The organism is Pseudomonas sp. QLc11A, from assembly GCF_052112305.1.
Taxonomy (GTDB): Bacteria; Pseudomonadota; Gammaproteobacteria; order Pseudomonadales; family Pseudomonadaceae; genus Aquipseudomonas; species Aquipseudomonas laurylsulfatiphila.
In genome coordinates this window covers 1-57671 of sequence record NZ_JAVAJJ010000020.1, presented here as the reverse complement: position 1 = coordinate 57671, position 57671 = coordinate 1, and the positions used below count along the sequence as shown (strand labels likewise).

Sequence of the window (57671 nt, the reverse complement as noted above, 5' to 3'; positions counted from 1 at the left end):
TTGAGGCTGGCGAATTCGTCTTCGTCGGCCGAGGTCGCACCGCCGACGCGCACATAGCGGAAGCTGCCGTATGGATCGCCTTCGTAGAACGGCACTTTTTCGCCGTAGCGGATGGCCTTGTCATTGAACTTGAGCTGGTTCTTGGCCTGACGGAAACGCTCGAAGTCGTTCCAGATCAGGATCGCCACCGGGTGACCGATGAACATCGGCACCTTGCCGGCCGGCAACAGTGGATCCGGGGCGTGCTCCTCAGGGAACACGATACCGTCCTTGACCAGGTCTTCGGCGGTGACGATGCGGTCCGGCTGCAACTCGGCACCCAGCCACGACAGGTCGATGCCTGCAAAAATGTGGTCGGCCTTGATGGTTTTCAGCAGCATGGCATGGCCTTGTTGCTGCGGCCAGCCCGGCATGTCCTTGGCGCGGATGTCGCGGGCAAAGACCTTGCTGCCGCAGACCTTGGACAAGGCATCGTTACGGGCGCGCGCCTGGCCATTGTTGCCGAGCCACTGCTCGGACGGCACGGTCACGCTGTTTTCCATCAAGGCGGCCAGCGCCTGGCTGCTCAATGGCGTGAGCGTCACACTCACACCCGCTACCAGCCCGCCCTGGAGGAACGAGCGCCGGGATATTTCACGGTTGGACATGGATCATCCTCTGGGCGGTTATGGGGTCCGCCCTTCTGGTTATGTACTGGAAATCTCGAGTCTTGCAGAAGCCCTTTTCGACGATGCAAAGGGCTGTTGTTGACAGTGCAAAGCTGACCGAAAGGTTAAGTTTATAGGCTTATGCCTTCGCGGAAAACTAAAAACTGACCAAGGAATCAAAAAACCGCGACTTTTCGACGCAGCAGTTCGATGAACAACCCCAACTCCCGGCTGATGTGCTCGCCCTTGCGCAACAACAACCCGAATGGCGCCATCTGCACATCCAGTTCCACCGGCAATGCCACCACCAGGCCCATTTTAAGATAGTCGCGCAATGCGGTTTCCGACAGGACCATGATCGCGTCGGTCAGCTGAATCAGCTGCTGCATCGAATACACCGAGCTGCATTCGATGATGTCCGCCGGCAACGGCAGCGCCAGGCGCTGCAACGCTTGATCCAGGCCGATGCGCGCCGGACTGGTTTCCGGTTGCAGGATCCACGGCCAACCGCTGACAAGCTCCGCCATGTCCAGTTTTTTGCGCCGGGCCAGCGGGTGGCCGGCGTGCACCACCACCAGCAAGCGTTCGTTACCCAACTGCTCGAAGACGTAGTGCTCACTGTCGGTGGCGGCATTGCGCCGGGCGATGGCGAGGTCGATGCGGCCCTGTTCCAGCAACTGGATCACCTGGTCGCTGGTGTCGCCCATGATGCGAATCCGCAGCTGCGGATTGAGCGCCTTGATCTCGGCAATCGAATCCATGACCAGGCCTGGCGCCGCGCCCATGATGGTACCGATCGACAGATAGCCGTAGCCGCCCTGCTGCCGCGCCATCAGGTCCTCGGCGCAACGGTCCAGACCACTGATGGCCGACTCGGCAAAGCGAATCAGTTCCTGGCCCAGCGCTGTCGGGCGCATCCCCCGCGGCAGGCGCTCGAACAGATCGCAGCCGAACATGTCTTCAATCTCATGGAGCATGCGGGTTGCCGCCGGTTGCGACATGTTCAGGCTTTGCGAAGCGCGGTGCAGGTTCTGGCTGGAGCTGAGCGTCACCAGCATGTGCAGATGCTTGTAGCGCAGGCGATTGAGCAGGCTGCGGGAGATGATCGGTGTGGTCATGGCGGGCCTTTTTATCAATACCCTGAAGGTATCAGTTGTGAGCTAGATTCGATTTGTAACGCATCGATCAGCGGCCGTACAGTCTTCCCCATAAGAACAAATGCCCTACCAAAGGAAAACTGCGATGAAGACTCTACCCGCGCCTCTGCTCGCCAAAATTTCCTGGCGGCTACTCCCGTTTCTCCTGCTGATGTACATCATGGCCTTCCTCGACCGCGCCAACGTCGGGTTCGCCAAGCAAGCCTTCCAAGCCGATACCAACATCAGCGATGCCGCCTTCGCCTTCGGCGCCGGGGTGTTCTTCGTGGGCTACGCGTTGCTTGAAGTGCCGAGCAACCTGATCCTGCACCGCGTCGGCGCCCGCCTGTGGATGTGCCGGATCATGGTTACCTGGGGCCTGGTCTCCGCCGCCATGGTCTTCGCCCACACAGAAACCAGCTTCTACATCCTGCGCTTCCTGCTGGGCGTGGCCGAAGCCGGCTTCTTCCCCGGGGTGATCCTCTACCTCACCTACTGGTTCCCCAGCGCCGTGCGTGGCAAGGCCATGGGTTTCTTCTATTTCGGTGCGCCGCTGGCGTTCATCTTCGGCAGCCCGTTGTCCGGCCTGCTGCTGGAACTGGACGGCTTCGCCGGCTTCCACGGCTGGCAGTGGTTGTTTGCCGTTGAAGGCCTGATGGCGACGGCGGTGGGCATCTGGGCCTACTGGTACCTGGACAACCGACCGGCCGACGCCAAGTGGCTGACCGTCGAGGAACGCCAGCAAGTACAAAGCCTGCTCGATCAGGAAGACAGCCATAAACAGAACCACGGCCGCAGCCTGCTCAACGTCATTTGCCAACCCTCGGTGCTGTACCTGTGCCTGATCTACCTGTTGATCCAGGCCAGCGTCTACGGCGTGGTGTTTTACCTGCCAAGCCAGGTCGGCGGACTGCTGGGGACCAAGGTCGGGCTGATGGTCGGCCTGGTCACGGCGATTCCATGGATTTGCGCCTTGATCGCCGCCTACCTGATCCCCGGCTACAGTGACCGCACCGGCGAACGCCGCCGCACCGCGTGCCTGACCTTGCTGATGGCCGCCGCCGGGATCGCCTGCTCGGTGACCTTCAGCAACCCGCTGCTGGGGATCATCGCCCTGTGTTTTGCCGCCTCTGGCTTCATCGCCGTGCAACCGGTGTTCTGGACCTTCCCCTCCAGCTACCTCGCCGGCAGCGCCGCCGCGGCCGGGATCGCCCTGATCAACTCGTTCGGCGCCCTCGGCGGCTTCATCGCCCCCATCCTGAAGAACTGGGCCGAGGGCGCTTTCCATTCACCGGCAGCAGGCTTGTACGTGCTGGCCGTTACCACCGTCATCGCCGCGTTGCTGGTGCTGGGCGTACGCGCGCCCGGCCATGAAGCCTCGAACAAACCGGCCACCGTTTAAACCTGACCGCCGTTTAACAAAAGGAATCACACCATGGGCATTCCAACCATCAAACACGTCCGCGCTTTCACCCTGCGAGGCGGCGGCGCGGATTATCACGACCAGGCCGACGGCCACTGGATCGACGATCACATTGCCACGCCGATGAGCAAATACCCCGAGTACCGCCAGAGCCGCCGCACCTTCGGCATCAACGTACTCGGCACCCTGGTGGTGGAGATCGAGGCCAGCGACGGCACCGTCGGTTTTGCCGTGACCACTGGCGGCGAGCCGGCCGCCTACATTGTCGAGAAGCACCTGGCGCGCTTCCTTGAAGGCGCCCGGGTCACCGACATCGAAAAAATCTGGGACCAGATGTACCAGTCGACTCTGTATTACGGGCGCAAGGGCATCGTCATCAACACGATCTCCGGCGTCGACCTGGCGCTGTGGGACTTGCTCGGCAAGATCCGCCAGGAGCCCGTGCACCAGTTGCTCGGCGGTGCGGTGCGCGACGAATTGCAGTTCTACGCCACCGGCGCCCGCCCGGACCTGGCGCAGAAAATGGGCTTCATCGGCGGCAAGATGCCGCTGCACCACGGCCCGGCCGAAGGCGAAGAAGGCCTGCGCAAGAACCTCGAAGAACTGGCGACCATGCGCGAGCGTGTCGGCCCGGACTTCTGGCTGATGCTCGATTGCTGGATGAGCCTGGACCTCAACTACGCCACCAGACTGGCGGTCGGCGCCCACGAACATGGCTTGAAATGGATCGAAGAGGCCCTGCCGCCGGACGATTACTGGGGCTACGCCGCCCTGCGCAACAACGTGCCCAAGGGCATGCTGGTGACCACCGGCGAACATGAAGCCACGCGCTGGGGCTTCCGCATGCTGCTGGAGATGGGCTGCTGCGACATCATCCAGCCGGATGTCGGCTGGTGCGGCGGGATCACTGAACTGGTGAAGATCTCGGCCCTGGCCGACGCCCACAACGCGCTGGTCATCCCTCACGGCTCTTCGGTGTACAGCTACCACTTCGTCGCCACCCGCCATAACAGCCCGTTCGCCGAGTTCCTGATGATGGCGCCGAAGGCTGACGAAGTGGTGCCGATGTTCCACCCGCAATTGCTCGGCGAACCGGTGCCGGTCAATGGCCGCATGCGCCTGTCCGCGCTCGACCAGCCTGGTTTCGGCGTGACCCTCAACCCGGAATGCCAACTGCATCGGCCGTATAACCGCTGAGAAAGGAGTTCGTGATGAACATGCCGCACAACGCGTTCAAGGCCGCACTGAACAACAGCGAAACCCGGTACGGCATCTGGGCCGGGTTCGCCACCGGCTACGCCGCCGAGATCGTCGCCACCACCGGTTACGACTGGATGCTGATCGATGGCGAACACGCGCCCAACACCGTGCCCGGCGTACTCGCCCAGTTGCAGGCCGTGGCGCCTTACTCGACTGCGCCAGTGGTGCGCGCGGTGAACGGCGATGCCAACCTGATCAAGCAACTGCTGGATATCGGCGCGCAGACGCTGATGATCCCGATGGTCGAAACCGCCGAACAGGCACAGGCGCTGGTGCGTGCCATGCGCTACCCGCCCCACGGCATTCGCGGGGTCGGCGGCGGCCTGACCCGGGCCACGCGCTGGGACGCTGTGCCGGATTACCTGAATACCGCCCACGAACAACTGTGCCTGATCGTCCAGGTGGAATCGCGCACCGGCGTGGAAAACGTCGCTGCGATTGCCGCCGTCGAGGGCGTGGATGCGGTGTTTATCGGGCCGGCGGATTTGTCGATCGGCCTGGGTCACGCCGGCAACCCCGGCCACCCGCAAGTCCAGGAGCGGATTCAACACGCCGTGAACGCCACATTGGCGGCCGGCAAGGTCTGCGGGATTCTCGCCCCCAACGAAGAAGACGCCCGCCGCTACCAGCGCTGGGGCTGCCAGTTCATTGCAGTGGCCATCGACATCAGCCTGCTGCGCCAAGGCGCCATGGCCACACTCGCCCGCTACCGCGAACCTGCCGCCCCTCAAGCGCCGTCACGCACTTACTGATCTGCCAAGGAGTCGCACCATGTCATCCGTGCCTGTTTACGAAAACTTCATCGATGGCCAGTTCGTGGCCAGCGCTGCCCACCTCGATGTGATCAACCCGGCCACCGGCGCCGTGCTGTCGAAAGTCCCGGCCTCGACCGCCGAGGACGTCGACCGCGCCCTCGCCGCCGCCCGTGCCGCGCAGAAAGACTGGGCGCGCAAACCGGCGAATGACCGCGCCGGCTACTTGCGCCGGATCGCCGCCAGGCTGCGGGAAAACGTCTCGCACCTGGCGCGCACCATCACCCTGGAGCAAGGCAAGATCAGCGGGCTGGCAGAAGTCGAAGTCAATTTCACCGCCGACTACCTCGACTACATGGCCGAATGGGCCCGACGTATCGAAGGCGAAATCATCACCAGCGACCGCCAGAACGAAAACATTCTCCTGCTGCGCAAACCCTTGGGCGTGGTGGCCGGGATCCTGCCATGGAATTTCCCCTTCTTCCTGATCGCCCGCAAGATGGCCCCGGCCCTGCTGACCGGCAACACCATCGTCATCAAGCCCAGCGAAGAAACCCCGAACAACTGCTTCGAGTTTGCCCGGCTGGTCGCCGAAACCGACCTGCCGCCCGGCGTGTTCAACGTGGTCTGCGGTGACGGCCGAGTCGGCGCGACACTGAGCGCGCACAAGGGCGTGGACATGATCAGCTTCACCGGCAGCGTCGACACCGGCTCACGAATCATGGCCGCCGCCGCGCCGAACATCACCAAACTCAACCTGGAACTGGGCGGTAAGGCGCCGGCCTTTGTGCTGGCCGATGCAGACCTCGACCTGGCGGTCAGGGCGATCCGCGATTCGCGGATCATCAACAGCGGCCAGGTGTGCAATTGTGCCGAGCGGGTCTATGTCGAGCGCAAGGTGGCGGATCAGTTCATCGAACGCATCGCGGCGGCCATGAGTGCGACCCGTTATGGCGACCCGATTGCCCAGCCCGACGTAGAGATGGGCCCGCTGATCAACCGCCAGGGGCTGGACAGCGTCAACCGCAAAGTCCGCACCGCGTTGAGCCAGGGCGCCAGCCTGATCAGTGGCGGGCAAGTGGCCGACCTGCCCAATGGCTTCCACTTCCAGCCCACTGTTTTAGCCGGTTGTCGCGCGGACATGGAGATCATGCGCGAAGAGATTTTCGGGCCAGTGCTGCCAATCCAGATAATCGACGACCTGGACGAAGCCATCGCCCTGGCCAACGACTGCGACTATGGCCTGACTTCGTCGATCTACACCCGTGACCTGAACAAAACCCTGCAGGCGATGCGCGAGCTGGATTTTGGCGAAACCTACGTCAATCGCGAGAACTTCGAAGCCATGCAAGGTTTCCATGCCGGTGTGCGCAAGTCCGGCATCGGCGGCGCGGATGGCAAGCACGGGCTGTACGAATACACCCATACCCACGCGGTGTATTTGCAAGGCTGAGCCAGGCACTTTCTGTGAAGGGCACGCGCCTGAGCCATCGTTCAGGCGCCTGCCCCATCACCCTGAATGCACATCTCATCGGCATTTCCCCGGACGTAGCAACGGGCAGGTTGAACAGTACTCAGCGGGTTCGGTGGCCAGGTAGTAAAAGCAACAGGTTCGGCGAAAGCGAATGCTGCGTTGCCCATCGTCCACCAGCGTCGGCGGTCGGCGGAAATGGCTCAGCGGGTTGTAATCGAGACCGAACAACGCAGGCTCGGCTTGTGTCAGCAGCCAATTGAAATCCGCTTCACAGCGCTCGCGCACTGACGGGTCTTCGATCTTAGCCATGCGTTTTTCATACAGCGAGTAAACGCGCACGGCCGTGTTTTCCCAGAGGATGCGCCGGGAGACACCGGTGACACGATTGAAGGTGTGCCACAACGGTTGCAGCAGTCCCGCGAACAGTCCCTGCATCAGGGCCTCCCGCCAGGCCTCGCGCTCATTGGCCCCATAGGTCAGCGGCAGACCGTGATGCAGCGGCATCGACGACGTCCACTGCCCCTCATCGTGGCCGTATTCAATCAGCGTGTTGTCGAGGGTCAACAACAGCCCCTTGTCATACACCGACAGCGCATACAGACAGGCGCCAGTCGCCAGAAACGACAAGCGTTTGCCCAGCAGCGAGGCGGTGATCGCCCGGGTCGGCGAGCCGATCACCGGGCCCAGGGTGTCCAGCAGTTGCTCGCACACGTCCTCCTGCAACAAGTCCCGGGCCATCAGCGAGCGCAAGGGGTCGCGCTCGTCGCCGTCCTTGAGCCGCAAGCCGCCGGACAACACCGTCCACTGCGACGCGGTGAAATGACGTGCCAGACTCATTGCGGCAATTCCCGGCCAAACGGAATGCACAACGGCGTGCCGAAGAACGGATCGGCAATGATCCGGCAATTGAGGTCGAATACGGTTTTGACCAGGGGTTCGGTCAACACCTCGTCGGGCCGCCCTTGGGCAAAGGCCGTCCGGTTGTGCACCGCGACCATGTGGTCGGCGTAACGACAGGCCAGGTTGAGGTCGTGCAGCACCATGATGATGGTCTTGTTTTCGAGCCGGTTGAGGTCGCGCAGCAGGTCCAGCACTTCGATCTGGTGCGCCAGGTCGAGAAACGTGGTGGGTTCGTCGAGCAGCACGATGCCGGTGTCCTGGGCCAGGGTCATGGCGATCCACGCGCGCTGGCGCTGCCCGCCGGACAACGCGTCCACCGGTCGGTCCGCCAGGGCCTGGAGGCTGGTTTGCGTCAGCGCGCGGTTGACCATGGCCTCATCTTCTGCCGACCACTGCTGCATCCAGCTCTGATACGGATAACGTCCCAACGCCACCAACTGCCGCACGGTGATGCCCTCCGGCGCGCTGGGGGTCTGAGGCAAAATGGCCAACTCCCTGGCCACCGCGGCCGTGGACTTTTGCTGGATATCCACGCCGTTGAGGATCACCGAGCCCTGCTGCGGTTTGAGCAGTCGGGCGAAGGATTTGAGCAAGGTACTTTTGCCGCAGCCGTTGCTGCCGATCAGTACCGAAATCTTGCCTTGGGGCAGTTGCATGTCCAGCGCGTCAATAATGACCTGGCGCTGGTAACTCAGGGTCAGGCCGCGACTTGCAATCGACGTCATGCGTTGAATTCCTTAATGACGCTGTTTAATCAACAAATAGAGAAAAAAGGGTGTGCCCAGCACGGCGACAAAAATCCCGGCCGGCAGATCCAGCGGCAAAAACAGGACACGCCCGGCGAGGTCGGCCAGCACCACGAGGTTCGCCCCGACCAACGCCGCCATCACCGCCTGGCCGCCAAAACCCGGGGCTACCAGGCGCTTGGCAATGTGCGGCGCAATCAGCCCGACAAACGCGATCGCCCCGCCCCAGGCAATCGCAGCTCCAGCCAATGCCACGCTCACCAGCAACAAACCGGCGCGCAGCCACTGCACGCGAACGCCAATGCCCTGGGCCAGAGCGTCATCCAGTTGTTGCACCCTCACCTGCCGGGCCAGCAGCACCAGCAGCGGGCAGATACCCAACAACCAGCGCCCCAGCGCCAGCGGTTCCGGCCAACTGGCGCCGTACACGCTGCCGGTCAGCCAGACATAAGCCGACAGGGTCGTGGTCAGCGGACTGAAGACCAGGATGAAGGTGGTCGCGGCGGTCAACATCGCGCTGATGCCGACCCCTATCAACACCAGGCGCAGCGGTGAGGCCCCCTGCTTCCAGGCCAGCAGATAGATCGCCAATGCCGCCAGCCCCGCACCGGACATCGCCGCCAGCGGCAGAAACTGTTGGCCCAGCGCCACGGAGAAAAACGCCAGATACAGCACGGCCGCCGCACTGGCCCCACTGGTGATACCCAGCAGGTCAGGTGAAGCCAGCGGGTTGCGGATGATGCTTTGCAGAATCAGCCCCGACACCGACAACGCCGCACCGACCAACGCCGCCAGGAGCATGCGCGGCAAGCGCAGTTGCTCGACGATGAACGTCAGGCTGGCGTCCTGGCTCGACAGCAGAATCCGCAGCACCTCCAACGGCGACAGCATGACTTTGCCCAGCGACAGTGAGCCGAGCATGATCAGCGCCGTCACCATCAACGCCGCCGCCAACCGCCACAACGTGGCGACATTGATCCGCCGGGAAAAGCCGCTACGGCGCCAGGTCAGGACCTTATCCATAACGACCTCCACGCCGGGCCAGCAGAATGAAAAACGGTGCGCCGAACAGTGCCGTCATCACGCCCACCGGGACCTCCTGCGGCAGGATCAACACCCGCGACAAGGTATCGGCCAGCAGCAGGACAATGGCGCCAAGTAGCGCACACCCCGGCAGCAACCAGCGATGATTGATGGACAGGCCCTTGCGCACCATGTGCGGCACCAGCAGGCCGATAAACCCGATGCTGCCGGCCAATGCCACGGCACTGCCCGCCAGACAGACCACCAGCACGCTCATCAGCATCCGGATCAAACCGGTGCGCTGACCCAGGCCGGTGGCGATCTCCTCGCCTGCGTCAAGCACGTTGACCTGCCCCGCCAGCAACATCGCGCCGAACAACCCGAGTACGCCACAGATCAGCAGTGGCGCGGCGACCGACAGACTGCGCTCGGTCAACGAGCCCGCCAGCCAGAACAGCACCGTGTCCAGTCCATCCTGATTGACCACCAGCAACGCCTGGCTGAACGCAGAGAACAAGGCGGCCATCGCCGCACCCGCCAGCACAATGCGCAGCGGGCTGAGACTGCCCTGCCCCATGTTGCCGATCAGCCACACCAGGCTGCCGGCTACGGCCGCGCCGATGAACGCGCTCCACAGCCAGGCATCCGGGGATGACAGGGAAAACAGCGAGGAGCACAGGATGATAAAAAACGTCGCGCCGGCGTTGATCCCGAACAACCCGGGGGACGCCAGCGGATTGCGCGTCAGCGCCTGCATCAAGGCCCCCGCCACGGCCAGGCTCGCGCCCACGGCCATCGCCATCAAGGTGCGCGACAGGCGCGTGGTGGTCACCAGCACGTGACTGACGCTCAGCGGATCGGGATGCACGAACGCGGCGGCAATGTGCGACAGCGGAATCCAGGTGGCTCCGACCGCCAGGCTCAGCACGCCGCTGAGCAGCAACACGACGGCAGCACAGCACAACTTCAAACCATTGCTCATCAGGACAGGTCCGCCGTGACCAGCCGCGCAACGTCATCGAGCATCAGGTTCGCCCCGAGCATCCCGCCCGACAGGCTCCAGGCCACTCCGTCGACCCGCCACACCTGCCCCTGTTGTGGCGCACGCATTTGCTGCCACAGCGGATGCTGCACCAGGCTTTCATAGTTTCGCTGCACTGCCGGTTTCTCCGCGCGCAAGAAGACAAAGAAAATGTCGGCATTGACCACCGCCAGACTCTCCTTGCTGGTGAGTTTGATCGATACCCCGTTCGCCGCCCGACTGGCCTCACTCCAGCCAAACCCCAGCTCGGTGATCACCGAACCCGGAAAACTGGCCGGCAGATAACTGCGGATATGGTCCTCACGAACATCCAGAATCGACACTGTCGGCGGCCAGCGCCCGGCAAACTTCTCCTGCAGTTGCTCGCGCAGTTGTGCCGTGCGCAACTGCCAGCGGGCCAACACCTCGTCGGCGCGCTGCTGGCGGTGCAAGGCCAGCCCCATCAACGCCAGGGTCTTTTTGAACTCGAACACTTCCTCGAGCATCACCACCGGGGCGATCTGCTTGAGCAACGGCGCGATGCGTTCATGGCGAAAGCGCGAGGCGATGATCACGTCCGGCTTGAGCAGCGCGATGTCCTCAAGGCTGGGCTGGGTTTCCAGCCCGACATGGGGCACCGGCTCCAGCGCCGAGCGCAGGTAGCGATAGGTGGGCTTTTCACTCCAGGAATCGACAATGCCGCAGGGTGTGATGCCCAACGCCACGGCACTGTCCGTGGCCCCCTGAAACAGGGTGATCACCCGCAGCGGCGCGGTGTGGGTCCGGGCCCACGCCGACGGGGCAAACCTGAGTGCAAACAGGCCCAGGGACAGACGCAACAGCGTGCGCCTGGAGGGCGTGTCGGGTTGTTCTTTCTTGTGCGGGTCAGTCAGGCCGGGCATGCTTTCGTCCTCTGCAATCGATTCATGACACAACTCGGTCGCGCCCTTCCCTGTGGCGCAACTCACGGTTGAATCGATTCAGAAGTCGACGGTCGCCGACAGCAGGTAGGTTCGTGGCGTCGCGAGCGTCAATCCAGGCTCGCTGTCATCCGAAGCCCCGGCCGAACTCCAGTAGCGCTTGTCGGCCACGTTCTCGATATTGGCACGCAGGGTGATGTTCTTTTCTTCAACCTTGAAGGCGTAGCGCGCGCCCACGTCGATACGCGTCCAGGCATCGATTTCCTTGTTGTTGGACTGGTCCAGATACTGTGAGCTGGAATGGATGCCGCGGCTGGTGAGGGTCAGGCCTTGAACATTCGGCACGTCCCACTCGCCCCCCAGGCTGACGTTGTATTCCGGCGTGGCGGGCGCGCGGTTGCCGTCAAAGGTGCCGTTGGTGGTGTCGGTGAGTTCGCTGTCGATGTACATGACGCCACCGACCAGGCGGAAACCTTTGAGCGGCTCACCGAACACGTTGACTTCCACACCCTTGTTTTCGCGTTTGCCGTTCGGGCCGAAAACCCGCGTGGTGGCGTTGGTTTCATAGGCCGGCTGCTTGATCCGGAACACCGCAGTGGTAACGGCGAATGCACCCGCATCATATTTGGCACCGACCTCGACCTGCCGACTGATGAACGGCGGGAAGATCTCGTCCTCGTTCACCGAGGTCGACGGGGCGATCTTGCCCTGGCTCAGGCCTTCCATGTAGTTGGCATACAACGAGAGCTTGTCGGTGGCCTTGAACAGGATGCCGCCCGAGGGCGAAACCTTTTCTTCATCGTAGCCAGTATCGCCTTTGACATTATCCGCCCAGTCGTCAACCTGCACTCGCTGCCAGCGTGCACCGAGGGTCAACAGCACCTGGTCATCGAAGAAGCCCAATGTGTCGGACAACGCCACGCTGCTGGAACGGTTCTCGGTATAAACCTCCGAGTCGAGTCGCGTGGGCGTGATGGGTGTAGGTGTTTCCACCGGGTTGTAGAGGTTGCTCGGGGCGGCGGCATAACGGGCGCCACCGTTTTCGAAGTCCATGTAGAAGTAGCTGGCAGCCAGGTTGATTTCATGACTCACCGGACCGGTATGGAACCAGTTGCGTACCCCGGCGTTGGCTGTCCGGACATTTTCGTCGCGGGTGAAGTCACGTGGCTGAACGCTGAAATCGCCCGCGTTGTTGGTGACCGCTACGGCGTGCCGAAGGAAGTCGTGATTACTTTTACGCGCACCCGCCCCGGCGTACACCATGACGGAATCGCTGACATCGTACTCGCCGGTCACCGTACCGAAGGTGTCCTTGGTCCGCGCCTTGCTCCACGGCTGTGCATAGTTGTGGCGAACATCGCTGGCGTGCGGAACCTGAGCTTTGGCGCCGACCTGCACACGCTCCTGCGGGGCGTCGGTGTCACGCTCGTTATGCCCGACGTCCGTCGAGAGCCGCAGGCGCTCACCGCGAAAATCCAGGCCCAGCACTGCCATCTCGCGGTCAACACTCTGGTGATCCCATTCGGTGTCGCCGGACTGCTTCACGCCGTTGAAACGAACACCGAACATGTCCCCCTCACCAAAACGCCGACCGATATCTACCGCACCGCCGACCTGGCTGTCGGAAGCGTAGTTGCCGGTAAACGAAGTAATGGGCATGTCGGTGGCGCGCTTGGGCACCACGTTGATCCCGCCGCCCACGCTGCCTCGCGGCGAGATGCCATTGATCAGCTGACTCGGGCCTTTGAGGACGTCGACGCGATCGGCCATTTCCATGTCGATGGTGTACGTCGGCAGAATGCCGTAGAGACCGTTGTAGGAGACATCACTGTTGAACAGGCTCATTCCGCGAATGGTGAACTGCTCATACCGCCCACCCGCCGGGTTGGTGGCGCGAACCGAGGGATCGCTGGCAACCAGGTCGCCCAAGGTACGAGCCTGCAGGTTTTTCACCAACTCACTGGTGTAGGTGGTCTCGCTGAACGGCGTCTCCATGAAGTCTTTCGAGCCCAGCAAGCCTTGCGACCCACGGCGTGCGACCTGCCCGCCAGCGTACGGATCACCATGCGCCGTGTCCGCCGTCGCGTAAATAGAGGTAGCGCCCAGTTGCAGGGTGCTGCCTGTTGGCGCCGGGGCCAGCATGTACGCCTGTTCGCCCACCGGTTGCAGTTGCAGACCGGAACCCTGTAGCAGTTGGGCAAAGCCCTCCTCCACCGCGAAGTCGCCGGAAAGGCCAGGGCTGGTGCGCCCGCTCACCAGTGCCGGGTCTACGGACAGATTGACCCCGGCCAACCCGGCGAAACGGGTCAGCGCCGCGCCGAGGCTACCGGCTGGCACCTGATAGCTGCGCCGTGGCGCGTCTTCGGCCCAACCGGCAGTGATGAACAACGGACAGGCACTCAGGCTCAACAACAGACTCAAGTGCAACAACGGGCGCAACCGGGATGGGGCCAGACGCGTACTGCAAGGCATCACTACGGGCATTGAGAATCTCTCTGATTTCGTTTCACTTGCCTTGAATGACAAGCGCCGCGAAAAAAGGGGACACGCGTTAAGCATTATTTTTGCGCGGCACCAGCGTTACCCAATAACGCGTACGCGAATGCACCTCCAGCGGCAGGCTGACCGCCAGAAGCGCGAGGATGCGATCGGTGTCTTCCAGGCGAAAACTGCCGGTGATGCGCAGCGATTCCAGCGCTGGCTCCCAACGCAACACGCCAGGACGATAGGTGCTGAGTTCACGCAGGAAGTCCCCCAAAGGTTGGTTCTGCGCCATCAGCACGCCGTCACGCCAGCCAGGGGCCAGCACGTCGAATGGCTCCACAGCGCCGGCACCCGCCGCTTGAAGGCTGACTTGCTGGCCGCCGCGCAACGAAAAGACCGGCCCGTGCAGAGGCTGCAACTGAACCGTGCCTCGAAGCACTGACACCTTGCATCCCGTCTGCCCCTGCCGCACACACACTTCACTCTGACTGACGGTCACTTGCCCGAAGCGCGTGAGGATCGTCAGCGGCGAAGTCCCGGGCACGTTCAGTGCCATTTCGCCGTCCACCAGTGTCAGGCGCCGGCTCTTCAGATCGATATCGACGGCACTGGCCGTGTTCAGTTGCACAGCACTGCCATCGGCCAACCGGACTTTTTTGCTTTCCCCGGTGGCGGTGCGCAGGTCGGCACCCCAGGCATCCAGAGGCAACTGCCGACTGATCAACCAGGCGGTCGGCAGCAACGCCACTGCACCGACGGCGCGCTTGAGCACCGTGCGTCGACTGGTTTGCGGCCGGTCCAGACTGGCCATGGCCAGGCCCGATGGCAGGTCGGCAAAACGTTGACGCAAGCACTGCGCTTTCTGCCAGGCCTGCTCATGGCTGGAATGGCTGTCGCGCCAGCTCTGCAGCTGCTCCCGGTCCCGCTCATTGGCACAGCCGGATTCCATGAGGGCCAGCCACTGCGCGGCGGCCCGCACGACTTGTCGGGCCTGGGCCGAAGGTGCCGAACCGTTCACATGTCCACCAGCAGGCAATGTTCGTAGGCTTGAGCCATGTAGCGCTTGATCGTGCGTTCCGAGACTTGCAGGCGCTCGGCAATCTCCTGGTAGCCCAGGCCTTCGAGCTGACTCAAGAGAAACGCGCGGCGTACCGGCCCGGGCAATCCATCGAGCAATTCGTCCAGGGCCTGCAGGGTTTCCAGCAGGATCCAGCGTTGCTCCGGGGACGGCACACAGTCCTCGGGCAGCAGCGCCAATGCATCGAGATAGGCTTGCTCCAGGCTGCGGCGCTTGTAGAAGTTGCTCAGTAGTCGTTTGCCGACGGTCGCCAGGTAGGCACGTGGCTCTTGCAAGTCGGCGATGCGCTGAGAGCTGGCAAGGACACGAACGAAGGTATCCTGGCTCAGGTCCGCCGCATCGCTGCCATTGCTCATGCGTCGTCTCAACCAGCCTTCGAGCCAGCCCCGATGGTCGCGGTACAGGTCGTGGAAGGCTTGCTCCGGCGGCATCGCGGCATCACTCATCTGAAGGAACCCTGGGTGAAGAAATATTTTAAATGCGACTCATTCTAATTAGTGTTGTGCGGGCAAACCAAGCCCTTTGTGCGAATTGCACCCGGTAAATGCTTGAATTATTTAATGACAGGCAGGCATTTCGGCCACGCAGGCGCCGGTTTAACAGGGCTGCGGGTTATTAAGGGAGATTTTCGAGAGTCATCGGGCATCTGCGCCAGGCTGGCAGATGCGAACCCTGAGGGGCGCGAGGCAGGAGAAAAAGCCAAATCGCAGACACAAAAAACCCCGGTCTTTCGACCAGGGTCTTTGCTATCGACTCGAAGTAACCAGTGGTTTCTTCGTAGCTCCAAGGCGTTCAGTTGGCCTTGAGGCAGATATGGCGCAGCGGACGGGACTCGAACCCGCGACCCCCGGCGTGACAGGCCGGTATTCTAACCGACTGAACTACCGCTGCGTATCGCTTTGAGCAGATGCTCAAGTAACTCGTCTGATTGAAAACTCAGTAGCTTTTCAATCTCGAACCAGATGAATCTGACTCGGAAAATATGGCGCAGCGGACGGGACTCGAACCCGCGACCCCCGGCGTGACAGGCCGGTATTCTAACCGACTGAACTACCGCTGCGCGTCGGTGGAGGCATTTCAGCCTACCTCTTGCTTTCGCAAGTATCTCGGGAGTGGTGGGTGATGACGGGATCGAACCGCCGACATTCTGCTTGTAAGGCAGACGCTCTCCCAGCTGAGCTAATCACCCGTTTGCATCTCCGAGGCCGCGAAATTTACGCAGGTAGCGAACCTAAGTCAATAGCAGGATTGAAGTTTTTCTGAAAAAGACAAAATCATTTCATTCCGGCCAATGTCGGCAACCATCAGTCCGCCATCGCGAGCAGGCTCGCTCCCACAATGGACCGCACTTCTTCAGAAGACATGCTTTCAAATGTGGGAGCGAGCCTGCTCGCGATGAGGGCGATACATTCAACGCCAATATCACTCGCTGTAAATCATCTTCTTGGTCATGCCGCCATCGACCACGAATTCCTGGCCGGTGACAAAACCGGCATTCCTCGACAGCAGCCAGGCCACCATCGCCGCCACATCCTCGACCGTCCCCACCCTGCCCGCCGGATGCTGGGCATGATCGGCCTCGGTCAAGGGTTCGGCACGCCGCACCGAGGGGTCGCGCGCATCGATCCAGCCTGGGCTGACGGCATTGACCCGTATCTCCGGGCCAAGGCTGATGGCCAACGCATGAGTCAGGGCCAACAAGCCGCCCTTGCTCGCCGCATAGGCCTCGGTGTCGGGTTCCGACTGCGCGGCGCGGGTCGAGGCCAGATTGACGATGGCGCCGCTGTGAGCGCGCAGGTACGGCGCACAGTGCTTGGCCAGCAGCATCGGCCCGCCGAGGTTCACCGCCAACACCCGATTCCAGTGGGCCAGATCGAGGCTTTCGAGGGTGATGTTGTGCGGATCGGCAACCGCCGCATTGCAGACCAGCGCATCCAGGCGCCCGAACTGGCCGAGCACCTCGGCCACACCCAGCGCGACCTGCCCCTCGTTGGCGACATCCATGGCGATGAACCAGGCGTTGTCGCCCAGCACTTTCGCCACTTTCGAACCGCGCTCCCGGTCCAGATCCGTCAGCACGACTTGCCAGCCTTCGCTGATCAGCCAGGCCGAAATCCCCAGGCCTATGCCCCGCGCAGCACCGGTCACCAGCGCTACGCGGCCATTGGAGCCGGTGGTCGGCGTAGACAACTCGATCACAACGCAGCCAGGCCGCGCGCCAGATCGGCTTGCAGGTCCGCCACGTCTTCCAGGCCGACCGCAACACGGATCAGGCTGTCACGAATGCCCGCCGCTTCACGCTCCTGCGGCGCCAAGCGACCATGGGACGTGGTGCTCGGATGGGTGATGGTGGTTTTGCTGTCGCCCAGGTTGGCGGTGATCGAAATCAGCCGCGTGGCGTCGATAAAGCGCCAGGCGCCCTCCTTGCCACCCTTCACCTCAAAACTGACGACCGCACCGAAACCCTTCTGCTGGCGCAGCGCCAGCTCGTGCTGCGGATGGCTCTTGAGGCCGGCGTAATGGACTTTCTCGATGCCTGCCTGCTGCTCCAGCCATTCGGCCAGTTGCTGGGCGTTGGCGCAATGGGCCTTCATCCGCAGGTTCAGGGTTTCCAGGCCCTTGAGGAAGATCCAGGCGTTGAACGGGCTCAGGGTCGGCCCGGCGGTACGCAGGAAGCCAACCACTTCTTTCATCTGCTCGCTGCGACCGGCGACCACGCCACCCATGCAACGGCCCTGGCCATCGATGAATTTGGTGGCCGAGTGCACGACGATGTCCGCGCCCATTTTCAGCGGTTGCTGCAAGGCCGGGGTGCAGAAGCAGTTGTCGACCACCAGCATCGCGCCTTTGGCGTGGGCGATTTTCGCCAGTTCGGCAATGTCGACCAACTCGGCCAGCGGGTTGGACGGCGACTCGACGAACAGCAGCCTGGTGTTGGGCTTGATCGCCGCATCCCAGCCGGACAGATCCGCCAGCGCCACGTAATCGACTTCGATGCCGAAACGCTTGAAGTACTTCTCGAACAGGCTGATGGTCGAGCCGAACACGCTGCGCGACACCAATACGTGATCGCCGGCGCTGCACAGGCTCATCACCACGGCCATGATCGCAGCCATGCCGGTGGCGGTGGCCACGGCTTGCTCGGCGCTTTCCAGAGCGGCGATGCGCTCTTCGAAGGCGCGTACGGTCGGGTTGGTGTAGCGCGAGTAAACGTTGCCCGGTACTTCCCCGGCAAAACGCGCGGCTGCGTCGGCAGCGGTGCGGAATACATAGCTGGAAGTGAAGAACATCGGATCACCGTGTTCGCCTTCCGGCGTACGGTGCTGACCGGCACGTACAGCCAGGGTATCGAACGCTACGCCTTCGAGGTCGCTGTCCAGCCGACCGGCATCCCAATCCTGACTCATGCTGTCACTCCTTTCCCTATTCTCGTAATTTAAAAGCCGGATACAAAACCGGCCCCTCAGGGCCGGTAGAAACTCAGTTGTTGTACAGATCGATGATCGCGCTGACTGCCTGCGTCTTGACCTTGGAGGCATCGTTGCGTGCCTGCTCAATCTTGTTCAGGTAAGCCTCGTCGACGTCGCCAGTGACGTACTGGCCATCGAACACCGCGCAATCGAACTTGTCGATCTTGATCTTGCCGCCACCGACCGCTTCGATCAAGTCAGGCAGATCCTGATAGATCAGCCAGTCGGCGCCGATCAGGTCAGCCACGTCCTGGGTCGAACGGTTGTGCGCGATCAGCTCGTGAGCGCTCGGCATGTCGATGCCGTAGACGTTCGGGTAGCGAACCGCTGGCGCCGCGGAGCAGAAGTAGACGTTCTTGGCGCCGGCTTCGCGGGCCATCTGGATGATCTGCTTGCACGTGGTGCCGCGCACGATGGAGTCATCCACCAGCATCACGTTCTTGCCGCGGAATTCCAGTTCGATGGCATTGAGCTTCTGGCGTACGGATTTTTTCCGCGCGGCTTGGCCCGGCATGATGAAGGTCCGGCCGATGTAGCGGTTCTTCACGAAGCCTTCGCGGAACTTCACGCCCAGGTGGTTCGCCAGCTCCAGCGCGGCGGTGCGGCTGGTGTCCGGAATCGGGATGACCACGTCGATGTCGTGATCCGGACGCTCGCGCAGGATCTTCTCGGCCAGTTTCTCACCCATGCGCAGACGGGCCTTGTAGACCGACACACCGTCGATGATCGAGTCCGGACGCGCCAGGTAGACGTGTTCGAAGATGCACGGGGTCAGGGACGGGTTGGTCGCGCACTGACGGGTGTACAGCTTGCCCTCTTCAGTGATGTAGACCGCTTCGCCTGGCGCCAGGTCGCGAATCAGGGTGAAGCCCAGCACGTCCAGGGAAACGCTTTCCGAGGCGATCATGTACTCGACGCCTTCGTCGGTGTGACGCTGGCCGAAAACGATCGGGCGGATGCCGTGCGGGTCGCGGAAACCGACGATGCCGTAGCCGGTGATCATGGCTACGACGGCATAACCACCGACGCAACGGTTGTGCACGTCGGTGACGGCGGCAAACACGTCTTCTTCGGTCGGCTGCAACTTGCCGCGCTGGGCCAGTTCGTGCGCGAACACGTTGAGCAGCACTTCCGAATCGGAGCTGGTGTTGACGTGGCGCAGGTCAGATTCGTAAATCTCCTTGGCCAGTTGTTCAACGTTGGTCAGGTTACCGTTATGCGCCAGGGTGATGCCGTAAGGCGAGTTGACGTAAAACGGTTGAGCTTCAGCCGAGGTCGAGCTGCCCGCGGTCGGATAACGCACATGGCCAATGCCCATGTGACCGACCAGGCGCTGCATGTGACGCTGCTGGAACACGTCACGCACCAGGCCGTTATCCTTGCGCAGGAACAACCGGCCATCATGGCTGGTCACGATACCGGCAGCGTCCTGGCCGCGGTGCTGGAGGACGGTTAGCGCGTCATACAGCGCCTGATTGACGTTCGACTTACCGACGATACCGACGATGCCACACATGCGACGCAACCCCTACTTAATGGATCTGAACTGAACAACACTTACTGAGGCGTTTTGGCCATCGGCAAGAGTTGCTCCTTGAACGGAATATCAGCGGGTACGCTGATTCCGCTGGCAAGCCACTGACTGCTCCACCCGAGGATCAGGTTTTTGGACCAGTCGGCGACCAATAGAAATTTTGGCACGAGCTGTGACTCTTTCCACCACCCGTCCTGCTGTACCGGCCCCAGGCTCAACAGCCCGACGGCGATGACCACCAGCAACCCGCCACGCGCGGCGCCGAAGGCCATGCCGAGGAATCGGTCGGTCCCGGAGAGCCCGGTGACGCGAACCAGTTCGCCGATAAGATAATTGATCATTGCGCCTACGATTAAAGTGGCGACAAACATGATGGCACAGCCCGTGATTATACGGGCCGATGGCGTTTGAATGTACCCGCCGAGGTACTCGGACAGTGAGCCACCGAACATCCAGGCAACGACTCCTGCGATGATCCAGGTCAGCAGCGACAGTGCTTCTTTGACGAAGCCGCGGCTCAGACTGATCAATGCGGAGATGGCGACGATTGCTACGATCGCCCAGTCAACCCAGGTAAATGGCACAGTGCAGCCTACAGACGGATAAGGCGGCGCATTTTAGCAGAGCCCATGCTTATCGGTAAGCTGCGATTGTCAGTGCATTTCATATCGGGGCGATAGTTTTAACCACGTTCAGGCTGAAAGCGCACGACAAACCCCTTCAGGTTCTGCTGGCGGTTCAGCAAATCCCGCAGCCGGTCGGCTTCTGCGCGCTCGATCAGCGGCCCGACAAACACCCGGTTTTTGCCGTCGGCGGTCCGGATGTAGGCATTGTAACCCTGGCTGCGCAGGGTTTTCTGAAGCTTTTCCGCGCTTTCGCGGTTCGCCAGGCTCGCCAGTTGCACCGACCAGCTGACCGACAAACCATTGGCATCGACACGGCTTTGCGTGGTGTCCGGCTTGCCGGGTGCTGCCGTGATGGGTTGGGCAGGCGCGGTCGCAGGTTTGGCGGCCAGCGCCGGGACTGGCGCTGGCGCAGGCGCAGGCGGCGGCGTAACCGGTTTGGCAGCAGGTACCGGAGCCACCGGCACAGCGGGCACAACCGATTCCTGCTGGGCGATTTCGTCATCGCTCGGCACGGGTTCCTGGGGCAAGGCTTGCGGCTCAGGCACCACCACGGGTTCGACCTGCACCTGGGGCAATGCAGGCGCCTGCGGAGCCGCCGGCGCTTCGACCGTCACCTGGCGCTGTTCGTCCTGGCGGGAAAACAGCATCGGCAGAAAAATAACCGCCAGCGCGACCAACACCAGGGCGCCAACCATGCGCTGTTTGTATGCCTTATCCAGCAATGCCATTTGCCGCTTCCTCCGTGGACCGCCGGGCCAGCCATTCAAGGGCCTCGGCGACACAATAAAATGATCCGAACAACAGGATTTCGTCGTCGCTCGTGGCCTGCGCGCACTGCCCTTCCAGGGCGGCCGCTACACTGTCGTACGACGTGACCGAGGCACCAAGACCTTGCAATGCATCGTGCAGATCCGCAACCGGACGCGCCCGAGGCGAATCCAGCGGTGCGACAGCCCAGTGCTGGACACTAGCATTCAATTCGCCGACAACACCACCCAGATCCTTGTCCGCCAGCAGCCCGAACACCGCCAGACGCTTGCCGACCGGTGGACGGCTGGCCAGACGACCGGCCAGATACTCCGCCGCATGCGGGTTATGCCCCACATCCAGCAATAAATTCAAACGCTTGCCCTGCCACTCGAACGCGCGGCGATCCAGACGACCGACCACCTTCGTAGCCCGCAGCGCGTCGATAATCTGCGCATCCACCCAAGGCAAGCCAAGCAGCAGGTAAGCCTGCAACGCCAGCGCGGCGTTTTCCATCGGCAGATCGAGCAACGGCAGGTCGCGCAGCTCAACCGCACGCCCTTGCGCATCGACACCGCGCCATTGCCAGTTGTGATCGGTCATGCCCAGATCAAAATCGCGCCCACGCAGGAAAAACGGGCAATTGAGCTCGCGCGCCTTGTCCAGCAAGGGTTGTGGAGGATTCAGATCGCCGCAGAGCGCAGGCGCGCCCTGGCGGAATATCCCGGCCTTCTCGAAGGCCACGGACTCTCGGGTATCACCCAGGTAATCGGCATGATCGACGCCAATACTGGTGACCAGTGCCATGTCGGCATCCACCACGTTGACCGTGTCCAGACGACCGCCCAGACCGACTTCCAGCACCACCGCATCAAGCCCGGAATGCTGGAACAGCCAGAACGCCGCCAGGGTGCCCATTTCGAAGTAGGTCAGCGAAGTGTCGCCACGCCCGGTCTCTACCGCAGCAAAGGCCTCGCACAGCTCGGCGTCAGTGGCTTCGACGCCGTTGACCGTTACCCGCTCGTTGTAGCGCAGCAGGTGCGGGGAGTTGTAAACCCCCACTTTCAAGCCCTGGGCCCGCAGCAAGGAAGCCACGAACGCGCAGGTGGAACCCTTGCCGTTGGTCCCGGTGACCGTAATCACCCGTGGCGCCGGCTTGCCCAGTCCCATGCGGGACGCTACCTGCTGCGATCGCTCCAGCCCCATGTCGATGGCCGAAGGGTGCAACTGTTCGAGGTAGGCGAGCCATTCGCCAAGGGTACGTTGGGTCATAGGCTGGCAGGTACCGGTGGAACCACGATTGGAACGATGGGTGCAGCCACGAACTTCGGCGTCGGCAGGCCCATCATTTGCGCCAGCAGGTTACCCAGGCGCGGACGCAGCTCCTGACGATCGATGATCATGTCGATGGCACCGTGCTCCAGCAGGAACTCGCTGCGCTGGAAGCCTTCCGGCAGTTTTTCACGCACGGTCTGCTCGATCACACGCGGACCGGCAAAACCGATCAGCGCCTTCGGCTCGCCGACAATCACGTCGCCCAGCATCGCCAGGCTGGCGGAAACGCCGCCGTAGACCGGATCGGTCAGCACGGAGATGAACGGGATGCCTTCTTCACGCAGACGCGCCAGCACCGCAGAGGTCTTGGCCATCTGCATCAGGGAAATCAGCGCTTCCTGCATCCGCGCACCGCCGGAAGCCGAGAAACAGACCATCGGGCAACGTTTTTCCAGGGCGTAGTTGGCGGCGCGAACAAAACGCTCACCGACGATGGCGCCCATCGAACCACCCATGAAGGAAAACTCGAACGCCGAAACCACGATCGGCATGCCCAGCAACGTGCCGCTCATCGAAACCAGCGCATCTTTTTCGCCGGTCTGCTTTTGTGCAGCGGTCAGGCGGTCCTTGTACTTCTTGCCGTCGCGGAACTTCAGACGGTCAACCGGCTCCAGGTCTGCACCCAGTTCGGTACGGCCTTCAACGTCGAGGAAGATGTCGATACGGGCGCGGGCGCCGATACGCATGTGATGGTTGCACTTGGGGCAAACGTCCAGGGTCTTTTCCAACTCCGGACGATACAGCACAGCCTCGCAAGACGGGCATTTGTGCCAAAGACCTTCAGGCACCGAGCTCTTCTTGACCTCGGAACGCATGATCGAAGGGATCAGTTTGTCTACTAACCAGTTGCTCATGCTTTCTTTCTCCAGTACCGGCGGCCCGAACGCTCTGGTTCGCAGCCCCGTGTATGCCCTAGCGCTAAATTCATGTGTGCGGCGATGATCAGTGAATGGCCGGATCAGCGAAACGTGACCTGCGTACCACCCCATGACCCTCAGCCGTTTTGTACAGTGCAGTGGACGGCGGCAGTCTGCCAGCCGTCACATCAACAGGTGCTACCGCGTACCGCCTTGATAAATGCCTGAACCTTTGCGTGATCCTTGATGCCCTTGCTCGCCTCTACCCCGCCACTGACATCCACGGCATAAGGCCGGACGCGGGCAATGGCTTCGGCGACGTTATCCGGCGTCAGGCCGCCGGCCAGAATGATCGGTTTGCTCAAGCCTTGCGGTATCAGTGACCAGTCAAACGCCTCACCGGTTCCTCCGGGAACGCCTTCGACATAGGTATCGAGCAGGATACCGCTGGCACTGGCATACGCATCACAGGCCGCGGCGATGTCATCACCGGCCTTGACCCGCAGCGCCTTGATGTACGGACGGTGCCAGCCTTCGCAATCCGCCGCGCTTTCATCGCCGTGAAATTGCAGCAGGTCCAGGGGCACTGCGTCGAGGAGTTCACCCAACTCACAACGGCTCGCATTGACGAACAAGCCCACGGTGGTCACGAACGGCGGCAGCGCCTGGATGATCGAGCGCGCCTGCTGGAACGTCACCGCACGGGGGCTTTTGGCATAGAACACGAAGCCGATGGCATCCGCCCCGGCCTCGACGGCTGCCAACGCATCCTCTATGCGGGTAATCCCACAGATCTTGCTGCGAACGGCTGACATGTCGACACAACTCCAAGACAAATCCGGGAAAGTCCCGGATGGTAGCAAAAGCATTCGAGGGCGTCAGCCGCCAAGTTCGGAGAAGCCGGTCAGGAAGTGTGGACCGATGTAACGTTCTGGCAATTGGAACTCGTCACGGTACTCGACCTGCACCAGGTACAAGCCGAATGGATGCGCCGTCACGCCCCCGGACCGCCGAATCCGGCTCTCCAGGACCTCTTTCATCCACTCCACCGGACGCTCACCGGCGCCAATGGTCATCAGCACGCCGGCGATGTTGCGCACCATGTGGTGCAGAAAGGCGCTGGCGCGAATGTCCAGCACGATCATCTTGCCGTGACGGGTGACGCGCAGGTGATGCAGCTCCTTGATCGGCGACTTGGCCTGGCACTGGCCGGCACGGAAAGCGCTGAAATCATGGGTGCCGAGCAGGTATTGAGCCGCCTCGGCCATGCGCTCGACGTCCAGCGGCCGGTGGTTCCAGGTCACCTCTTCGTTCAGGTGCGCGGGGCGGATCTGATCGTTGTAGATCACGTAGCGATAACGCCGGGCAATGGCCTTGAACCGCGCATGGAAATGCGCCGGCATGACCTTGGCCCAACTGACACTGACGTCGTGGGGCAAGTTGATGTTGGCGCCCATGGTCCAGGCCTTCATCGAACGCTCGACCTGGGTGTCGAAATGCACCACCTGTCCGCAGGCATGCACCCCGGCGTCGGTACGCCCGGCGCACATCAGCGAAACGGGCGAGTCGGCGACTTTGGACAAGGCGTTTTCGAGGGTTTCCTGCACAGTGAGCACCCCGGACGCCTGGCGCTGCCAGCCACGGTAGCGCGAGCCTTTGTATTCGACGCCCAGCGCGATCCGGAAAAAGCCGTCGGCTGCCATTTCGGCGGCCGGGTTATCTATATTTGCCAAGGAGGGACAGCCTGATGATGTACCAAAGGCGGGCATTATAAGGCCGCCGGGCGGGGATACCAGAGAGATCTCCTTTGACTGTTCCGGCCTCTTCGCGGGCAAGCCCGCTCCCACAAGTATTGTGAACGCCACAGAACCTTGTGGGAGCGGGCTTGCCCGCGAAGAGGCCACAGCAGACGACATCAATTCATCGCCCAAACAAAAACGGCAGCCTCACCGGGCTGCCGCTTTGTTTACAACGTACCGATCACTCAAGCCAGACGCGAAAGCATCTCCCTGGCTTCGCTCTTCTGCTCGTCACTGCCTTCGCTCACGACCTCTTTGAGGATGTCGCGGGCACCGTCGCTGTCGCCCATGTCGATATAGGCCTGCGCCAGATCGAGCTTGGTAGCGGCTTCATCGGTACCCGAGAGGAAGTCGAACTCGTCATCGCCATCCAGTGCGGCATCGGCTTCGGTAAAGGTCGGCTCACCGATGCTGTTGGACAAACTTTCCAGCTCGGCATTGACATCATCCAGCTCGGCAGCGAACGCATCCGGCGTGCTCATTTCGTCGGCCAGCGACAGGTCGAAGTCGGCAGGCAAATCCAGATCATCCAGCGCAACGCCAGGAACAGCCGGAGTTTCGGCGACGGGAAAATCCTTCACGCCCTCATCCAGATCCAGCAGGAAATCATCTTCAGCCAGCATCGCCGGCGAGGGTTGCGCACCGAGATCCAGGTCAAGGTCGAAGTCCGACAGATCGTCGAGGTTTTCCTTGATTTCAGTCTGTTGCTGCAACACCGACTCAAAACTCAGATCGTCATCCAGCGGGAATTCGTCCAGATCCGCCAAAGCCGCCACTTCAGGCTCCGGTACAGGTGCCGGTGCAGGCGCCACTGGCTGGATCGTGTCCAGATCATCCAGGCTCAGGTCGAAGGCGCTGTCGAGGTCATCCTCGAACGGCGTCGGTTCCGGCGCGGGTGCTTGCGGCTCATCGAGCAACAGGTCCTTGACGTACTGCGCGTCCAGTTCGGCCGCAACGGCGGCTGCGGCGATGCCACCGGCAGCCACCAGCGCCATGGCCGGGAAGCGGCTTTTGAGCTTTTCCACCTGGGCGAAGTTGTCGCCATTGGCCACCAGCTTGCGCTCCTGGCTGACGAACGCATCGCGGTCGCCTTGCTGGCCATAGACTTCCATCAGCTTCAAGCGCAAATCGCTGCGCTGAGGCTCTCGCTTGACGCCGTCCTCCAGCAACGCGGCAGCCTGGTTCAGGCGACCGGCACTGATGTGCGACTGAGCCTGGCCCAGTACATCGTCGGAACGCTCGGCAGCCGGCGACACCAATGGCGCGGCGATCGGCGTGGTCATCACGACCGGGGCAATGACCGGCGCAGGCGCGGGAGCTGGCGTCGGTGCAGTCGCCAGCTTCACGCTTGGCGACGGAACTTCCAGGCCTTCGAAGCTGCTTTCCGGCAGATCGAGATCGGCCGAGAACGGCTGTTCTTCGGCCAGGGCACGCGCCATGCGCTGATGCTTTTCGGCTGCTTGCTGGGCTTTGCGACGGCGCGCCAGCAACAGCAGCAAGAGCAGCAGAACGACAGCACCGCCACCCACCAGGCCCAGCAGCACCGGATTGCTCAGCAACTCATTGAATTTCTGATCGTCGGATGCGGCCGGCGTCGGAGCTGCCTCGGGTGCCGTGGCCACTGGCGCAGGTGCAACCGGCGCAGTGTCTGCCGGAGCAGGTGCAGCCGGATTGGGCGCCAGCTCGGCCGACATTGCCGGAGCCGTTGCGGTGCCTGGTGCGCCAGTCGCGCCCTCGGCCTGCAACTTGGCCAGTTGATTGTTCTTCAGCTCGATCAGGCGCTGCAGCTTGTCCACCTGGCTTTGCAGGTCGGCCATGCGGCTTTTCAGTTCGGCGTTATCACGACGACTGCTGTCGAGGCTCTCCTGAGTCACCGCCAACTTGTTGCTAAGGGCCGCAGCATCGCCGGCAGGTCCTTTGCCACGATTCTTGCCGGACTCGGCAGACACCAGGCTCAGTTTGTCGCCGGCCGCTTGAGTCGGAGCAACATCGGTGCGACCGCGATTGGTGGCGTCCAGTTGCTGCTGCCCTGCCCCGGGCTTGGCGACATAACGGCGCCCCTGACGCCAGGCCTTGTTCTGCGCGGCCACTTCGGCGATGGCCTTGGGTTGCGGCAGGTTCGTGCTCTGCGCCTGATCCGGCATACGCAGCACCTGGCCGGTTTTCAGGCGGTTGATGTTGCCGTCAATGAAGGCGTCCGGGTTCAGCGCCTGAATGGCCAGCATGGTTTGCTGGATCGAACCGCCATTACGCGCCTTCGCGGCGATTTCCCACAGGGTATCGCGCGGCGTGGTGGTGTATTGCGACGGTTTGGTCGCACCGGTGACCGGCGCAGCGACGGTTGAAGTCGGTGCGGGCTGCGCAGCCGCATCAGCGGCTTGCGGCGAGAATTTCGATGGATCGAGCAGCACACTGTAGTCGCGCAGCAAACGGCCATTCGGCCACATCACCTGAACCAGGAACTTCACCATCGGCTCGGAGAGAGGCTTGCTGGAGGTCACGCGCAGGATGCTTTTGCCGCTGGCGTTAAGCACCGGGGTGAAGGTCAAGTCATTCAGAAACGCCTGGCGGTCGACACCGGCCTTGGCGAAATCTTCCGGCGAAGCCAGGCTCGGCACCAATTCGGCAGCGGTGAGGTCCTTGACATCGAGCAGCTCGATTTCCGCCACCAGCGGCTGGTTGAGCGTCGATTTCAGGGTCAGTTCCCCGAGCCCGAGGGCATGCGCCATACCGGAGGACAGCGCCGAGGCGGCCGCTATTGCTAACACCAGTTTGCGAACTTGAACCATTAGCTCATCCTTAGTTTGAACATTCCTCGGCCAGCGAGAAGATATTGATAGCCGCAGCCGCAAGGCATTGCGTGCAACGACGAAGGTCGTCGCGCGCGATCATTTGATTGATGCCCCGCAAAGCCCCGCAGAGTGGCTCGCCTTCAGCACTCCGGCAAGCATAGGCTCGTGCGGAATCAATCGACAAATTGTTGCAAAGTATCTTTTACAGCAGGTCTTTAATCAACAACTCAGCCAGCTGCACAGCGTTGAGCGCGGCGCCTTTGCGTACGTTATCTGACGTCAGCCACAAATTAAGTTCCGACAGGTCGTCGATACCCTGGCGAACCCGCCCCACGTAGACCACATCCTGGCCTACCGCATCACCTACCGGCGTCGGGTAATCGCCTGCCTCGACCAGCTCGATACCGGGCGCGTCTTCCAACGCAGCATTGACTTTGGCCAAATCAATGTCGTTTGCGCACTGCAGGGTCACGCTATAGCTATCGCCAAAAAACACCGGGGCTTGAATGCAAGTGACGGAAATCTTCAATGAAGGCAACGCCATGACCTGACGCAGCTCACGCACCAGGCGTTTTTCCAGCAGCGTATGACCTTGTTCATCCGGCTTGCCGACCTGAGCCAACAGGTTGAAGGCCATTTGCCGGTCAAAGAATTTCGGCTCGAGCGGCCGCACATTCAGCAGTTCGGCGGTTTGCCGGGCAAGCTCACTCACGGCTTCACGGCCCTGGGCCGATACCGCCAGGCTGGCGGTCAGGCTGACGCGCTGCAAATCGAGCACATCCATCAGCGGCGCGAGCACCACCGCCAGCGTGGTAGCCGAAGGACTTGGACTGCTGACCAGAAACGGCTTTTTCAAGCCCGCCAGCACCTGAGCGTTGGCCTCAGGCACGACCTGCGGCGCCTTATCCGCCGACAAGGCACCGGACAGATCGATCACCGAGCAACCGGCATCGTTCGCACGGGAAGCAAAACTCAAGGAAACCGCCGGGCCGGCGGCAAAAAATGCCAACTGCACCTTGCTGAAGTCGAACTCATCGACTTCCCGCACCCGCACGTTCTTGCCGCGAAAGGGTACGGAACTGCCGGCCGACTCGCTACTGGCCAACAGGTGCAGGGTGCCGATCGGGAAATCGCGCTCTTCGAGAATCTGCACGAGTGTTTCGCCGACAGTACCGGTGGCGCCGATCACGGCAATATCAATGGTCTGGCTCATGGTTTTACCTCTGGCGAAACGGGGGGAGCGGCACTTTACCGGGTGGTGGGGATGCAGGCAATTCTGCCGGGCCTTGTGGTGCCTGTGATGGCCCCTTCGCGAGCAAGCTCGCTCCCACAGTTGACCGCATTCCCCTGTGGGAGCGAGCCTGCTCGCGAAGGCGTCGGACCTGAAAACATTTCGCCCATAAAAAAACCCGCGCCTCGTTCAAGGCGCGGGTTCTTTCATTGCATCAGTCGATCAACGCTCGAGCAGGATCCGCAGCATGCGACGCAGCGGTTCGGCCGCGCCCCACAGCAACTGGTCGCCGACGGTGAACGCGCCGACGAACTGCGAGCCCATGTTCAGCTTGCGCAGACGGCCAACCGGGATGTTCAGGGTGCCGGTGACCTTGTTCGGGCTCAGCTCCTGAATGCTGGTCTCGCGACTGTTCGGCACCAGCTTGACCCAAGGGTTGTGCTGGCTGATCAACCCTTCGATATCGGCGATAGGCACGTCTTTGTTCAGCTTGATGGTCAGCGCCTGGCTATGGCAGCGCATGGCACCGATGCGCACGCAGATGCCATCGACCGGGATCGGGCTCTTGAAGCGACCGAGGATCTTGTTGGTCTCGGCCTGGGCCTTCCACTCTTCGCGGCTCTGGCCGTTCGGCAGTTCCTTGTCGATCCACGGGATCAGGCTGCCGGCCAGCGGTACGCCGAAGTTTTCGGTCGGGTACGCGTCGCTGCGCATGGCTTCGGCCACGCGACGGTCGATGTCGAGGATCGCGCTGGCCGGATCGGCCAGTTGATCGGCGACAGCGGCGTGGGTCGCGCCCATCTGCTTGATCAGTTCACGCATGTTCTGCGCGCCGGCACCGGAGGCCGCCTGATAGGTCATGGCGCTCATCCACTCGACCAAACCGGCTTCGAACAGGCCACCGAGGCCCATCAGCATCAGGCTGACGGTGCAGTTGCCGCCGATGTAGTTCTTGGTGCCAGCATCGAGCTGCTGGTCGATGACCTTGCGGTTCACCGGGTCCAGCACGATCACCGCGTCATCCTGCATGCGCAGGCTGGAGGCGGCGTCGATCCAGTAACCCTGCCAGCCGGCTTCGCGCAGCTTGGGGAAGACTTCGCTGGTGTAGTCGCCACCCTGGCAGGTCAGAATCACGTCGAGGGTTTTCAGCTCTTCAATGCTGTAAGCGTCCTTGAGCGGAGCAATGTCCTTGCCCACGGACGGGCCTTGGCCACCGACATTGGAAGTGGTGAAAAACACCGGCTCGATAAGATCGAAATCCTGCTCTTCCAGCATCCGCTGCATGAGCACGGAACCGACCATACCGCGCCAACCGATCAGACCTACACGTTTCATCGCAACTACACCTTCTTGAAATGTGGGCCGCTGCCTTGTCTTGAATTTGGCAGCGGGCCCGAGAGATTACAGATTCCGCAGCGCGGCGACTACTGCGTCACCCATTTCCTGCGTACCGACTTTAGTGCAACCGGCCGACCAGATGTCACCCGTGCGCAAGCCCTGATCGAGCACCAGGCTCACGGCTTTCTCGATGGCGTCGGCGGCAGCCTGCTGATTGAAGCTGTAACGCAGCATCATCGACACCGACAGAATGGTCGCCAGCGGGTTGGCAATGCCCTTGCCCGCGATGTCCGGCGCCGAACCGTGGCACGGCTCGTACATGCCCTTGTTGTTGGTGTCCAGGGACGCCGACGGCAGCATGCCGATGGAACCGGTGAGCATCGAGGCCTGGTCGGACAGGATGTCGCCGAACATGTTGTCGGTAACGATCACATCGAACTGCTTCGGTGCACGCACCAGTTGCATGGCGGCGTTGTCGACGTACATGTGGCTCAGTTCGACTTCAGGATAATCCTTGGCCACTTGCTCGACCACTTCACGCCACAATTGGCTGGACGCCAGTACGTTGGCCTTGTCCACCGAGCACAGCTTCTTGCCGCGGACCATGGCCATGTCGAAGCCGACACGGGCGATGCGGCGGATTTCGCTTTCGCTGTACGGCAGGGTGTCGTAGGACTGACGCTCGCCGTTTTCCAGGGTACGGGTGCCACGCGGTGCACCGAAATAGATGCCGCCGGTCAGTTCGCGAACGATCAGGATGTCCAGCCCGGCAACGATTTCCGGCTTCAGGCTGGAAGCCTCGGCCAGTTGCGGGTACAGGATCGCCGGACGCAGGTTGCCGAACAGGCCCAGTTGCGCACGGATTTTCAACAGGCCGCGCTCAGGGCGGATGTCACGCTCGATGGTGTCCCATTTCGGGCCGCCGACCGCACCCAGCAACACGGCATCGGCCGCGCGGGCACGCTCCAGGGTTTCATCAGCCAAAGGCACGCCGTGTTTGTCGATGGCCGCGCCACCGATCACGTCGTGGCTCAGCTCGAAGCCCAGAGAGAACTTGTCACTGGCCAGTTCCAGCACCTTGACCGCTTCGGCCATGATTTCCGGGCCAATACCGTCACCTGGGAGAATCAGAATCTGCTTGCTCATGCTTTCCTCATGTCATCAGTCGGTGCACCCACGGGGCGCTCCCGGAAAAACTCTATCGATCGGTACCTATCTTTCTACAAACAGTACCAGCACATCGGTACTGAACGAACCATCGGCCTCAATCTCAAAATATTCGCGTACTTCATGACCCATCGACTGCTGCAACTGGCGGATCGCCGCGCGCATCACTTCAGGGGTGCGCATGCGCTCGACCCAGCTGTTGTACTCCAGGCGCAAGCGCTGACGGGTGGTACTGCGGGTGTGCAACCCCGCCTCACTGACCTGACGCAGCCACTCTCCGGCGGAGTAATCGCGCACATGGCTGGTGTCACGCAGCACTTCGACGCTTTGCAGGTAAGTGTCGAACAACGGACTGCCCGGTGACAACACGTCGACAAATGCCGCCACGCCACCCGGTTTCAACACCCGGCGCACTTCCCGCAGCGCCACGCCCAGGTCGCTCCAATGGTGCGCCGAATAGCGGCTGAAGACGAAATCGAATTCGCCATCGGCGAACGGCAGGCGCTCGGCGGCACCGTTGACCGTGGACACATTGCCCAAACCCCGGTCAGCAGCGGCAGCCGTCACCACATCGAGCATCTGTTGCGACAGGTCGTAGGCCACGACTTCCCTGACCAGCGGCGCTACGTGGAAACTCACGTGACCGGCGCCGCACCCCAGGTCCAGGACCCGGGCATCGCCCTGCCCCGCCAGTTCAGCCTGTAGCAGCGCGAACTCGGTGCCTTGAGCGTGGACGGCGCTGCTCAGGTAGGCGGCTGCCTGTTCACCGAATTGCTTTTGGACTACCTGGCTGTGCTGGGCGGTGCTGGTCATGGGGACTTCCTTTTGGGGGGTGAGTCTTGGGGTGTCTGTTCTGGCCTCATCGCGAGCAAGCTCGCTCCCACAGGTTTTGTTTACGCCGCAAATCCAATGTGGGAGCGAGCTTGCTCGCGATGGCGTCATTACGCCTTACGCAAAATCAAGCGTCGCGAAACAACCAGGGCTGGCTCGCACGGTGCTTGGCCTCAAACGCTGCAATCGCATCACCGTCCTGCAAGGTCAGGCCGATATCGTCCAGACCGTTGAGCAGGCAATGCTTGCGGAAGGCATCGATTTCAAAGCTCAACACCTTGCCGTCAGGGCGGGTCACGGTCTGGGCTTGCAGATCGACCTGCAACTGATACCCCGGATTGGCCTCGACCTGCTGGAACAGTTCGTCGACTTCCGCATCGCTCAGGATGATCGGCAGCAAGCCATTCTTGAAGCTGTTGTTGAAGAAGATGTCGGCATAGCTCGGCGCGATGATGCTGCGGAAACCGTACTCTTCCAGCGCCCACGGCGCGTGTTCACGACTGGAGCCGCAACCGAAGTTCTCACGGGCCAGCAACACGCTGGCGCCCTGGTAACGCTCGGCATTGAGGACGAAGTCCTTGTTCAGCGGACGCTTGGAGTTGTCCTGGTACGGCTGCCCCACATCCAGGTAGCGCCACTCATCGAACAGGTTCGGTCCAAAACCAGTGCGTTTGATCGACTTCAAGAACTGCTTCGGAATGATCTGGTCGGTGTCGACGTTGGCACGATCCAAAGGCGCGACAAGTCCAGTGTGCTGGGTAAAAGCTTTCATGCTGCGCTCCTTAAATCAATTCACGGACGTCGACGAAACGACCGTTTACGGCAGCGGCCGCGGCCATGGCCGGGCTGACGAGGTGGGTACGGCCACCGGCGCCCTGACGGCCTTCGAAGTTACGGTTGGAGGTCGAGGCGCAATGCTCGCCACTTTCCAAACGGTCCGGGTTCATCGCCAGGCACATCGAGCAACCCGGCTCACGCCATTCGAAACCGGCTTCGAGGAAAATCTTGTCCAGGCCTTCCGATTCAGCCTGAGCCTTCACCAGGCCCGAACCTGGAACGACGATGGCCTGCTTGATGGTCGAGGCCACTTTGCGGCCCTTGGCGATCACCGCTGCGGCGCGCAGGTCTTCGATCCGCGAGTTGGTGCAGGAACCGATGAACACGCGGTCGAGCTGGATGTCGGTGATCGCCTGATTGGCGGTCAAACCCATGTACTTCAAGGCACGGACGATGGAATCACGCTTGACCAGGTCCATTTCCTTCGCAGGATCCGGCACGTTCTGGTCGACCGCCAATACCATTTCCGGCGAGGTGCCCCAGCTGACCTGCGGCTTGATTTGCGTTGCGTCGAGCTCGACCACGGTGTCGAATCTGGCGTTGGCGTCAGAAACCAGGTCTTTCCAGGCTTCGACGGCCAGGTCCCACTCCGCGCCTTTCGGAGCGAACGGACGACCCTTGACGTATTCCACAGTCTTTTCGTCTGCAGCCACCAGGCCCACGCGAGCGCCGGCTTCGATGGACATGTTGCAGATGGTCATGCGGCCTTCCACGGACAGGTCGCGAATCGCGCTGCCAGCGAACTCGATGGCGTGGCCGTTACCGCCGGCGGTGCCGATCTTGCCGATCACGGCGAGCACGATGTCCTTGGCGGTCACGCCGAACGGCAATTGGCCTTCGACGCGCACCAGCATGTTTTTCATTTTCTTGGCGACCAGGCACTGGGTGGCGAGCACATGCTCGACCTCGGAAGTGCCGATACCGTGCGCCAATGCGCCGAATGCGCCGTGGGTCGAGGTGTGGGAGTCGCCGCAGACCACGGTCATGCCCGGCAAGGTGGCGCCCTGCTCCGGGCCGATGACGTGGACGATGCCCTGGCGAACGTCGTTCATCTTGAATTCGACAATGCCGTATTCATCGCAGTTGTCATCGAGGGTCTGGACTTGCAGGCGCGAGACCTGGTCAACGATGGCGTCGATGCCGCCCTTGCGCTCCGGGGTGGTCGGTACGTTGTGGTCCGGGGTCGCGATGTTGGCATCGATGCGCCATGGCTTGCGCCCGGCCAGACGCAGGCCTTCAAAGGCTTGCGGCGAAGTCACTTCGTGGATGATGTGACGGTCGATGTAGATCAGCGCAGAGCCATCGTCGCGCTGCTTGACCAAATGCGAATCCCAGAGCTTGTCGTAGAGCGTTTTGCCGGCCATCAGACGGTTTCCTCATCAGCTTTTCTATGCCAGAGAGGTCTGTGTAGCGTGCTTGGTGGTTCAACTTCGGCGCCTGAAGCCCACATCCTGCGTTGCTGCTCCTCGCCATAGCAAGCTATGACTCGTCGCAGCGCCTTGGCTATGGACTTCCGGCTTCCGAATTTGAACCACCAAACACACCACACACACCTCTTGGGTCTTGAGCGATTCAATAACCCCTTGGCTTGTGAGGTCGATCCTATGGGGTTACATTAAATAACTCAAATTCATATTTTTTATGCTTTGGATAACCAACTGGAATGCGAACATGGACCTGGCCAACCTCAATGCTTTTATTGCCATCGCCGAGACCGGAAGTTTCTCCGGTGCAGGTGAACGGCTGCACCTGACCCAGCCGGCCATCAGCAAGCGCATCGCCGGACTGGAGCAGCAATTGAAGGTGCGGCTGTTCGATCGCCTGGGCCGTGAAGTGGGTTTGACCGAGGCCGGGCGCGCCCTGCTGCCACGGGCCTATCAGATTCTCAATGTGCTGGACGATACGCGCCGCGCCCTGACCAACCTCACCGGCGAAGTGACCGGCCGCCTGACCCTGGCCACCAGTCACCACATCGGCCTGCACCGCTTGCCGCCTTTATTAAGGGAATTCACCCGACGCTACCCGCAAGTGGCGCTGGATATTCAGTTTCTCGATTCGGAAGTGGCCTACGAGGAAATTCTCCATGGTCGCGCCGAACTGGCGGTCATCACCCTCGCACCGGAGCCCCACACACTGGTCAAGGCGACGCCTGTGTGGGACGACCCGCTGGATTTCGTGGTCGCCCCGGAGCATTCACTGCTCGACAACGGCAAGGTCAGCCTGGCGGACATCGCCCGACACCCGGCGGTATTCCCCGGTGGCAACACCTTTACCCACCACATCGTGCAACGGCTGTTTGAAGCCCAGGGCCTGACACCCAACATCGCCATGAGTACCAACTACCTGGAAACCATCAAGATGATGGTCTCGATCGGCCTGGCCTGGAGTGTCTTGCCGCGCACCATGCTCGATGACCAGGTGGCGCGCATACCTTTGCCGGGCATACAGCTCACTCGCCAGCTAGGCTATATCCTGCACACGGAAAGGACGCTGTCGAATGCTGCGCGGGCCTTCATGGCCTTACTGGACGCTCAACTCGATCTGCCAGGGACTCAAGGCTAAGTTGTGCTACTCCTATAGAGCCGCGAATACCTGCAACAAATGCCCAACACCAGCCCAAGGCTTGCCAATGCCGAAATCTGTAGACCGTATTCCGCCGATGCCGCGTATCCAGGCAATTGATCCGAAAAGCTCCGAACAGAGCTGGGAAAGCGCCTCGCAATTGCTGGCCGCGCTCAACGGTGCGCGCCTGGGCGCCTGGTATTGGGACATCGAACGCGGGAAGATCAGTTGGTCCCGGGGCACGCAGGCGCTGTTCGGCTTCGATCCACGGCAACCGCTGCCCCATGACCTGGAATACCTCGACCTTCTACCCCCAGAGGATCGCGCCAAAACCGTTCGTGCCTTTCATGCGGTCATTGGCGGCGCGCCACTGGAGCAGGCCATGCACCACCGCATCCGCTGGCCCGACGGCAGCCTGCACTGGCTGGAAATCAGCGGCAGCCTGTTGCCGGACAAGCATGGCCGGCCGCGAATGATTGGCGTGATCCGCGAGATCACTCACCAGCGCCAGCGTGAGCAGGCCTTGAGCAGCTCGGAAAAACGCTTCGCCACCCTGTTTCACCTGTGTCCGAACATGGTTCTGCTGACCCGCCAGGAAGATGGCCTGATTACCGAAGCCAACCAGTATTTCGAAAGCCTGTTCGGTTGGCCTGTGCAAAACGCGATCGGCCGCACCACCCTGGAACTGGGGCTGTGGGTGCACCCCGAGCAACGGGCCGAACTGGTCAAGGCCACTAAAGCCAAGGGCGACGTGGTGAGCATGGAAGTGCAGTTTCGCGCCAGCAACGGCCAGATCCATGACGGCATCCTCAGTGCGCAAAAAGTCGAGCTCGAAGGCCAGCCCTATCTACTGAGCACCTTCCTGGACACCACCGAACGCAAAGTCGCCGAACATGCCCTCAAAGACAGCCAGGAACGCCTCGACCTGGCCCTGGATTCGGCGCAACTCGGGACCTGGGACTGGCACATTCCCAGCGGCATGCTCTATGGATCGGCACGGGCCGCCCAACTGCACGGTCTGGAAGCCAAACCCTTTCACGAATCCTTCGACGCGTTTTTCGAAGGCGTACCCGGCGAAGAGCGCGACACCATGCGCGACGCCTACCGCAGCCTGCGCGAAGGCCCGGCCGGCAACTATCAATTGACCTACCGCGTGCAATTGCCCGACGGCAGCTCACGCTACCTGGAAAGCCGCGCCCGCCTCTACCGCGATGACAACGGCGTACCGGTGCGCATGGCCGGCACCTTGCTCGACATCACTGACCAGGTGGAGCGCGAACAACGGCTGGTGGCCTCCGAAGAAAAATTCGCCACGCTGTTCCAGGTCAGCCCCGATCCGATCTGCGTCACCCACCAGGACAGCGGCCAGTTCATAGAAATCAACTCCAGCTTCACCCAGACCTTCGGCTGGAGCGCCGCCGATGTGATCGGCCGCAGTGCCGACGAAATCGGCCTGTGGGACGCGTCAGCGAAAAGCCTGCGACGGATCGAACAAGTGATCCGCGAACAAGGCCTGAACAACGTCGCCATTCTCGTCCAGCACAAGGACGGACAGGCCCTGACCTGCGTGATTTCCAGCCGCCAGATCAGCGTCGGCGACCAGGCCTGCATCGTCACCACGCTGCGCGACATCACCCAGCAACAACGCTCGGAAGCGGCGCTCAAGGCCAGTGAAGAGAAATTTGCCAAGGCCTTCCACTCCAGCCCCGATGCCATCACCATCACCGAGCGCGACACCGGCCGCTATCTGGAGGTCAACGACGGTTTCTGCCGCCTGACCGGCTACCGCGCCGAAGAAGTGGTGGGGCGCACGGTGTACCAGGTCGGGATCTGGGCGGAAGAAAAACAACGCTCGGCGCTGCTGGCCGAATTGCAGATCAAGGGCCGGGTTCATCACCAGGAAATGCTCGGGCGCAACAAGCGCGGCGAACTGCTCACCGTCGAAGTCTCGGTGGAACCGATCACCCTCAACGAAACTGCCTGCCTGCTGTTGACCGCGCGGGACGTGAGCCTGCTGAAAAACGCCGAAGCACAGATTCGCCACCTGGCCTACCACGACCCACTGACCAACCTGCCCAACCGTGCCTTGCTGATGGACCGCCTGAGCCAGCAGATCGCCCTGCTCAAACGGCATAACCTGCGCGGCGCGCTGATGTTCCTCGACCTCGACCATTTCAAGCACATCAACGACTCCCTCGGGCACCCGGTGGGCGATACCGTGCTGAAAATCATCACCGCGCGCCTGGAGGCCAGCGTGCGCATGGAGGACACCGTTGCACGCCTGGGTGGCGACGAATTCGTGGTGCTGCTCAGCGGTCTCGAAGGCTCGCGCAGCGAAGTCAGCGATCAGGTTCGGGAACTGGCCGACACCATCCGCGAGCTGCTGTCCGAACCGATGTTCCTCGACGGCCAGCGCCTGCAAGTGACGCCAAGTATCGGCATTGCGCTGATCCCCGATCACGGCTCGACCCCGACCGACCTGCTCAAGCGCGCCGACATCGCGCTCTATCGCGCCAAGGACTCGGGGCGCAATACTGCGCAGATGTACCACAACACCATGCAGAAGGCCGCGAGCGAACGCCTGCGCATGGAAACCGACCTGCGCCTGGCCCTGTCCCGGGGCGAGTTTCGCGTGCATTACCAACCCCAGGTCGACGCCCGGGGCGACCGCATCGTCGGCGCCGAGGCCCTGGTACGCTGGAATCATCCAGAGCTCGGCGCACAGTCACCCACCGAGTTCATCAAGGTGCTGGAAGACAGCGGACTGATCCTGGAGGTCGGCACCTGGATCCTCGACGAAGCCTGCCAGGCCTTCAAGAAATTGATCGACCGGGGCCTGGTGAACCCGTACAAATTCAGCCTGTGCGTGAACATCAGCCCGCGCCAGTTCCGCCAGAACGATTTCGTTGAACGCGTTGAAAACAGCCTCGCCACCTATGGGCTGCCCTGCACGTTGCTGAAGCTGGAAATCACCGAAGGCATCGTGATCCAGAACCTGGAAGACACCATCGGCAAAATGCGCCGCCTGAAAAAACTCGGTGTGAGCTTCGCCATGGACGACTTCGGCACCGGCTATTCCTCGCTGACCTACCTCAAGCGCTTGCCGGTCGATACCCTGAAAATCGACAAGTCGTTCATCCGCGACGCCACCAGCGACCCGAACGACGCCGAGATCATCCGCGCCATCGTCGCCATGGCCCACAGCCTGGATTTGAAAGTGATTGCCGAAGGGGTGGAAACAGCGGAGCAGCTTGAGTTCCTGCAGGGGCTGGAGTGTCATTTCTACCAAGGGTATTTGCACAGCCCGCCGTTGCCGGTGGAAGAGTTCCAAAAACTCCTGAAGTGACGCGAACCCTGTAGGAGCTGCCGAAGGCTGCGATCTTTTGATCTTAAAATTCAAAATCAAAAGATCGCAGCCTGCGGCAGCTCCTACAAATGGCACAGGCACAAAAAAGGGCGCCAAAGGCGCCCTTCTTCCTGCCCGGACTCAGTGTTGCAAAGCCGGTTTTTGCGCCCCGTTGATCGGGATGCGCTTGGCTTTCGCCTCTTCCGGAATCACCCGCAGCAGGTCGATGCTCAACAGACCGTTGCTCAGGCCGGCCGCCTTGATCTCGATGTGATCCGCCAGACGGAAGGACAGCTTGAACGCACGCTGGGCAATGCCCTGATACAGATAAGTGACGTCTTCGTTTGCGTCGCGTTTACCGCCACTGATGGTCAGCACACCCTTCTCGACTTCGAGCTCCAGGTCTTCTTCCTGGAAACCAGCCGCTGCGATGACAATACGGTACTGGTCGTCGCCATGTTTTTCCACGTTATAGGGTGGATAGCTGCTGCCTGGCTCGTTGCGCAGGGCGGTCTCGAACAAGTCGTTGAAACGGTCGAAACCTACCGAGGACCGAAACAGTGGGGCCAGGGAAAATGTAGTAGCCATGATTCAAATCTCCTGAAAACAATCAGCAAGGTTTTTTGTCTCCGCGACCCGAATTCGGCATCGCGTAACCCTTAGATAGGGACCGCTGATTGCATTTCAAGAGCTTATTTTCTGCTTTTTTAAAACAGCCTCAGGCGGCTTCAGCCACCGACAGCCCCAACAAACGCGAGACATTATCCAGTTCGGTCTCACGACGCAGGACGGTGAACAGCTCTACCGCCTCGGGATAATTGCGGGTCAGCATCGCCAGCCATTGCTTCAGGCGACCCGGCGATTGGCGTGGCGTCATCTGCGCCTTGGCTTGCAGCCAGAAGTCCTGGATCAGCGGCAGCAGCTCGTTCCAGGTCATCTCCACGACCTCTCCACCGGCCCGGGCAGCGGCGATCTGCCTGGCCAGATCGGGGCGCGAAACCAGGCCGCGACCGAGCATGATGTCTTCCACGCCACTGATCTCGCGGCAACGGCGCCAGTCTTCGACGCTCCAGATATCACCGTTGGCGAACACCGGCACCTTGACCACATCCTGCACCCGCGGAATCCACTCCCAGTGAGCCGGCGGCTTGTAGCCATCGACCTTGGTCCGCGCGTGCACCACGATATGTTCCGCACCGCCTTCGGCCAGGGCCGTGGCACACACCAGCGAACCGTCCGGGCTGTCGAAGCCCAGGCGCATCTTGGCGGTAACCGGAATGTGCGCGGGGACGGCACGACGGACGTGCTCGACGATCTGGTTGAGCAGCTCGGGTTCCTTGAGCAGGACCGCACCACCACGGGATTTGTTGACTGTCTTGGCCGGGCAGCCGAAGTTCAGGTCGATCACCTCCGAACCCAGCTCGCAAGCCAGCGCGGCATTTTCCGCCAGGCACACCGGATCGGAACCGAGCAGTTGCACACGCAGCGGCACGCCGGAGGCGGTCCGGGCACCGTTGAGCAGCTCCGGGCCGAACTTGTGGAAATAGGCAGGCGTCAGCAACTGGTCGTTGACCCGAATGAACTCGGTCACGCACCAGTCAATACCACCCACGCGGGTCAGCACATCGCGCAGGATGTCGTCGACCAACCCCTCCATGGGCGCCAAAGCAATTTGCATGAAAAACACACTCGAGGAAAAACGTGCAGCAGTTTACTGGATTGCGCGAGAAACCGCAGATCCCTTGTGGGAGCGAGCCTGCTCGCGAAAGCGCTCTGTCAGATACATTGATGCTGGATTTGCCGCCGCCTTCGCGAGCAGGCTCGCTCCCACATTAGATTTTTGCTGATTCCAAAGCATGCAACGCCGGGCCATAGCCTTCGATGAACTCCGTCGGCATGCGCTTGGGCTTGCCGGTGGACAGCTCGATGCAGACGAACGTGGTTTGCGCGCGCAGCAACGTTACATTATCGCTGGGGCGGATCAGCTGGAAGTGTCGGGTCATTTTCAGGCGCTGGTCCCAATCGACGATCCAGGTCGCCAATTGCAGCTCATCGCCTTCGTAGGCCGCTGCCAGGTAATCGATCTCGTGACGCACTACCGCCATCGCCCGGTCCAGCCGCCGGTATTCGACCAGATCCAGGCCAAGGCGTTGGGAGTGGCGCCAGGCACAGCGCTCGAGCCAGGTCACGTAGACCGCGTTGTTCGCGTGTCCCAACCCGTCGATGTCCTCGGCGTCCACTTGCAGATCAATGATAAATGGCGTTTCCCGATCCCAGCCCATGCCCCACTCCCGGTCAGATGATTTCGACCGGCGCAGTGTAACGGAAGCTCAAGCGGATTGGCGTGATTGCAGACTGCGACCGGCCAGCAGTGATAACACGCCATCAATCACTCGGGGGTCGGCCAATACACGCTGATGACCACCCTCCTTCAAGCGCAGCAAGCGACTGTCGAACCACGCCTCGTGGATCAATTGCGACTCGCTGACCGGGACGAAGGTGTCATCTTCGGCGTGAACGATCAGGCCGGGCATATCGAGTTGATAGTGCGCGACATCCAGCATCGCGGCGCGCATGCCGACATCATTCTCCACCTGGCGAATGAACGCCGAGCGAGCCTTCGGCGGCAGCCCCACATAACGGGCGAAACCACGCAGCACGCCGAGAATCCGCGCCGGGGCGGCAATGCTCACCAGGGTTTCGGTGCGCAAACCCAACTGGACCGCGAGCATGGCACTGGCGCCGCCCATGGAGTGGCCGATGACCGCTTGCAGCGGGGGCAGTTCGGAAGCGGCTTCAAGCATGGCGCGAGCGAACAGCACCACATTCGCTTCGCTGCCCGGCGAGCGGCCGTGGGCCGGACCATCCAGGGCGACGACCGAGTAACCGGCATCGACCAGCGCGGTGATGAGGCTGGCAAACTGCGTCGGCCGACCTTCCCAACCGTGCATCAGCAGCACGGCCGGCCCCTGCCCCCAACGCAGCGCCGAAAGGCCAAACCGCAGGGTAATGCGCTCGGATCGCGCCAACAGCGGCAGCTCCCAGTCACGGGGCGGCAGGTCCCGCGGTGTCATGAAGGCCAATCGCATTTTGCTAGCGACCAGTTTCGGGGCAAACCAGCCCAAGGTGCCATTAACGCCACGAACCCACTTTAACGCGCTCATCGCATTCTCCTCAGGCCGCAGCCTTCAGGGTCAACGCACTGCCGATTTGGCGGCGCGCAGCAATCGATCTGACAACTCTCCCGGCCCCAGCGCCCGCGCCAGAGCCAGCCCACCCACCATCAAGGCCATATCGGCCAGGGCTTTTTCGGTTTCTTCAGGACTGGCCGCCAACTGCGCGACCATCAATTCCACATGTTCATTCAGGGCGACACGAAACGCTTCCGGCAGCCGCCCCAGTTCGCCGACCGATGCCGGGATCGGACAGGCCGATTCGGAGGAGTCACGGTGCTTGCGCGACAGATAGAACGCAGCCACCAGCGCGCGACGCTCTTCACCGGTCAACTCGGCGTCCATGTCGGCAATCAGGTCGCGGCGGTGACCGAGCAATTGCTTGAACGCCTCGAGCATCATCGCGTCCTTGCTTTCGAAGTGGGCGTAGAAGCCGCCGACCGTCAGGCCCGCCGCCCCCATCACTTCGCCCACGCTTGGCTCGGCCGGGCCACGCTGAATCAGCGCTGCGCTGGCAGCCTTGAGGATGCGTTCGCGGGTCTGAGCTTTTTTATCGTTCATCGTTGCCTCCGAATATTACGATTGAAATATTATTCTCATAATAAATTTTAGCAAGTCATGGGTGTGACCGCTGGTCTGAAGAACAGTTTTTTTGGAAATGGAGGAATTTGGCCAAACGCCAGACAAACAAAAGGGCCATTCAATAATTGAATGACCCTTATAAAATCCCGCAGAGCGGGTAATCGTGGCGTCCCCTAGGGGACTCGAACCCCTGTTACCGCCGTGAAAGGGCGGTGTCCTAGGCCACTAGACGAAGGGGACACAAACCCTTCTATACAATTGATCAGTGCTGAGAGCTGATCGATTCAAGGCCGGTGTGGCCAGACCTTGAACTGTAAAATTGGTGGAGCTAAGCGGGATCGAACCGCTGACCTCCTGCATGCCATGCAGGCGCTCTCCCAGCTGAGCTATAGCCCCGGATTTTTCGCCTCGCGGCGGAGCGATATCTTGCAACATCGCTTCTGTAAAACTGGCGTCCCCTAGGGGACTCGAACCCCTGTTACCGCCGTGAAAGGGCGGTGTCCTAGGCCACTAGACGAAGGGGACGCAAACCCTTCTATACAACTGATCAACGCTGAGTGTTGATCGCTTCAAGGCCGGTGTGGCCAGACCTTGAAGTGTAAATTGGTGGAGCTAGACGGGATCGAACCGTCGACCTCTTGCATGCCATGCAAGCGCTCTCCCAGCTGAGCTATAGCCCCTCATCGTTGATGTCATCGCTGAGGACGGGGCGAATCTTAAGGGCGTATCGAAAGCCTGTCAAACTTATTTTTCAAAAAATTTAAAATTTTTTGTCGGCATAACAACCACTTACCGCCCTCCCCCCGGAAATTCGGGAGGTTTACACGCAACGCAGACCTGCAGGAGCTGCCGACGGCTGCTCCTGCAGGGAATCAGGAGCACTTAGGCGATAGCGCCCAACAGCTTTTCCCACTCTTTGTTTTCTTTCTTCGACACACCGCCCAGCAGGTCGATGGCCTGGCGCAGACGGAATCGGGTCAGGTCCGGTCCGAGGATTTCCATCGCATCGAGCACCGACACCGAACTGGCCTGGCCGGTGATCGCGGCAAACATCAGCGGCATGGCATCACGCAGCTTCAGCTCCAGGGATTCGACTACGGCCTGAATGGTCGAGGTGATGCTGTCCTTCTCCCACTGACGCAGGCTTTCGAGCTTCCACAGGATCAACTGCATCAACTGACGGACCTGATCACCCGACAGTTTCTTGGATTCGAACAGTTTGGCGTCCGGATTCACGCCACCGGCAAAGAAGAACCCGGCCAGCGGTGCCACCTGGCTGAAGGTTTCGACCCGGCCCTGCACGTGCGGTGCGATCTTCATCATGTATTCGGCGTTGAACGCCCACTTCTGCACGCGCGCGGCGAACTCTTCCACCGGCAGGTCACGCAGCCACTGGCCGTTGAGCCAGGACAACTTCTCGATGTCGAAGATCGGCCCACCGAGGGACACGCGCTTGAGATCGAAGTGGTCGACCATTTCCTGCAACGAGAACTTCTCGCGCTCGTCCGGCATCGACCAGCCCATGCGCCCCAGGTAGTTGAGCATCGCTTCCGGCATGAAGCCCATGCGCTCGTAGAACGTCACCGAGGTCGGGTTCTTGCGCTTGGACAGCTTGCTCTTGTCCGGGTTACGCAGCAGCGGCATGTAGCACAGCTCCGGTTGTTCCCAGCCGAAGTACTCGTAAAGCAGGATCAGCTTCGGTGCCGATGGCAGCCACTCTTCGCCGCGCAATACATGGGTGATGCCCATCAGGTGATCGTCGACCACGTTGGCCAGGAAGTACGTCGGCAGGCCGTCGGTCTTCATCAGGACTTGCATGTCCATGCGGTCCCACGGGATTTCAACGTCGCCACGCAGCATGTCCGGCACCACGCAGACGCCTTCGCTCGGCACCTTCATGCGGATCACATGGGGTTCGCCAGCGGCCAGGCGACGGGCGACTTCTTCCTTGGACAGCAGCAGCGCGCGGCCGTCGTAACGCGGGGTTTCACCGCGAGCCATTTGCTCGGCGCGCATCTGGTCCAGCTCTTCGGCGGTGCAGAAGCACGGGAAGGCATGCCCCATGTCGACCAGTTGCTGGCAATACTTCTGATAGATATCGCCACGCTCGCTCTGCCGATACGGACCGTGCGGGCCGCCGACGTCCGGGCCTTCGCTCCAGTCGATCCCCAGCCAGCGCAAGGCGTCGAAAATCTGCTGCTCGGACTCACGGGTCGAACGCAATTGGTCGGTGTCTTCGATCCGCAGGATGAACTCACCGCCGTGCTGCTTGGCAAAGCAGTAGTTGAACAAGGCGATGTAGGCGGTACCTACGTGGGGATCCCCGGTAGGCGATGGCGCGATGCGAGTGCGGACGGTGGTCATGGCATGTCTCGAAAAGAAAAAAAGCGAAGTTCAAACTAGGCGCGAATGGTAACAGGCGACACCCGCCCGGCTCCAGCGAACAGGGCATTTAAGCCAAGGTTGCGTCTGTAACACCCCTATGACGCGGTGAATGGCCGAATATCCACCGACGGCATTTACCACTTATCGGCTGTATGCCAGATTTGCCTGCTGATAACTTCCCTTACAATTTCTCGACTACAGTTTGCCTCATGCCTGCCCAACTCAAACGTCGCCTCTTTGTTTTCCTGCTGATGGTCCTGTTGATTGCCGGGGGCCTGTTTGCCCAGTGGTTCTTCAAGGGGCGCTTTTATGAAAGTACCGACAACGCTTATGTCCAGGGCGAGATCACCCGTGTGTCGAGCCAGTTGGGCGCGCGCATCGACCAGGTGCTGGTGCAGGACAACCAGCATGTCGAGAAAGGCCAGTTGCTGATCAAACTCGAAGGCGACGACTTCCGCCTCGCTGTCGACCGCGCCAATGCCGCCCTGGCCACCCGCCAGGCCGAGCGCCTGCAAGCCCAGAGCAAGCTGACCCAGCAGGCCAGCCTGATTGCCGCCAGCGAAGCGCAAGTCGCGTCCAGCCAGGCCAGCCTGGGCCGCTCGCAGATCGACCTGACCCGCGCCGAGACCTTGCGCAAACCCGGTTATGTCTCCGAAGAGCGGGTGACCACCCTCTCTGCCGAATCCCACATTGCCCGCTCGCAAGTGGCCAAGGCCCAGGCCGATGCGCAAAGTCAGCGCCAGCAGGTCAACGCGCTGACCGCCGAGATCAAACGCCTCGATGCGCAGATCGCCAACGCAAAAACCGACCTGGCCCAGGCCGAACTGAACCTGACCCGCAGCGAAATCCACGCTCCCATCAGCGGCCTGATCGGCCAGCGTGCCGCCCGCGAAGGCCAATACGTGCAGGCCGGCGCTTACCTGCTGTCGATCGTGCCGGACGAAGACATCTGGATTCAGGCCAACTTCAAGGAAACCCAGATCGGCCACATGCAGCCCGGCCAGGAAGCCGAACTGACCTTCGACGCCTACAGCGACACGCCGATCAAAGCCCGTGTCGACAGCCTGTTCGCCGCCTCGGGCGCGCAGTTCAGCCTGCTGCCGCCGGACAATGCCACGGGCAACTTCACCAAAGTCGTGCAACGGATTCCGGTAAAACTGACCTTCGCCGCCGACAATCCGCTGCGCGGCAAGATCCGTCCGGGCATGTCGGTGACCGCCAAGGTGAACATCAAGGATGCCCCTGAAGATGTCACCCCCAAAGTGAGCCACAAAGCCGCCCCTGACGATGGCCGGTGATCAACTGATCCGCCCGGTCGGCGAACCGACCCGGCGGGACTGGATCGCGGTGATGAGCGTGATGCTCGGCGCCTTCATGGCGGTGCTGGACATCCAGATCACCAATTCCTCGCTCAAGGATATCCAGGGCGCGCTGTCGGCGACCCTGGAGGAAGGCTCGTGGATTTCCACCTCCTACCTGGTGGCGGAGATCATCATGATCCCGCTCACCGCCTGGCTCGTGCAGTTGCTGTCGGCGCGACGCCTGGCGGTGTGGGTGTCCCTCGGATTTCTCGCGGCCTCCCTGCTCTGCTCCATGGCCTGGAGCCTCGAGAGCATGATCGTGTTCCGCGCCCTGCAGGGGTTTACCGGCGGTGCGCTGATTCCACTGGCGTTCACCCTGACCCTGATCAAGCTCCCGGAACACCACCGCGCCAAAGGCATGGCCATGTTCGCCATGACCGCCACGTTCGCGCCCTCCATCGGCCCGACCCTCGGCGGCTGGCTGACGGAGAACTGGGGCTGGGAGTACATCTTCTACATCAACATCCCGCCCGGCCTGATCATGATCGCCGGCCTGATGTACGGCCTGGAGAAGAAAGAAGCGCACTGGGAATTGCTGAAAAGCACCGACTACGCCGGCATTCTCACCCTCGGCGTCGGGCTCGGTTGCCTGCAGGTATTCCTGGAGGAAGGCCATCGCAAGGACTGGCTGGAATCCAGCCTGATCGTGACCCTGGGCAGCATCGCGCTGGTCAGCCTGATCACCTTTGTGATCGTGCAGTTTTCCAAACCCAATCCGCTGATCAACCTCGGCATCCTCGGCAATCGCAACTTCGGCTTGTCCAGCATTTCCAGCGTCGGCATGGGGGTCGGGTTGTACGGCTCGATCTACCTGCTGCCGCTGTACCTGGCGCAAATCCAGAACTACAACGCCCTGCAGATCGGTGAAGTGATCATGTGGATGGGCGTGCCGCAGCTGTTTCTGATCCCGCTGGTGCCCAAACTGATGAAGTTCGTCTCGCCCAAATGGCTGTGCACATTGGGCTTCGGGCTGTTCGGGTTGGCGAGCTTCTCTTCGGGCGTGCTGAATCCGGACTTTGCCGGGCCGCAGTTCAATCAGATCCAGATCATCCGCGCCCTGGGCCAGCCGCTGATCATGGTCACCATCTCGCTGATCGCGACGTCCTACATCCTGCCCCAGGATGCAGGATCGGCATCGAGCCTGTTCAACATCCTGCGCAACCTCGGCGGGGCCATCGGCATCGCCCTGCTCGCCACGCTGCTGGATGCGCGGACCAAGGTTTATTTTGATTACCTGCGTGAATCCATCGTGCCGAGCAATCCGCAGGTGGCCGAGCGCATTGCCTCACTGACCGACCGGCTGGGCAGTGAAACGGCGGCACTGGGCAAACTCAGCGAGATCGCGCATCAGCAGGCATCGATCATGGCCTACAACGATGCGTTTCATTTTGTCGGGATTGCGCTGGGGATCAGCATGCTGGCGGTGTTGCTGACCCGGAAATTGCCGGCGGGGTTGAAGGCTGGGGAAGCACACTAATTGATACTTGCAGTACCCTGACCGGCCTCATCGCGAGCAAGCTCGCTCCCACAGGGATCACCTTGAACCTTGTGGGAGCGAGCTTGCTCGCGATGAGTCCAGTGCAGGCACAAAAGATCAAACCGTGATCAACCGCTCCCGCAACTTGGCAATTTCGTCGCGCATCTGCGCCGCGGCTTCGAATTCCAGGTCGCGAGCGAGCTGGTACATCTTCTCTTCCAGCCCCTTGATACGCTTGGCGATCTCGCCCGGCGAGCGCAATTCGGCTTCGTACCTGGCGTTTTCCTCGGCGGCCTTGGCCATGCCCTTGCGCTTCTTGCTGCGCGAACCGGGCACTGTGGCGCCTTCCATGATGTCGGCGACGTCCTTGAACACGCCTTTGGGCGTGATGCCATTGGCCAGGTTAAAGGCAATCTGCTTGTCGCGACGACGCTCGGTTTCGCCGATCGCCCGCTCCATGGAGCCCGTGATGCGGTCGGCATACAGAATCGCCCGGCCATTGAGGTTACGCGCCGCCCGGCCGATGGTCTGGATCAGCGAGCGCTCGGAACGCAGGAAGCCTTCCTTGTCGGCATCGAGGATCGCCACCAGCGACACTTCCGGCATATCCAGGCCTTCGCGCAACAGGTTGATGCCCACCAGCACATCGAAGGTGCCCAGGCGCAAGTCGCGGATGATTTCGACCCGTTCCACGGTGTCGATGTCCGAGTGCAGGTAGCGCACGCGCACGCCGTGGTCGGCCAGATAGTCGGTCAAGTCTTCGGCCATGCGCTTGGTCAGCGTCGTGACCAGTACCCGCTCTTCCAGAGCGACACGCTTGGTGATTTCCGACAGCAAGTCGTCGACCTGGGTCAGTGCCGGGCGGATCTCGATTTGCGGGTCCACCAGCCCGGTCGGGCGCACCACCATGTCAATCACGCGCCCGGCGTGCTCGGCTTCATAGTTGCCCGGCGTCGCCGAGACGAAAATCGTCTGCGGGCTGATGCTTTCCCATTCATCGAAACGCATCGGCCGGTTGTCCAGGGCCGAGGGCAGGCGGAAACCGTATTCGACCAGGGTTTCCTTGCGCGAGCGGTCGCCCTTGTACATGGCGCCCACCTGCGGAACGCTGACGTGGGATTCGTCGATCACCAGCAAGGCATCGGCCGGCAGGTAATCGTAAAGGGTGGGTGGCGGCGCGCCGGCTTCGCGACCGGACAGGTAACGGGAGTAGTTTTCGATGCCGTTGCAGTAACCCAGTTCGAGGATCATCTCCAGATCGAAACGGGTGCGCTGCTCCAGGCGCTGAGCCTCCACCAGCTTGTTGTTGGAGCGCAGGTATTCCAGACGCTCCTGCAACTCGACCTTGATGCCTTCGACCGCGCCCATCAGGGTTTCCCGGGGCGTGACGTAGTGGCTCTTCGGGTAGAAGGTGAAGCGCGGCAGCTTGCGGATCACTTCGCCGGTCAATGGATCGAAGGCCGACAGGCTTTCCACTTCATCGTCGAAGAGTTCGATGCGGATTGCTTCGAAATCCGATTCCGCCGGGTGGATATCGATCACATCGCCGCGCACGCGGAAGGTCGCCCGGGCGAATTCCATGTCGTTGCGGGTGTATTGCAGGTCAGCCAGGCGGCGCAGCAACTCACGCTGGTCGAGCTTGTCGCCGCGATCCACGTGCAACACCATCTTCAGATAGGTTTCCGGGCTGCCCAGGCCGTAGATGCACGACACCGTGGTGACGATGATCGCGTCCTTGCGCTCGAGCAATGCCTTGGTCGCCGACAGCCGCATCTGCTCGATGTGGTCGTTGATCGAGGCATCTTTCTCGATGAAGGTGTCCGAGGACGGCACGTAGGCTTCGGGTTGGTAGTAGTCGTAGTAGGAAACGAAATACTCCACCGCGTTGTTCGGGAAGAACGCCTTGAACTCGCCGTACAACTGCGCCGCCAGGGTCTTGTTCGGCGCCAGCACCAGCGTCGGGCGCTGCACCTGGGCGATCACATTGGCGATGCTGAAGGTCTTGCCCGAGCCGGTCACACCGAGCAGCGTCTGGTGCGCCAGCCCGGCCTCGATGCCCTCGACCATCAGGCGGATGGCTTCCGGCTGATCGCCGGCGGGCTCGAAACGGGTGACTAGCTGGAATTCAGACATGAAATACCTCTGGATCACTCTTGCCGGTCAAACCGGCACGAACGAGAAAGACCGCAAACGACCGATGTCGCCCGAGGAAAAAACTGGATTGTGCTCAATGTGGAGCCGATTGCCAGCGCTTTCAAGGCAAACGTCCTGCATCACGCAAAACCTTTGCCGAGACCATTCGACTGACGGTCGATAAATAATCGGAAAAACTTGCCTTAAAAGGTCAATCGCCTGTCGCCAGCCATCGCCGATGGCCTCTATACTAGCTCCCCGTTTGTGCACCGCTCTAGTGCATTCGGCTGGAGCGCGACACGTCCCTCCACTCTCCATTCAGAGCCGCCGCAATAATGAGCCTGTTCTCCGCTGTCGAAATGGCACCACGCGATCCAATCCTGGGCCTCAACGAAGCATTCAACGCCGATACCCGTACCAGCAAGGTCAACCTGGGGGTCGGTGTTTACTGCAACGAGGAGGGGCGAATTCCACTCCTGCGCGCCGTTGTCGAAGCCGAAACGATTCGCGCCGCTCAACACGTTTCCCGTGGCTACCTGCCAATCGACGGCATCGCCGCCTACGACCAGGCCGTGCAAAAGCTGCTGTTCGGCAATGATTCGCCACTGCTCGCCGCTGGCCGCGTCATCACCACCCAGGCCGTTGGCGGTACTGGCGCTCTGAAAATCGGTGCCGACTTCCTCAAGCAACTGCTGCCGAACGCCGTCGTGGCGATCAGCGACCCGAGCTGGGAAAACCACCGCGCGCTGTTCGAAACCGCCGGTTTCCCGGTGCAGAACTACCGCTACTACGATGCCGCGACCCACGACGTGAACCGTACCGGCATGCTGGAAGACCTGAACGCGCTGCCGAACGGCTCGATCATTGTGCTGCACGCCTGCTGCCACAACCCGACTGGCGTGGACCTGAGCCCGGCCGACTGGAAAAACGTCCTGGAAGTCGTCAAAGCCAAAGGCCACGTGCCGTTCCTCGACATGGCATATCAAGGTTTCGGCGATGGCATCGACGAAGACGCCGCTGCCGTGCGCCTGTTTGCCGAGTCGGGCCTGACTTTCTTCGCTTCCAGCTCGTTCTCCAAGTCGTTTTCGCTGTACGGCGAGCGCGTAGGTGCCCTGTCGATCGTCAGCGAATCGAAAGAAGAAAGCGCGCGCGTACTGTCGCAAGTCAAGCGCGTGATCCGTACCAACTATTCCAACCCGCCGACTCACGGTGCCAGCGTTGTCGCTGCCGTGCTGAACAGCCCGGAACTGCGCGCCCAGTGGGAAGCCGAACTGGCCGAAATGCGCCTGCGCATTCGTGGCATGCGCACCCAGATGGTCGACCTGCTGGCAAAAAAAGCGCCTCAGCGCGATTTCAGTTTCGTCGGTCGTCAGTGCGGCATGTTCTCCTACTCCGGCTTGAGCGTTGAGCAAGTTCATCGCCTGCGCAACGAGTTCGGCATCTACGCCCTGGACACCGGCCGCATCTGCGTGGCCGCGCTGAACCAGAGCAACATCGAGGTGGTGACGGACGCGATTGTCCAGGTCATCTGATTCAGCCTTGAAATGAAAAACGGGAAGCCTGTGGCTTCCCGTTTTTTATGGACCATCGATATTCCCCTAGACTGAGTCAGATCAAGGTGTGGGAGCGGGCTTGCTCGCGAAAGGGCCAGCAGCTCCAACACCGATGCCTCAGTCAGATCGCATTCGCGAGCAAGCCCGCTCCCACAGGTTTGCGCACACCTGAATGACCTATGAGAACCCACATGAAAAACGATGACCTGCGCGCCGACCGCGATGACCTGGATGACCTGGATCACTTCATCCCCCGCGCCCCGGCCAAACGCGGCAACAACCTGGTAATGCAAGTCGCTGCGGGTGTATTCCTCGGCGGCCTGGCCCTGTGGCTGGTGCAATTGGGTGCCACAGCGCTCTACGCCAAACTGATGGTTGCCACCATTACCTTCGGCGGTTAAGCCAGTTCGGTTGCACGCTGGCTGGCAGCATCGTCGTAGGCGACATACAGCGATTCGGCGACCTGGCTCTTGATCGCCTTGGTGCTTTCCAGCCCCAGGACGAAACCTTCGGCCTTGCCACCCGCGCGGTTCAATGCTTCAGCGGTGCCGGCCTGAGTGATGGCGTCGAACAACTTTTCGGCATGGGGGCCGACCCCCTTGGGCAGGCTGATCTGAGAGATGCTCATGGGTGCACCCCGTGGTGTCGAGGTGTGAGGGTCAAATGATTCATGGCGCGTACCTTTTCGGCGAATGGCCGGCAGCGCGTGTCACCACTTCCGGGCGACCATGGTAGACCTCCGTGGCGATCCTGGTAACCGCCAATCGCCGCCAAACCACCGCCCGTCCCGATAATTTTCTCCAATTGTTGTTCGATGCTTGACTTCTCTTTTTGAATCAGTAAGATACGCGCCATTCCGCGATAGCTCAGTTGGTAGAGCAAGTGACTGTTAATCACTGGGTCCCTGGTTCGAGTCCAGGTCGTGGAGCCAGACAAGCAACATTGAAAAGCCCCTGAATCGAAAGATTCAGGGGCTTTTTTGTGGCCGATACAAATATCAAAAGATCGCAGCCTGCGGTAGCTCCTACAAAGGCTGCGATCTTTTGATCCATAAAAAAAGCCGATCTGTCCATTCAACAGATCGGCCCTTTATTTCAGTCGCCGCGAACGTCAGACATGCTCACTGCTTTTGACGTGCACCGCCCGTGGTTCTGCCCCGCCGTGTTCCGATTCCAGCACCGGAATCTCCTTGCCGTCGCAATCGTGCAGCTTACCGTCGCTGAAGTAGTCCCCTTCGCGCAACGCCGCCAGATCCTGATAACGCAGCACCCGCTCGGTACCGGCCGCAAACACCGATTGCTGGTCGGAGTTACCGGCGGTGAGGTGGTTGAAGGTCAGGTTCAGCACGATGGCCATGATCGCCGACGAGCTGATGCCCGAATGGAAAATGGTCGCGAACCAGCTCGGGAATTGATCGTAGAAGCTCGGTGCCGCGATCGGGATCATGCCGAAGCCGATCGAGGTGGCAACGATGATCAGATTGACGTTGTTGCGGTAATCGACCTTGGATAAGGTCCGAATGCCGCTGGCCGCGACGGTGCCGAACAGCACGATGCCGGCGCCACCCAATACCGAAGTTGGCACGGCGGCGATGACCCGGCCCATGAAGGGCAGCAGGCCGAGGAGCACCAGGAACAGACCGCCAGTGGCCACCACGTAGCGGCTCTTGATGCCGGTGACCGCCACCAGCCCGACGTTCTGGGCAAAGGCGCTCTGGGTGAAGGACCCGAAGATCGGCGCGAACATGCTCGACAGCATGTCGGCGCGCAGGCCATTGCCCAGGCGCTTGGAGTCAACCTTGGTGTCGATGATCTCACCGACCGCCAGAATGTCGGCCGAGGTTTCCACCAGCGTCACCATCACCACGATGCACATCGACAGGATCGCCGCGAAGTGGAAGGTCGGCATGCCGAAGTGGAAGGGTGTCGGGAAGCCGAACATCGGCCCCTGGGTCACGGACGAGAAATCCGCCATGCCGAGGAACACCGCGATCACCGTACCGACGACCATGGCCAGCAGGATCGACAGGCGGGAGATGGTCGCACTGCCGATTTTGCTCAGCAGCAGCACCAGCACCAGCGTCACCGCCGCCAGACCGATATTCGCCATGCTGCCGAAATCCGGTGCGTGGCTGTTGCCGCCCATGGCCCAGCGCGCGGCTACCGGCATCAGCGTCAGGCCGATGGTGGTAATCACGATGCCGGTCACCAGCGGCGGGAAGAACTTGGTGATACGCGAGAACACCGGGGTTATCAGCAATCCGATCAGGGACGCCGCTATCACCGCCCCCAACACCGACTGGAACCCGCCCTCCCCGCCACTGCTGACAATCGCCACCATGGTCGCGACACCAGAGAAGGATACGCCCTGCACCAGCGGCAACTGACAACCAAAAAACGGTAGACCCAGGGTTTGCAGCAGCGTAGCCAGCCCCCCCGCAAACAATGAAGCAGCAATCAACAAACCGATGTCCGCTGGCGAGAGCCCGGCCGCCTGGCCGATGATCAATGGCACCGCAACGATACCGCCATACATGGTCAGAACATGTTGCAGGCCATAAGCCATATTCGCGCCGATCCCTAGGTTTTCGTCCTCGGGCCGTTGGTGTGAAACATGGGGCGTTTTCATGGAGGGGGTTCCCTGGTTTTTGTTATGCGCACACTGTATGCAAGACACAGGACAAATGTCTATAGAGTTGTATACAACTTGTCGGTCACAAAATGGATACTTGTCCATTTCCGCCTGATAGCCCCCCTCCTGATCCCGCCAAAAACCTTGAAATACTTCCCTCACCGCCTCCCCCCGAGTGCTGACTAGTCTTTTGAATTCCTGGCGACCATCGGTATGACTCGCCTCTTTTTTATACATATAAAGTATGCATAATGAAGCCATTCGACATTCAGTTCCACAGGGCAAAGAACGCAGCCAACAAACTCAAGCACCAAGGCATCAGCCTCGCAGAGACTGAACCGGTATTCCATGACGAACGAGCGCTGACCATCGAGGACCACCACCACGACGAACAACGCTGGATCACCCTGGGGCTGGATGCCAAAGGTCGTTTGCTGGTCGTCGCGTACACCTACCGCGATCCGAATTTCGTTCGAATCATTTCCGCGCGCATCGCCACCAAAAGCGAGCGCCGTCAGTATCTGGAGACTTGACCGATGAAAGACGAATATGACTTCAGTGACGCCAGGCGCGGGGCCGTGGCGCCCGCCAAAGGCAAGACCCGCATTACCATCATGCTCGATGACGCTGTCATCGAAGCCGCCCGGACCCTGGCAGAACACGAGGGGTACGGCTACCAGACGGCAATCAACAATACGTTGCGCCGGGCCCTGCTCAACGAAGGCAAGAGCGCAAAACTGAAACCAACCCTCACCCCTGCCGAACTCAAGGGCCTGGAGCAGAAACTGGCAGAGGCCTTGCGCGAAATCCAACGGGTGATGGCGCCGGGTGTCCGGCCCTGAAACGCAAAGGGCCGATCAATCTGACCAGCCCTTTGTGATGCCTGCGATCAGCCCGCTATTGCGGCGCTGCGATCAATCGCTCCAGCGTCCGCGCCAATTGCGCCTGTTCCGGTACGCGGATGCCGAACTCGCTGCCCAACAGGCCAATCAGTTGCTGCACATCCGCCACCTCCCGCCGCTCGCTGTCATGGCCGATCCGGTGAATGGCGAAGCTGCCGTTGTTGAGCGTGCGGCGCCAGCCCTCCCCGGTGCGCGCCACCATCAACTGCCTGACGAAAGTCGACTCGGGGTGGGTCGAGACGTACCAATTGCCCACAGCAAAATCGATATCTTCCTGGCGTTGCAGGTCGAAGATGTACATCGATCGCCATTCACCGGCCACGTTGGCGCGCAGGGTAAAGCCGTCGACGTGCAGGTCGATGCGATACGATTCGTGCGGGGTGAGTTGTTCGGCGCGGGAATCGAGCAGCAGTGGCGCGGTCGGCACCATGCCGCCGAAGCCGACGTCGGTGATGTAGCGTACGTCATCGATGATGACCAGGCTCAGGCGATGGGTCCGGGCCGTCCAGGCGCCCTCCGGCTGCCCCATCACTACCCGACCACTGATGGCGCGGGCGTCGAAACCCAATTCCTGAAGCAAGGCCAGAAACAGCTTGTTGAGTTCGTAGCAATAACCGCCACGGCACGCATGCAAGACCTTCCGCTCTATGGACGGCAGGTCGATCAGCACCGATTCGCCGGATAACGTGGTGAGGTTTTCAAACGGGAAAACCCCGGTATGGCGCAGTTGCAGTTGGCGCAAGGTTTCCAGGGTCGGTGCCGGGGGTGTATCGAAGCCCAGGCGTTGCAGATACAAAGCACGGTCAGTCAGGCGTGGCTCGCTCATCGTTCAATCCTTTTGCACGCAAGCGGCGGATTGCTCCGCCAGTGGTCGCTATGTATACGGGATCAGGCACCGCCACCGACAATTGATTTAGCCAATCATTCGTCATGAAAAACTCAACGCCGCTTGCGCGAACCCAATTGAATCCAGGTCGGCGCATGGTCGCTGGCATGGGGTTCATTGCGCACCCAGGCATCCACCCCGGCGTCTTGCAGATACGGGCTCAGGACAGGGTTGAGCAGCAAATGATCAATGCGCAGACCGGAGTTTTTCTGCCAGTGCTGGCGGAAGTAATCCCAGAACGTGTAGAGCCGATCCTGTGGATGCAGGTGCCGCAATGAATCAGTCCAGCCCTGGTCCAGCAACCGCTGGTAGCACTCGCGACTCTGAGGTTGCAGCAAGGCGTCCTTGAGCCATGAGCGCGGGTTATAGATGTCCAGGTCGGTGGGCACCACGTTGTAGTCACCCGCCAGCACCACCGGATGCTCACTGCCTTGAAGCGCCTGCGCATGACGGATCAGTCGCTCGAACCATGCCAGCTTGTACTCGAATTTCGGCCCCGGCTGCGGGTTGCCGTTGGGTAGATACAGGCAACCCACCAGAACCCCGTGGACCGCGGCTTCCAGATAACGACTTTGGTTGTCGCTGTCATCGCCGGGCAACCCGCGCCGGCTTTCCAGCGGCTGCGCATCCCGCGCCAGGATTGCCACGCCGTTCCATGACGCCTGACCCTGCCAGATGGCGCCGTAGCCGAGCGCTTCAAGCTCGGCAGCCGGGAATGCGCTGTCCACTGCCTTCAATTCCTGCAAGCAGGCGATGTCCGGTTTTTCCCGTTCAAGCCAGGCCAGCAGGTTGGGCAGCCGGGCGCGCAGGCCATTGACGTTGAACGTGGCGATCCGCAGTTTCTTCATGATCGGACACTCCTGAGGACGAGGTGCCTGAACTGTGACACCTGCCCTTTTCGGTGGTTGCATCCGCGGTCCCGGGGGGCGGCAGCACCTTGAGCGCAAGCTGGTCGATTCGAGGGTGTCCGCAATTTCCCGTCCGGCACAGATCAACTGTGGGAGCGGGCTTGCTCGCGAATGCGCAGTGTCAGCCAACATCAATGCTGAATGGGCCGACGTCTTCGCGGGCAAGCCCGCTCCCACAGGGTTCGAGGGTGTCCGCAAACTTCCCGTCCGACACAGCTCAACTGTGGGAGCGGGCTTGCTCGCGAATGCGCAGTGTCAGCCAACATCAATGCTGAATGGGCCGACGTCTTCGCGGGCAAGCCCGCTCCCACAGGGTTCGAGGGTGTCCGCAAACTTCCCGTCCG

At 61.3% G+C, this 57671-nt stretch carries 49 protein-coding genes and 8 tRNA genes (1 of these 57 running past the window's edge); 13 read left to right on the top strand and 44 right to left on the bottom strand.

What is annotated here, in order from left to right; all coding sequences use genetic code 11:
* Both Q8X48_RS24710 and Q8X48_RS24705 read right to left on the bottom strand, forming a co-directional pair.
* Positions 1-647, bottom strand: partial view of a xanthine dehydrogenase family protein molybdopterin-binding subunit gene (locus tag Q8X48_RS24710; protein WP_407800114.1) — the 5' portion only. It extends 2185 nt beyond the left edge of the window; only the first 647 of its 2832 coding nucleotides appear in the window; the start codon lies at positions 645-647; its stop codon lies beyond the left edge, outside the window.
* A 176-nt stretch (positions 648-823) separates the two neighbouring features.
* Positions 824-1765, bottom strand: a complete 942-nt coding sequence (locus Q8X48_RS24705; RefSeq protein WP_015095870.1) for a LysR family transcriptional regulator — start codon at positions 1763-1765, stop codon at positions 824-826.
* A 124-nt stretch (positions 1766-1889) separates the two neighbouring features.
* Between Q8X48_RS24705 and Q8X48_RS24700 the strand changes: the two genes are divergently transcribed.
* Genes Q8X48_RS24700 through aldA form a run of 4 tightly spaced genes read left to right on the top strand, consistent with a single transcriptional unit; the run spans position 1890 to position 6671 of the window.
* Entirely contained in the window at positions 1890-3185 is a 1296-nt protein-coding gene (locus Q8X48_RS24700; RefSeq protein ID WP_407800113.1) for an MFS transporter, read from the top strand.
* 33 nt (positions 3186-3218) lie between these two features.
* Positions 3219-4403, top strand: coding sequence for an L-rhamnonate dehydratase (gene rhmD, locus Q8X48_RS24695; protein ID WP_008047298.1), 1185 nt, complete (start codon positions 3219-3221; stop codon positions 4401-4403).
* A 14-nt stretch (positions 4404-4417) separates the two neighbouring features.
* Positions 4418-5218, top strand: coding sequence for an aldolase/citrate lyase family protein (locus tag Q8X48_RS24690; RefSeq protein WP_407800112.1), 801 nt, complete (start codon positions 4418-4420; stop codon positions 5216-5218).
* Positions 5219-5237: 19 nt separating this feature from the next.
* Complete coding sequence (gene aldA / locus Q8X48_RS24685) at positions 5238-6671, top strand: aldehyde dehydrogenase (RefSeq protein WP_407800111.1); 1434 nt, start codon at positions 5238-5240, stop codon at positions 6669-6671.
* Between the two features lie 75 nt (positions 6672-6746).
* Here aldA and Q8X48_RS24680 read toward each other — a convergent pair whose 3' ends face one another.
* From Q8X48_RS24680 to leuC, 27 genes are all read right to left on the bottom strand, one after another.
* Complete coding sequence (locus tag Q8X48_RS24680; protein ID WP_407800110.1) at positions 6747-7529, bottom strand: IucA/IucC family C-terminal-domain containing protein; 783 nt, start codon at positions 7527-7529, stop codon at positions 6747-6749.
* A complete protein-coding gene (locus tag Q8X48_RS24675) occupies positions 7526-8317 on the bottom strand; it encodes an ABC transporter ATP-binding protein (protein WP_015095875.1) in 792 nt (263 codons plus the stop codon). Before Q8X48_RS24675 ends, Q8X48_RS24680 begins: the two co-directional genes overlap by 4 nt.
* A gap of 12 nt (positions 8318-8329) precedes the next feature.
* Entirely contained in the window at positions 8330-9361 is a 1032-nt protein-coding gene (locus Q8X48_RS24670) for a FecCD family ABC transporter permease (protein WP_407800109.1), read from the bottom strand.
* A complete protein-coding gene (locus Q8X48_RS24665) occupies positions 9354-10343 on the bottom strand; it encodes a FecCD family ABC transporter permease (RefSeq protein WP_407800108.1) in 990 nt (329 codons plus the stop codon). The genes Q8X48_RS24670 and Q8X48_RS24665 overlap by 8 nt, the downstream gene beginning before the upstream one ends.
* Positions 10343-11284 carry an ABC transporter substrate-binding protein gene (locus Q8X48_RS24660; RefSeq protein WP_407800107.1) on the bottom strand — a complete coding sequence of 314 codons (942 nt, stop codon included), beginning with the start codon at positions 11282-11284 and terminating at the stop codon, positions 10343-10345. Before Q8X48_RS24660 ends, Q8X48_RS24665 begins: the two co-directional genes overlap by 1 nt.
* A 78-nt stretch (positions 11285-11362) precedes the next feature.
* Complete coding sequence (locus tag Q8X48_RS24655; protein ID WP_407800106.1) at positions 11363-13786, bottom strand: TonB-dependent siderophore receptor; 2424 nt, start codon at positions 13784-13786, stop codon at positions 11363-11365.
* Between the two features lie 67 nt (positions 13787-13853).
* Positions 13854-14804: a FecR domain-containing protein gene (locus Q8X48_RS24650; RefSeq protein WP_407800105.1), complete on the bottom strand. Its 951-nt coding sequence runs from the start codon at positions 14802-14804 to the stop codon at positions 13854-13856.
* On the bottom strand, positions 14801-15310 hold the full coding sequence (locus Q8X48_RS24645) for a sigma-70 family RNA polymerase sigma factor (RefSeq protein ID WP_095965303.1): 510 nt from the start codon (positions 15308-15310) through the stop codon (positions 14801-14803). The genes Q8X48_RS24650 and Q8X48_RS24645 overlap by 4 nt, the downstream gene beginning before the upstream one ends.
* A 368-nt stretch (positions 15311-15678) precedes the next feature.
* Positions 15679-15755: transfer RNA gene (locus Q8X48_RS24640), tRNA-Asp, on the bottom strand.
* Between the two features lie 92 nt (positions 15756-15847).
* Positions 15848-15924, bottom strand: a tRNA-Asp gene (locus Q8X48_RS24635).
* Positions 15925-15977: 53 nt separating this feature from the next.
* Positions 15978-16053, bottom strand: a tRNA-Val gene (locus Q8X48_RS24630).
* 233 nt (positions 16054-16286) lie between these two features.
* Entirely contained in the window at positions 16287-17063 is a 777-nt protein-coding gene (locus Q8X48_RS24625; RefSeq protein ID WP_126050498.1) for an SDR family oxidoreductase, read from the bottom strand.
* Complete coding sequence (locus tag Q8X48_RS24620; protein WP_407800104.1) at positions 17060-18271, bottom strand: O-succinylhomoserine sulfhydrylase; 1212 nt, start codon at positions 18269-18271, stop codon at positions 17060-17062. Before Q8X48_RS24620 ends, Q8X48_RS24625 begins: the two co-directional genes overlap by 4 nt.
* A 73-nt stretch (positions 18272-18344) precedes the next feature.
* Positions 18345-19850 (bottom strand): amidophosphoribosyltransferase, encoded by a 1506-nt coding sequence (gene purF / locus Q8X48_RS24615; protein WP_007975670.1) that lies wholly within the window; start codon positions 19848-19850, stop codon positions 18345-18347.
* Positions 19851-19891: 41 nt separating this feature from the next.
* Positions 19892-20452: a CvpA family protein gene (locus Q8X48_RS24610; RefSeq protein WP_007975669.1), complete on the bottom strand. Its 561-nt coding sequence runs from the start codon at positions 20450-20452 to the stop codon at positions 19892-19894.
* 98 nt (positions 20453-20550) lie between these two features.
* Positions 20551-21222 carry an SPOR domain-containing protein gene (locus Q8X48_RS24605; RefSeq protein WP_407800103.1) on the bottom strand — a complete coding sequence of 224 codons (672 nt, stop codon included), beginning with the start codon at positions 21220-21222 and terminating at the stop codon, positions 20551-20553.
* The gene (gene folC / locus Q8X48_RS24600; protein WP_407800102.1) at positions 21206-22513 is read right to left on the bottom strand and encodes a bifunctional tetrahydrofolate synthase/dihydrofolate synthase; all 1308 of its coding nucleotides are present in this window, start codon (positions 22511-22513) and stop codon (positions 21206-21208) included. Before folC ends, Q8X48_RS24605 begins: the two co-directional genes overlap by 17 nt.
* Entirely contained in the window at positions 22510-23430 is a 921-nt protein-coding gene (gene accD, locus Q8X48_RS24595; RefSeq protein WP_015095887.1) for an acetyl-CoA carboxylase, carboxyltransferase subunit beta, read from the bottom strand. The genes folC and accD overlap by 4 nt, the downstream gene beginning before the upstream one ends.
* A gap of 191 nt (positions 23431-23621) precedes the next feature.
* Positions 23622-24248: a phosphoribosylanthranilate isomerase gene (locus tag Q8X48_RS24590; RefSeq protein WP_095965299.1), complete on the bottom strand. Its 627-nt coding sequence runs from the start codon at positions 24246-24248 to the stop codon at positions 23622-23624.
* A 63-nt stretch (positions 24249-24311) separates the two neighbouring features.
* A complete protein-coding gene (truA, locus tag Q8X48_RS24585) occupies positions 24312-25136 on the bottom strand; it encodes a tRNA pseudouridine(38-40) synthase TruA (RefSeq protein ID WP_041474918.1) in 825 nt (274 codons plus the stop codon).
* Between the two features lie 281 nt (positions 25137-25417).
* Positions 25418-28021 (bottom strand): FimV/HubP family polar landmark protein, encoded by a 2604-nt coding sequence (locus Q8X48_RS24580; RefSeq protein ID WP_407800101.1) that lies wholly within the window; start codon positions 28019-28021, stop codon positions 25418-25420.
* A 205-nt stretch (positions 28022-28226) separates the two neighbouring features.
* Positions 28227-29237, bottom strand: coding sequence for an aspartate-semialdehyde dehydrogenase (locus tag Q8X48_RS24575; protein ID WP_217837745.1), 1011 nt, complete (start codon positions 29235-29237; stop codon positions 28227-28229).
* Positions 29238-29477: 240 nt separating this feature from the next.
* A complete protein-coding gene (gene asd, locus Q8X48_RS24570) occupies positions 29478-30590 on the bottom strand; it encodes an aspartate-semialdehyde dehydrogenase (protein ID WP_007975660.1) in 1113 nt (370 codons plus the stop codon).
* A 66-nt stretch (positions 30591-30656) separates the two neighbouring features.
* Positions 30657-31739: a 3-isopropylmalate dehydrogenase gene (leuB, locus tag Q8X48_RS24565; protein ID WP_407800100.1), complete on the bottom strand. Its 1083-nt coding sequence runs from the start codon at positions 31737-31739 to the stop codon at positions 30657-30659.
* A gap of 66 nt (positions 31740-31805) precedes the next feature.
* Positions 31806-32573, bottom strand: coding sequence for a class I SAM-dependent methyltransferase (locus tag Q8X48_RS24560; protein ID WP_407800099.1), 768 nt, complete (start codon positions 32571-32573; stop codon positions 31806-31808).
* 145 nt (positions 32574-32718) lie between these two features.
* Positions 32719-33363, bottom strand: a complete 645-nt coding sequence (gene leuD, locus Q8X48_RS24555; protein ID WP_015095895.1) for a 3-isopropylmalate dehydratase small subunit — start codon at positions 33361-33363, stop codon at positions 32719-32721.
* A 10-nt stretch (positions 33364-33373) separates the two neighbouring features.
* The gene (gene leuC / locus Q8X48_RS24550; RefSeq protein ID WP_407800098.1) at positions 33374-34792 is read right to left on the bottom strand and encodes a 3-isopropylmalate dehydratase large subunit; all 1419 of its coding nucleotides are present in this window, start codon (positions 34790-34792) and stop codon (positions 33374-33376) included.
* Between the two features lie 307 nt (positions 34793-35099).
* Here leuC and Q8X48_RS24545 point away from each other — a divergent pair, with 307 nt between their 5' ends.
* Both Q8X48_RS24545 and Q8X48_RS24540 read left to right on the top strand, forming a co-directional pair.
* Positions 35100-35990, top strand: coding sequence for a LysR family transcriptional regulator (locus Q8X48_RS24545; RefSeq protein ID WP_126050484.1), 891 nt, complete (start codon positions 35100-35102; stop codon positions 35988-35990).
* Between the two features lie 67 nt (positions 35991-36057).
* Positions 36058-39336 (top strand): PAS domain S-box protein, encoded by a 3279-nt coding sequence (locus tag Q8X48_RS24540; RefSeq protein ID WP_407800097.1) that lies wholly within the window; start codon positions 36058-36060, stop codon positions 39334-39336.
* A gap of 141 nt (positions 39337-39477) precedes the next feature.
* Here Q8X48_RS24540 and Q8X48_RS24535 read toward each other — a convergent pair whose 3' ends face one another.
* The 10 genes from Q8X48_RS24535 to gltX all read right to left on the bottom strand — a co-directional run bounded on the left by Q8X48_RS24535 (position 39478) and on the right by gltX (position 45455).
* Positions 39478-39924: an Hsp20 family protein gene (locus Q8X48_RS24535; RefSeq protein ID WP_095965286.1), complete on the bottom strand. Its 447-nt coding sequence runs from the start codon at positions 39922-39924 to the stop codon at positions 39478-39480.
* A 130-nt stretch (positions 39925-40054) separates the two neighbouring features.
* Complete coding sequence (locus Q8X48_RS24530; protein WP_407800096.1) at positions 40055-41014, bottom strand: tRNA dihydrouridine synthase; 960 nt, start codon at positions 41012-41014, stop codon at positions 40055-40057.
* A 154-nt stretch (positions 41015-41168) separates the two neighbouring features.
* Positions 41169-41618 carry an acyl-CoA thioesterase gene (locus Q8X48_RS24525; RefSeq protein WP_126050476.1) on the bottom strand — a complete coding sequence of 150 codons (450 nt, stop codon included), beginning with the start codon at positions 41616-41618 and terminating at the stop codon, positions 41169-41171.
* A gap of 48 nt (positions 41619-41666) precedes the next feature.
* Positions 41667-42500: an alpha/beta fold hydrolase gene (locus Q8X48_RS24520; protein WP_126050474.1), complete on the bottom strand. Its 834-nt coding sequence runs from the start codon at positions 42498-42500 to the stop codon at positions 41667-41669.
* 30 nt (positions 42501-42530) lie between these two features.
* Positions 42531-43070, bottom strand: a complete 540-nt coding sequence (locus Q8X48_RS24515; protein WP_102701165.1) for a TetR/AcrR family transcriptional regulator — start codon at positions 43068-43070, stop codon at positions 42531-42533.
* Between the two features lie 185 nt (positions 43071-43255).
* Positions 43256-43331 (bottom strand) — tRNA-Glu (locus Q8X48_RS24510).
* An 80-nt stretch (positions 43332-43411) separates the two neighbouring features.
* Positions 43412-43487 (bottom strand) — tRNA-Ala (locus Q8X48_RS24505).
* A 53-nt stretch (positions 43488-43540) separates the two neighbouring features.
* A tRNA-Glu gene (locus tag Q8X48_RS24500) sits at positions 43541-43616 on the bottom strand.
* Positions 43617-43695: 79 nt separating this feature from the next.
* Positions 43696-43771: transfer RNA gene (locus Q8X48_RS24495), tRNA-Ala, on the bottom strand.
* Positions 43772-43973: 202 nt separating this feature from the next.
* A complete protein-coding gene (gene gltX, locus Q8X48_RS24490) occupies positions 43974-45455 on the bottom strand; it encodes a glutamate--tRNA ligase (RefSeq protein WP_095965281.1) in 1482 nt (493 codons plus the stop codon).
* 230 nt (positions 45456-45685) lie between these two features.
* On the opposite strand from gltX, the gene Q8X48_RS24485 reads away from it, so the two are divergent.
* Together Q8X48_RS24485 and Q8X48_RS24480 are read left to right on the top strand one after the other, a co-directional pair.
* On the top strand, positions 45686-46774 hold the full coding sequence (locus Q8X48_RS24485; protein WP_126050470.1) for an HlyD family secretion protein: 1089 nt from the start codon (positions 45686-45688) through the stop codon (positions 46772-46774).
* Between the two features lie 49 nt (positions 46775-46823).
* Positions 46824-48314: an MDR family MFS transporter gene (locus Q8X48_RS24480; protein WP_172435702.1), complete on the top strand. Its 1491-nt coding sequence runs from the start codon at positions 46824-46826 to the stop codon at positions 48312-48314.
* A gap of 117 nt (positions 48315-48431) precedes the next feature.
* On the opposite strand, the gene uvrB is transcribed toward Q8X48_RS24480, so the two are convergent.
* Positions 48432-50447 carry an excinuclease ABC subunit UvrB gene (gene uvrB / locus Q8X48_RS24475; protein ID WP_407800095.1) on the bottom strand — a complete coding sequence of 672 codons (2016 nt, stop codon included), beginning with the start codon at positions 50445-50447 and terminating at the stop codon, positions 48432-48434.
* Between the two features lie 335 nt (positions 50448-50782).
* Here uvrB and Q8X48_RS24470 point away from each other — a divergent pair, with 335 nt between their 5' ends.
* Positions 50783-51979 carry an amino acid aminotransferase gene (locus Q8X48_RS24470; protein WP_015095910.1) on the top strand — a complete coding sequence of 399 codons (1197 nt, stop codon included), beginning with the start codon at positions 50783-50785 and terminating at the stop codon, positions 51977-51979.
* Positions 51980-52191: 212 nt separating this feature from the next.
* The gene (locus Q8X48_RS24465; RefSeq protein WP_007986927.1) at positions 52192-52401 is read left to right on the top strand and encodes a hypothetical protein; all 210 of its coding nucleotides are present in this window, start codon (positions 52192-52194) and stop codon (positions 52399-52401) included.
* Here the strand turns inward: Q8X48_RS24465 and Q8X48_RS24460 are convergent.
* Positions 52398-52628, bottom strand: coding sequence for a hypothetical protein (locus Q8X48_RS24460; protein ID WP_007978659.1), 231 nt, complete (start codon positions 52626-52628; stop codon positions 52398-52400). The two genes, Q8X48_RS24465 and Q8X48_RS24460, sit on opposite strands and share 4 nt — an antisense overlap.
* A gap of 227 nt (positions 52629-52855) precedes the next feature.
* Between Q8X48_RS24460 and Q8X48_RS24455 the strand changes: the two genes are divergently transcribed.
* Positions 52856-52931: transfer RNA gene (locus tag Q8X48_RS24455), tRNA-Asn, on the top strand.
* Positions 52932-53110: 179 nt separating this feature from the next.
* Here Q8X48_RS24455 and Q8X48_RS24450 read toward each other — a convergent pair.
* Positions 53111-54628 (bottom strand): nucleobase:cation symporter-2 family protein, encoded by a 1518-nt coding sequence (locus Q8X48_RS24450; protein ID WP_095965275.1) that lies wholly within the window; start codon positions 54626-54628, stop codon positions 53111-53113.
* A gap of 254 nt (positions 54629-54882) precedes the next feature.
* On the opposite strand from Q8X48_RS24450, the gene Q8X48_RS24445 reads away from it, so the two are divergent.
* Both Q8X48_RS24445 and Q8X48_RS24440 read left to right on the top strand, forming a co-directional pair.
* On the top strand, positions 54883-55164 hold the full coding sequence (locus Q8X48_RS24445; protein WP_126050462.1) for a BrnT family toxin: 282 nt from the start codon (positions 54883-54885) through the stop codon (positions 55162-55164).
* Between the two features lie 3 nt (positions 55165-55167).
* Positions 55168-55473, top strand: coding sequence for a BrnA antitoxin family protein (locus Q8X48_RS24440; RefSeq protein WP_407800094.1), 306 nt, complete (start codon positions 55168-55170; stop codon positions 55471-55473).
* Positions 55474-55528: 55 nt separating this feature from the next.
* Here Q8X48_RS24440 and Q8X48_RS24435 read toward each other — a convergent pair whose 3' ends face one another.
* The gene (locus Q8X48_RS24435) at positions 55529-56359 is read right to left on the bottom strand and encodes an arylamine N-acetyltransferase family protein (protein WP_407800093.1); all 831 of its coding nucleotides are present in this window, start codon (positions 56357-56359) and stop codon (positions 55529-55531) included.
* 113 nt (positions 56360-56472) lie between these two features.
* On the bottom strand, positions 56473-57267 hold the full coding sequence (locus Q8X48_RS24430; protein ID WP_126050458.1) for an exodeoxyribonuclease III: 795 nt from the start codon (positions 57265-57267) through the stop codon (positions 56473-56475).
* Positions 57268-57671 lie beyond the last annotated feature (404 nt).

Excerpts from the sequence above, each read along its gene's own strand:
- Q8X48_RS24670 (WP_407800109.1), bottom strand. The coding sequence starts at position 9,361 with ATGGATAAGGTCCTGACCTGGCGCCGTAGCGGCTTTTCCCGGCGGATC.
- Q8X48_RS24580 (WP_407800101.1), bottom strand. The coding sequence starts at position 28,021 with ATGGTTCAAGTTCGCAAACTGGTGTTAGCAATAGCGGCCGCCTCGGCG.
- uvrB (WP_407800095.1), bottom strand. The coding sequence starts at position 50,447 with ATGTCTGAATTCCAGCTAGTCACCCGTTTCGAGCCCGCCGGCGATCAG.
- Q8X48_RS24460 (WP_007978659.1), bottom strand. The coding sequence starts at position 52,628 with ATGAGCATCTCTCAGATCAGCCTGCCCAAGGGGGTCGGCCCCCATGCC.
- Q8X48_RS24675 (WP_015095875.1), bottom strand. The coding sequence starts at position 8,317 with ATGACGTCGATTGCAAGTCGCGGCCTGACCCTGAGTTACCAGCGCCAG.
- leuB (WP_407800100.1), bottom strand. The coding sequence starts at position 31,739 with ATGAGCAAGCAGATTCTGATTCTCCCAGGTGACGGTATTGGCCCGGAA.
- Q8X48_RS24465 (WP_007986927.1), top strand. The coding sequence starts at position 52,192 with ATGAAAAACGATGACCTGCGCGCCGACCGCGATGACCTGGATGACCTG.
- Q8X48_RS24645 (WP_095965303.1), bottom strand. The coding sequence starts at position 15,310 with ATGAGTGATGCCGCGATGCCGCCGGAGCAAGCCTTCCACGACCTGTAC.
- Q8X48_RS24545 (WP_126050484.1), top strand. The coding sequence starts at position 35,100 with ATGGACCTGGCCAACCTCAATGCTTTTATTGCCATCGCCGAGACCGGA.
- Q8X48_RS24605 (WP_407800103.1), bottom strand. The coding sequence starts at position 21,222 with ATGGCATTGCTGGATAAGGCATACAAACAGCGCATGGTTGGCGCCCTG.
- accD (WP_015095887.1), bottom strand. The coding sequence starts at position 23,430 with ATGAGCAACTGGTTAGTAGACAAACTGATCCCTTCGATCATGCGTTCC.
- Q8X48_RS24435 (WP_407800093.1), bottom strand. The coding sequence starts at position 56,359 with ATGAGCGAGCCACGCCTGACTGACCGTGCTTTGTATCTGCAACGCCTG.
- Q8X48_RS24520 (WP_126050474.1), bottom strand. The coding sequence starts at position 42,500 with ATGAGCGCGTTAAAGTGGGTTCGTGGCGTTAATGGCACCTTGGGCTGG.
- leuC (WP_407800098.1), bottom strand. The coding sequence starts at position 34,792 with ATGGCCGGCAAAACGCTCTACGACAAGCTCTGGGATTCGCATTTGGTC.
- Q8X48_RS24705 (WP_015095870.1), bottom strand. The coding sequence starts at position 1,765 with ATGACCACACCGATCATCTCCCGCAGCCTGCTCAATCGCCTGCGCTAC.
- Q8X48_RS24540 (WP_407800097.1), top strand. The coding sequence starts at position 36,058 with ATGCCGAAATCTGTAGACCGTATTCCGCCGATGCCGCGTATCCAGGCA.
- Q8X48_RS24535 (WP_095965286.1), bottom strand. The coding sequence starts at position 39,924 with ATGGCTACTACATTTTCCCTGGCCCCACTGTTTCGGTCCTCGGTAGGT.
- Q8X48_RS24440 (WP_407800094.1), top strand. The coding sequence starts at position 55,168 with ATGAAAGACGAATATGACTTCAGTGACGCCAGGCGCGGGGCCGTGGCG.
- aldA (WP_407800111.1), top strand. The coding sequence starts at position 5,238 with ATGTCATCCGTGCCTGTTTACGAAAACTTCATCGATGGCCAGTTCGTG.
- Q8X48_RS24700 (WP_407800113.1), top strand. The coding sequence starts at position 1,890 with ATGAAGACTCTACCCGCGCCTCTGCTCGCCAAAATTTCCTGGCGGCTA.
- folC (WP_407800102.1), bottom strand. The coding sequence starts at position 22,513 with ATGACCCAACGTACCCTTGGCGAATGGCTCGCCTACCTCGAACAGTTG.
- rhmD (WP_008047298.1), top strand. The coding sequence starts at position 3,219 with ATGGGCATTCCAACCATCAAACACGTCCGCGCTTTCACCCTGCGAGGC.
- gltX (WP_095965281.1), bottom strand. The coding sequence starts at position 45,455 with ATGACCACCGTCCGCACTCGCATCGCGCCATCGCCTACCGGGGATCCC.
- Q8X48_RS24530 (WP_407800096.1), bottom strand. The coding sequence starts at position 41,014 with ATGCAAATTGCTTTGGCGCCCATGGAGGGGTTGGTCGACGACATCCTG.
- truA (WP_041474918.1), bottom strand. The coding sequence starts at position 25,136 with ATGGCAGCCGACGGCTTTTTCCGGATCGCGCTGGGCGTCGAATACAAA.
- Q8X48_RS24665 (WP_407800108.1), bottom strand. The coding sequence starts at position 10,343 with ATGAGCAATGGTTTGAAGTTGTGCTGTGCTGCCGTCGTGTTGCTGCTC.
- Q8X48_RS24680 (WP_407800110.1), bottom strand. The coding sequence starts at position 7,529 with ATGAGTCTGGCACGTCATTTCACCGCGTCGCAGTGGACGGTGTTGTCC.
- Q8X48_RS24655 (WP_407800106.1), bottom strand. The coding sequence starts at position 13,786 with ATGCCCGTAGTGATGCCTTGCAGTACGCGTCTGGCCCCATCCCGGTTG.
- Q8X48_RS24620 (WP_407800104.1), bottom strand. The coding sequence starts at position 18,271 with ATGAGTCAGGATTGGGATGCCGGTCGGCTGGACAGCGACCTCGAAGGC.
- Q8X48_RS24525 (WP_126050476.1), bottom strand. The coding sequence starts at position 41,618 with ATGGGCTGGGATCGGGAAACGCCATTTATCATTGATCTGCAAGTGGAC.
- asd (WP_007975660.1), bottom strand. The coding sequence starts at position 30,590 with ATGAAACGTGTAGGTCTGATCGGTTGGCGCGGTATGGTCGGTTCCGTG.
- Q8X48_RS24575 (WP_217837745.1), bottom strand. The coding sequence starts at position 29,237 with ATGAGCCAGACCATTGATATTGCCGTGATCGGCGCCACCGGTACTGTC.
- Q8X48_RS24515 (WP_102701165.1), bottom strand. The coding sequence starts at position 43,070 with ATGAACGATAAAAAAGCTCAGACCCGCGAACGCATCCTCAAGGCTGCC.
- Q8X48_RS24445 (WP_126050462.1), top strand. The coding sequence starts at position 54,883 with ATGAAGCCATTCGACATTCAGTTCCACAGGGCAAAGAACGCAGCCAAC.
- Q8X48_RS24470 (WP_015095910.1), top strand. The coding sequence starts at position 50,783 with ATGAGCCTGTTCTCCGCTGTCGAAATGGCACCACGCGATCCAATCCTG.
- leuD (WP_015095895.1), bottom strand. The coding sequence starts at position 33,363 with ATGAAAGCTTTTACCCAGCACACTGGACTTGTCGCGCCTTTGGATCGT.
- Q8X48_RS24485 (WP_126050470.1), top strand. The coding sequence starts at position 45,686 with ATGCCTGCCCAACTCAAACGTCGCCTCTTTGTTTTCCTGCTGATGGTC.
- Q8X48_RS24690 (WP_407800112.1), top strand. The coding sequence starts at position 4,418 with ATGAACATGCCGCACAACGCGTTCAAGGCCGCACTGAACAACAGCGAA.
- Q8X48_RS24560 (WP_407800099.1), bottom strand. The coding sequence starts at position 32,573 with ATGACCAGCACCGCCCAGCACAGCCAGGTAGTCCAAAAGCAATTCGGT.
- Q8X48_RS24430 (WP_126050458.1), bottom strand. The coding sequence starts at position 57,267 with ATGAAGAAACTGCGGATCGCCACGTTCAACGTCAATGGCCTGCGCGCC.
- Q8X48_RS24590 (WP_095965299.1), bottom strand. The coding sequence starts at position 24,248 with ATGTCAGCCGTTCGCAGCAAGATCTGTGGGATTACCCGCATAGAGGAT.
- purF (WP_007975670.1), bottom strand. The coding sequence starts at position 19,850 with ATGTGTGGCATCGTCGGTATCGTCGGTAAGTCGAACGTCAATCAGGCG.
- Q8X48_RS24450 (WP_095965275.1), bottom strand. The coding sequence starts at position 54,628 with ATGAAAACGCCCCATGTTTCACACCAACGGCCCGAGGACGAAAACCTA.
- Q8X48_RS24660 (WP_407800107.1), bottom strand. The coding sequence starts at position 11,284 with ATGCCCGGCCTGACTGACCCGCACAAGAAAGAACAACCCGACACGCCC.